The organism is Erwinia sp. PPS120 (genome assembly GCF_047918655.1).
Classification (GTDB): domain Bacteria; phylum Pseudomonadota; class Gammaproteobacteria; order Enterobacterales; family Enterobacteriaceae; genus Erwinia; species Erwinia tasmaniensis_A.
In genome coordinates this window covers 1-44,751 of record NZ_JBLREF010000012.1, presented here as the reverse complement: position 1 = coordinate 44,751, position 44,751 = coordinate 1, and the positions used below count along the sequence as shown (strand labels likewise).

Here is a 44,751-nt window from a genome sequence, read left to right as displayed (position 1 = left end):
CCCCCCCCAGATATGAGAACCAGTCTCGTGGGCTCGGAGATGTGTATAAGAGACAGCTAATAGTTAAATATACGCGCGTATATTTAACTATTGGTTACGTTATACGACACGAGAATATGTTACGATAACATGCGTTAAGTGTCTTGCTTTTGCGTTACGTTGTGGTTATGGTTAGAAGGTTACGGGATAGATGGTTGCTATATTGTGTCTTGTATCTTTGTTACGTTATGGCTGGTTGTTTTTTGTCGGAATTGGTCCGCGTTAAAAAGGCGTTATTTTGTTCAGGTGACTTTAAGCGTGTTACCCGGCTAATCACCGTTACCGGCTAGTAAAATCATGATGTTAGGGGTGTTACCTGCTTAGCCAGGTGTGGTCCTGCCTGCTTTCGTGGCTGCCAAATCAGGGTGGCGGTGATAAGCAGGCAGAAAGTCAGGCGGGATTTATTTTCTGCTAAATCGTAATAAAATGGTTGTTTTGCGCAAAATTGTCTGTTTCAATGCTTTTCACGCAAAACGACAGGAGAGCATGATGGGTCTTTTACAGAAGTTAGATGAATGTAACGCTCGCGGTCAGGCGTTAACAATGGCCGTTGCGGAGGCGCAGTTTGGTAACGACTCGCCATCTGCACGCACCATTAGTCGCCGTTGGGGGATTCAGGAAGCAAGCGAAATGGTAGGGGTCACGCAACCCACTATCCGCGCGGCTGAACTCGATGGCCGGCTTCCGGTGCCGGATATGATTATGAAGGGCCGGGTTGAGCAGCGCGCAGGGTATTCAATCGCACAGATTAACCACATGCGCGCAGTGTTCGGGCAGCTTCCATACCGCCCGGAAGGGGCTGCGCCGGTAGTTGTCGGCGTCGCTGCACTTAAAGGCGGCGCGTATAAAACCGCGACATCCGTACACTTAGCGCAATGGCTGGCTTTACAGGGGCTTCGCGTACTGCTGGTGGACGCCACCGACCCGCAGGCTACCGCATCGCTCTATCACGGCTACGTGCCAGACTTGCATGTGCATGAAGATGATACGCTGCTGCCGTTCTATCTGGGTCAGCGTGATGATGCCTTTTATGCCATTAAGCCGACCTGCTGGCCGAACCTCGACATCATCCCGTCCTGCCTCGGCCTTCACCGCATCGAAAGCGAGGTTTACCCGCTTGCTGAGGCTGGCAAGCTGCCAACAGCGCCGCATCTTCTGCTGCGTGCGGCCATAGAAACCGTATGGGACGGTTACGACGTCATTGTTATGGACAGCGCCCCAAACCTCGGCGTTGGCACGCTGAACATCGTGTGCGCATCAGATGTAATTGTGGTCCCGACGCCAGCCGAACTCTATGACTACGTATCGATCCATCAGTTCTTTTCCATGCTGCGCGACCTGATTGCTACAGTGGACTTGGGCGGCTTTGAGCCAGACGTGCGCGTGCTGATTACCAAATACAGCCTGCTGCCGGGAAGCCAGTCACCGTGGATGCGCGACATGATTAGCAGCGCATTCGGTGAAATGGTGCTGGATGAGGTGGTGCGCGTGACGGAAGAGGTAGGCAAAGGACAGGTAAAAATGCGGACCGTATTTGAACAGGCAGCGGACCAGCGCGGCACTAATCGTGCCTGGCGAAACGCTATCGACATATGGGAACCGGTATGCAAAGAGATTTACGACAAGTTGATCAAACCACGCTGGAATAAGGAGGACGCACAATGAAACGCGGAGGAATGAGTAAAGCCCCACAGGTTGACATGAAGAAAATCAGTGAGCAGGCAACGGCCACCCCGGCTGGCGCTAAGCCTTCTGCCGTCCCATCAGTTAACCGACTGAATGAATATTTAGGACGAGCGCACGGCGATACGATGACCGTGGACGTGCTCGGCAAGCCGGTCAGATTCACACTACAGGTAATCCCTGCTGACCAGGTGAAACGTAAAACGATGGTGTGGGGGCAGAACGAGCGCCTGCAGGAACTGCTTAACGAGAGCACGCTTGATGACCTGATCCCGACCTTCACAGCTAACGGCCAGCAGTTCCCGGCCTTCGGACGTGATGAGAGTGGCATCATTGAGGTTGCAGACGGAAGCCGCCGCCGTATGGCTGCAATACTGACACAGCGCGAGTACCGCGTTTGGGTCGGCGATATGGACGACCAGCAAATGTCGAGCCTGTCGGAAGTCGGAAATGATTATCGCCCGACCAGTGCTTACGAACGCGGAAAGCGTTATAAGCGTTTGGTTGATGGTAAGTATGCCGGGAACGTGAAAGCGATGGCCGAGGGTGAGCAGCTGCAGCGTCGCGTTGTTATTCGCTGCATGGCAACTGCGGAGTTACCTGTCGAAATCATCAAGCTATTTGCTAACCCTGCGGACCTGTCAGCGCGTGCTGGCGAAGAGATTCTGAGGGTTTACAAAGAAAGTGAGAAAGACATGATGGATCGCGTAAGCGACCTTGAAATGTACAAGCGCACCGAAACGCTAGATCCTGACTTCATTGTTAAAACCCTGAAAGCCGCGAAGCCTCTGACAGAAAAGCCTAAGCCCAGCGTCAGGACATTCGGCAAAGGGGTAACGGCAAAGTATAAGGGGGATGACGTGGAAATAACCCTGAAAGGCGCATCACCTGCACTGATTAAACGCATTGAGGCAATTTTAGAAAATGCAGAGAAAGGGGGCGAAAGCAGCGAAATCGACAGGATGTTTTCAGAACTGGAAGAAAAAACACGGAAGGGATAAAAGGTGCCCTTGCAGCACGCCAGCCGCAAGGGCGTTTCAACGGTCTACTACGACAGGAGAACACGCTGAAGCACGTAATTTAACATCAGCGTGCAGAGGCTAAAAGAGATAAAGCCGCGCAAGCGGCTTTTTTCGCATGTGGATTAAAATAAAGCGATGACCCGGTTAATTAAGCCTGACTTATAGATTACTTAATAACCGCAAGACAGTATATACGCCCTAAATAACCCATTTTAGAATAATTATCAGAAAGTACGGCTCCAGAAATCAAACAGGCATGGCAGAATTGGCGGCGCTTAATATTCCATTTTGGGTTATTAGCGCCCGATGAAAGATAGTCTGTTTTAGAATATTTCAGGGCCGAAAACATGCCGTCAATTTATCCAAACGACTACCGCTCAATCATCGCGGCGCTGGTTCGCGCCCGGAAAGCGAAGAAAATAACGCAAGTTCAGCTTGCGACCGCTATGCGAGTTAAGCAATCACTGATTTCTAAGGCTGAGCGATGCGAACGGCGGTTAGATATTGCTGAGTTATTTCACATCTGCGAATTACTCGGCATATCTGCCGACAGCCTTTTCCTTGCTGTTACACCCCGATTTTCACCTTTGTCACCGTCAAAAGACTAGCTACCTGACGGGTTATCAACATCTGAGCTAACTGATTCACTGTCATCCTGCATAACGGCGGCTAAGTCATTGACGCCAGTGTATGTTGTCTCTGTCGTGTCCAAAGTGATTTTCGACATATCCGACCCAATACCCGTTAAAATTTTAAATGCACTGTCCTGATAAAATTTACCGTCTGCCTCGTTATAGTAGCTTCCGGGATTGCAGCAAATGCCATTTTCAATAGCGACAAGTTTAAATCCAGGAATAACGGTTCCCGGAACTGCACATGCAACATTCTGCACAACTGTTGAACCTGCGATCATCATCGCGTAAATACCTGCTTTCTCACTCATTTCATGACCTTATGATAGTTCAATAACTAAAACGTAACCGTCACCACCGCTACCGCCTGACAGCGCAGACGTTGCTGCACCCGCAGCGCCCCCGATTGCACCGGAACCACCAGAACCATTAGCTCCCGCAACACCTGCTGAAGCACCGCCACCGACCGCGCGTCCACCCCCTGTATCCTGACTACGCCCGCCACGGCCACTCTGGCAGTTGCCATTTGCTGTAAGCAACAGCCAACCGCCTTGTTCGCCTTGGCAGTTTTTGATATTCCCGCCAGTTGCGCCTCCTCCCGTCCCGCCAGCCTGCTGTACAACCGTACCCGATGATGCCTGGCTCGTGACTACAGCTCCGTTTGCTCCTCCGTATCCGATAATTGTTCCGTTAAATGAGGATGCACCGCCCGATGCACCTGAACTCGCTGTTGCAGCCCCACCGGTTCCTACAACTACCGCTGCAGTTGATGGCAGAGTAGTTAAATAGCTTTCTGCATAGCCGCCTGACCCGCCTCCAGCCCCGCCCGACATATAGTTAGAGGCGCAGGAAATTGCATACATACCTGCACCGCCGCCACCTTGTACAAATACAAAGCCGGAATTTGCTTCATTACTTTTAGTGTAAGTCCCCGATACCTTGAACATTTGTACACTAACAATACGACCGCCCTTCTGAGCCGCGAGCAACGCTTTTATTGCTGCAAGTAGTTGCGCGTCATTAGTCGAATCCAGAGTCAGACCGCCGCCATTAACAACCGCGACCAGCTCGCGCTGGATAGTATTGAACCATCCGGCATCAAGGATTGTTGGTGAAACGCCGGTGGCAACTGAACCATTGGTAAACTCCCCCGCACTGGTCGCGGTGGCAGTTAGTTGACTGATTTTCTGCATACAAAAAGATTCCCTCGCCAGTTAAGGCGCTTAGAAAAAAGTAATGAAATTGGGGGTTATTCTGTTGTGTTGGTGTACGCGAATTTGATGATGGTGTGAGACTGAGCCATGCGGGTTAACCGGCATTCAAGCAGCTTGTTTCCCCACGAACGCAGCGGGTCGCCAGCATAGTTTGCCCCGGCCATCGCATAAGTGATCGTGGTTTCCGGTGCCGTAATCAGCATGACAAAAGGCCAGTCGTCACCGTTCAGGGCTGCACCCGCGCCGGACATGCCAGCGCGCGCCTGCCGGAACTGCGTAATCGATACGTCATAACCCAGCGCTTCAGCCTGGGCTTTAAAATACTCTACCGACTCGCCGCCAGTTGCCGTCAGCTTTGTTACAACGGCTTTCTGACGTAACGCTATGCTGTCCGTTTCGCCTATAGCGCAGTCATCGGGCAGCCCGAGCGACTCTTCCCACTCTGCCAGCATGATCGTTGCCGTTGAGGGAAACGCCCCGCGCAGCAGCGCAAACGCCTCGGTATCGCTTTTCTGATACTCCGACGCCACTGCGTCCAGTACCGCAGACTGAACCGAACTGGTGGCGCGCGGCCAGACTTTCCCGACAGGCATCAGCGCCTGTAGTGCGCGCCGGTAATCATCAAGAGAAAATTTGCTCATAGGTAGGTCATTACCCCGCGAACCGGCATGCACCCGGTGGCCATAACGATGTTGGTGGCCGGACTCACAACAATGAATCCTGATGTGCCGCTGATGCCCGCGATCGCAGCCTGAATATCAGACAGAACAATGGTCCCGCCCGGTGCGCCACTGTTGAAAAATACGGTATCGATGGCGGTGTTAATGCTGGCTTTCAGGGTGGCAGAGGCAGCAGACAGCCCGGAAATGGTAAACGGCACACTGGTCTTTACCGGCGAGCAGACGTAGACCACGGCGGTCGCGGGCTGCTGGCTGTAAAGCGCATCCGCCACGGTCAGCTGATTGCCCGTTGCCGTTCCGCCCGGGTACTGCGTTTCATAAGATGACACGCCATCCTTACCGACCGGAAATCCGCTGTCATTGTTGCCGGTGTTACCATCCAGCATGATGTAAACGCCGACAGTACCCGCACCCATCAGGCGACGCACTACCCACACGCGGGTGATACCAGGCACGGCCAGCGCCCATTTTTTATAGTCGGCATCACTGCCGCCCTGCGGGGTATTCTGGAAGGCTCCGAGTACGCGGCTGCGGAATGCCTCTTCGCCCTCAATATCTGCGCCGCCGGTAATGGCCGTGGTCACGGTAACGCCGGAATCAATACCTTCAACAGCGACATCAAACTTCAGCGACGTTCCCGCCGCCGCGTTGCCGCTTGCGCCTCCGCCGGTGGAATCCGCGCTGGCATCGGGTAAGACGGCTGTGACTGTGCCTGACCCCGTTTCGTTACTCCCAATCGTTACGTCTGCGTCCAGCGTGTACTGGTAGCCATCCCCACGATTAAGCACGGCCCCGGCTTTCGCTACAGCGCCCGCCGTTCCGGTTATCGGGACCGACTGGCCTGTCGCAGCCGTGGCGGGCTTGCGGTAAACACGCACCAGCGCGCCCCACATTGCCAGAAATTCCCCGGTGGCGGTGGACGGGTTCGTCTGTCTGGCTATCCAGTCCAGAAAGCCAAAGTGAAGATGACTCATGCCCGCGCAGACGTCGCCCAGCACGCGCATATTTGAGAAGCGCAGCAGCGCCCCGATTTTCTCCAGACCCGTCGTGATGGCGCTCTGTGAACGCGCCCGCAGTTCGGTCAGCGTGGGCCTTTTATACGGCATTGCTCTTCTCCCAAACCCAGTAATATTTGACCGTGTTGGCGGTCAAGTCGGGTTGCTGGTAAGTGATGGACAGGTAAAGGCGTGAGGGATAAACGATCTGCGAGTTAACGCTGATGGTGGCGACAATGCCGTCATCAATCAGCCATTGAAGCGCCTCTATGGCGTAATCAATTGCCTTGTTCGCGACTGCCGTGGTCAGCCTCTGTCGGCGCAGAAGCCAGATACGTGAGCCAATCGGATAATCTGATCCAGTATCGCCCCACCATCCCCGGCGATCGTCGCCCTCGTAGTCGTCATCTTCGCGGGCCTGCCGGTCGGTAAAGAGGCTGATAAAAATAGCGGTCTGGAGGTCGTCACCGGCAGCCAGGTCACCCTGCGCAATCTGCCAGTCGCCCGCGCCGTTTTCGGCGTCCCAGCTGGTCGTGATATCGGTCATTTCACTAACTCCCCGGGCGGGTCGCTCTGGATGGTCGTGCTGCCACCCTGTACGCCTTCCACAAAGTGGTCGTGGCCGTTAAACGTATCGCGCAGCTGCTTCATCGTCGTGTTGTTGGTGCCGGAATTGTCAATAATGTCGCCGGTACACTTAAAAACCGGCGTATCGGCGATAACCTCTTCGGTGCCGGTGATTGTGACCACGGTCGCACGCGATACCGTGACCGGCTGGCCGTTAGCTTCGACGGTGATGCCCTTTTCGGTCAGCTTGATGAACTGCCCCCACTGGTCATAAATGACGGTTTCGCCACCTTTCAGACCGGTATGCCGGTAGGCTTTGCTGTTGGTCGCGATGATGACCGGGTTTGAACGGTCGCCGCCGAGGAACGCCACCACGACATCACTGCCAACAGGCGGTCCGGATGAAAAACCAAATTCAGCCAGGCGGCCCGCCGTCATAACCTCTATGGCGTTCCGGTACTGCAATGTCTGCGCGGGTCCGGCATCATTCATGCCGGTGACCTTTCCGATCCCGAGCATCATTTTTATTTGCCGGTACAGACCAGAAAAATCAGGCATCAGTAATTCAGCTCCATGATGTTTTTATAAAACTGGTACGGCTCCACGCTGAACGCCGCAGGCGGCATCAGGACCATTTCGGCAGCCGTTCCCCGGTCGTCCTTGCGGAAAGTTACCTCGCCCAGCAGCCACAACTGATCGACCAGCCCGAACACCGGCAGCGAAATCGGTATCAGCGTATTGGGTTCCCACAGCTTCCCGGCGCTGTCGCGCCAGCTGTCAACGGTGACCTGCAGACGCTTCGACTGGCCGTAGCGGCGGTTCATTTCCCACTCGATGCACTGCTGCGCCTGCTGGTTAGCGGTCATGGTGCTTTCGATGATGATCGTCCGGTTCCGGTAGCGCATTTTGGCCGCTTCCGGGTCCGTGGCTTTTGCCAGCGCCACCGCGTCATAGGCATCGTTGCCCGCTTCTTCGTTGATTGGCGTAATCGCCATCGAAACGCCGGTGTATTCAGAAAAACGCTCATCCATGCCGCTTTCATAGGCGGCGGCTTCGATGTTCTCGCCCTGCTTGACTCCGCTGGCTGCCTGCCGGGTGCCGACGCGGGTCAGATACAGACTGCCGTCCGGCAGGTCGTAATAAAGCAGCGCCGCCCAGCGGGCAATGCGGTCAATCACTTCCTGCGAGGATTCGCCCCAGTTCAGCGAGAATTGCGGTACGGTGGTCGTTATATCCACGTCGCTGGCGACGGTAATGCCATAAGGCTTTGCCAGCCGCTGCGCTATCTGCAACGGCGTTGCACCGGTGATCACGTTGTTCGGCCAGTAAGCTGAGCAGTCCACCAAATCGGCGCACTTGCTGCGGCCTACGGCGTGGACCTCATGGGATGATCGCGAAATCATGGGTGCCCACCGGTCTATGTATCCGGTCACCACGGTGTCGGTGCCGATTTTGACCACGCAGGGGTCGCCGGGATTAACCAGCTGCTTTTCATCGCTGCCGGGGAAGTGGTCCATCAGTGACAGCTCAAAATCCATCGGCAGACGTTCGATGCTTCTCGTCACGCGCACTGAATCCCAGCCTGTCAGGATTTTCCCGCCAACTGTCAGCGATAATTCATCATTCATGACGTCAGCGCCTTAAAGCTGGTTGGCATAAATGCCGGGTGAATAGGGTCGGCCATCTTGACCAGTGATTCCGCGCGGTCGGCATCCTGATAAAGACGGTTTGCGATCGTCAGCGCAGGTAACGGGCGATTAAAGGCGACGGTCTGGACGCTGGCGAGGCTTGCCCCGTTAACGGTCATCGTGGTGACGAAGTTGGTGCGCAGCGTCATCATTTCCGCATAAAGGTCGTCATAGCCCGCATCCGCTACGGACAGAATTGCCGCATCCATGACGTCGCTGACGCGACGGGTCAGCGCGCTGGCTTCGTCATAGTTCGCGGGCGTGTACTGTGCAGCCGTATAGGCCATTGCACTGGCCGTCAGGGCGTTAATGAACACAACCGCCGCGCTGGCCACACTGCTGTCGTGCGTGTCCTGCCGGTAGGTTGTGTCCGTAAACCCGGCGATACTTTCCAGTGAGTTAACAAGGTCTGCTCCACCGGCTGGGCTTTCAATGATGACGAGAAACACGGCCTGAACGTTCGCCGCATAATCTTCTACGGTTTCGCTGGCCAGCAGTTTGTCGATGGCCGTCGTCAGCGCGGCGCGGTTCTGCACGCCTTCTGCCATTCTGGTGGCCACCAGTTTGTCGTAATCGCTGGTATCAGTGCTGTTACCCGCATCTGATGACTTACCGGATGACGTACCGGACGCGTTTCCCCCGACGTTCCCGGTGTTATAACGGCCATATCGCGTCGAGCCGAACGTACTCTTAAGCACGTTCCCGAGGTTTGTCGCCTGGTTGATCGTGTTCTCAACCATATTTACCCAGAACTGCGCGGTACTTTTCAGCGTTTTAATCGCCTGTGAAACGCTGCGCAGGTCGCCATTAATTTCAGCAATGACCCGCGCAATAGCCGTTGTAATCGTGGACAGCCAGGACGTTTTAACCGTGGACATGGCATCGGTCGCGCCGGTGATGGCGAACACTTTCAGCCCCGATTCCACCATCGTCAGGGTAAAGCGAAACATGCGCGCTTCGTCTTTGTGCTCATGAATGCGCAGGCCGCCTTCCATAACGCTGACCGTCAGCTCGCCGAGCGTCGGGTGGACCAGCGTACCGGACCCGGCTGTCTCTGCTGCGGCTATCAGCGCATCCCGCTGACTCATGACGTCACCGGCACTGTAAACCCGGCTGCTTTGCACGATGAAGCCGGTCAGGTGAATGCGGCGCGTTGAGCGGCCCATATCTTCGACCCAGATAGAATCGCGATACGGGTATTCATGAACCGCCTGGCGGCGTCCGAATACCCCGTCCCCGGATTCAACCGCGAACGGCACGCCCCGGAATGATGCAGGGTGAAGATTTTGCTGCCAGTCATAACTGTCGCCGGAACCGCCGAGAAGTTTTGAAATGGCTGAACCTACGATCGACATTTTGCGAACTCCAGAAACAGAAAACCCGGCGCGGGGCCGGGTCTGTGTGGGGGTTAAGAAAATCAGCCAGGGAACGGCATCGCTGTTGTCACTTTGCCACCGGTCGCCGTCATGGTCTGACGCTGGCCGTTTGCCGGATTGATGAATGTCACCTCAAGTTTCATCCCGGTTTCTTTAAGCGCTTCTGAGACAGCACGCGCTACATCCTGCGCGCTTCCTGAGTTACGTTCCGGTGCTGGTGCGACAAGCGAAGGCGCAGCGGCTGGCGTAACGAGGGACGGCGCAGGAGGGGACGCCAGCGACGGGACAGGCGGGCTTGCTGAAGCTGTCAGGGCGCTGGCCGATGGTTGTGGCTGTTCTGCCGGTGGCTGCACGGCCTGTGACGGCGCAGGCGGCACTGCCGGTGATGAGCGGTCACTCGCCGACAGTTCAGGCTGTGCTGCCGGTGGCTGTACGGCCAGTAACGGCGCGGGCGGTACTGCCGGTGATGTGCGGTCATTCGCCGACGGTTCCGGCTGTATTGCCGGTGGCTGAACGGCCAGCAACGGCGCTGGCGCGGGGGCCTGCGGGCCTGCGCTATTTTTACCACTGATAATCTGTTCTATACGCGCGGCATCAAACGGGTTATTGCCTTCCTGATTAAACAGGGCCGACAGAACGCGAGAGCGCATCCCTGTATCCATCAGGTTCAGCGACTCGTCCGGGCGTACACCCAGCTGGCTGGCGGCCCGCTTAATCATGGCCTCGGGGTCATTGCCATCGCTGCGCGGCGAGGCTTTGTGAATGATTTCGTTCAGCGTGCTGAGCGGATGATCAACATTTTTTGATTTGCCGGTGGCATACAGCTGCAGCTGACGGTCGGCGGCCTGCACTCCCGCTTCCGGCGATTCAAAGCGTGCAAATCGCCCTGCCGGCACTGCGCCCGCCTGACCCACATAATTCAGATTCCACGGGTTATTATTGCGTACCGAGGCGGCGGTCGGGTCTACCTTGCCGCTGACCGGCGGGCTGTTTGCCACGCTGTTCGGCTGGCGGGTAATTGCCTGCGCGTCACCGGCAAGCAAGGATGCCTGGTCGCTTAATCCATACTGCACACGCAGTTTATTCCGCAGGCCGTCATTCATCTGGCCGGTGAGCAGGTTCAGCTGGTCGTCAGGTTGCAGCGTATCAAAATACTTTTTGTCGCTGCGCGCACGGCGCATCCAGTCGCCCTCATTGCCCCGCAGGTTCCCGAGCGCCTCATTCCACGCCACCGGGTCCGTGGGGGTCTGCATGACATGTGCCACGCCTTTCAGGCCATCGCCGACCGAACCATCGGACAGCAAGCTCCCGGCCAGCTTTTGCTTTACCCTGTTTTTAAGTCCGTCCCATGAAGAACCGACATCGGTTAAATTGCGGTTCAGCGTGACCAGATCCGCGTTAATTTTCGGGTCAACGGTCAGACCGACCTGATCCGATTTTGCCAGCAGCTCTTTCAGCCGTTCGCCTTCGCGCAGCAGCTGCAACCCGTTGGCATCCAGCCCCAGCGCATCCGCGACCGTCTTCTGATTCTGCGGCGACAGCTTCGGCATAACCTTTGTCAGCTGCTCCACTGTTTTCAGCACGTTGGCCGTGCCGTCATCGTTTCTGACGATCGGGGCGTTAATCTGGTTCATGATGGCAAGCGCAGCACTGTTACGGCCCTGCAGCGCATCGTTGAACGTCTTATAAAGCCCCTCAACACTTCCCTGTGCCGACTCGCTGTCGCTGCCGAGCAGGCGCATAGCCCCTGACAGCTGCGAGAAATCTTTAACGCTCATCCCGGCGTTTTCGGCGGCTATCTGGAGGCTGTAGGCATCATGGGCCGCATCAGCCATACCGCCACCGAGCGCGGCGATCCCTTTACCGGCAACATAAGCCGCGCCACCGGCAAGCCCGAACTTTCCGGCCATGCCGCCGATTTTCCCGGCATTGCCGAGGAAGTTACGCAGAGGCGGAACCATATCGCCGATGAACTGGACGTTATCCTTTGCAAACCGCCCCAGCGTCTTGAACGCGGCATTAACGTCGCTTAGTTCATCCTGCGTTTCCTGTCCGCCGAGTTTCAGCCCCTTTTCCGTTTCGGTCAGTTCCGGCTGTAACCCTTTTACCTGGTCGCCTATTTTTTTCAGCGCCCCGGACACCTGATCGTCGGCGCGCAGTTCAAAATCAAACGTCTGTCCGGCCATATCAGCTCGCCTCTAAACTTTTCTTAATCCGCATTCCCTGCTGTTCCCACTTCAGCAGCGCTTTCCACGTCATGCGGGCCGTATCAGACGGCCCCCATCGGAAGAAAAACGTTACATCGGCGGCGACGCGTTCCCACTCGTCCATGTCGGGAAGTACGTCAAAAAACCGAGCAGATAAGCCTGCCCCTCCCGGAACTGGCTGAGCGGCATTTTGCCCAGGGCAAAAAGGTTAACGCCAGACAGCTCCGCCATCAGGCCGAGCATGGCCGCGCGCTCGTTTTTACGCTCTTTTTCTTCGTAAAACTTCCCCACCTCCGCAAACGTCGGTTCACGCAGCGGCACGGCTTCCCACGCTTCGCGACCGTTCAGAGTGGTGACCGGCTTTTCCAGCTGGATCACATACTCCGGGGCCGGGTCGGCGTGAGGTTCCGGGACTGCGTTCAGAAACGCAACCAGATACGCCTGGCCGCGCCGCTGTACGCTGATTGGCAGCGCATCCACATCGGGCCGTTTAGCCCCGCTGATTCTGGCAATCAGTTCACCCATTGCGTTATGGGGCCTGGTCTTATCCGACAGGGTGTAAAAATCGTCGGCCTCATGCTGCAAGGGTTCGCGCAGCGGCATCGGCCCCGAGGGGCCGAACTGAGCATTAAAAATCTGATCCATCGGTTAGTTCTCCGACACGTCGTCGCTTTCAAACGTGACGCTGAATACCGCGTCTTCGCTTTCGACTTCCTGCGCATCGGTGGTCCACATCCCCGAACCGATAATAATTTTGCCGTTCGCCAGCGTGGCCGTGACCGTGACGTTGGTCATATCGTTAAAATCGGTCACGCTGGTCCCGCCGCTGTCGCGCACGTCCATAGAAATCAGCCCGGAAATCGGGGTTTCTTTATAGCCGTGTACGCGGTCCATACCGGTCAGCGTTTCACGCTTGACCTTTGACGGACGGTATTTGAATTTACCGGCGACCATGATGGTCAGGCCGTCGACCACTACGTTGGCCGTACCCGCAATGCGGTTACTGGTATCACCCATGATTTATCGCCTTATTAAGAAGCCGCTTTTAAACGGAACTGGTTGAGCAGCGCAAACACACGCAGCTGGTTGATGAGGGTTCCCGGCCACAGCACATCGACGCGGTTAACGTTGGTGCTGTTCTGTTCAACAATCAGGCCCGCCGCAAAGCTCTTCGAATCCTGAACAAAGCCGTTTTTCTCCAGCGCCTTGTACTGCGCAATCAGTTCGGCCTTGATGGTACTCGGTGTGACGATCGCAGAACCGGGCGCAAAGCGCGTGCCGTCGGCGGCCAGCTTCATGCGCGGGAATTTGCTGGTGATGGCCGAACGCAGATAGCGCGTGACGTACATCAGCAGGAACAGCGTTTCGATTTCGAGATAAGAATCATCGGCGTCGCCGTAGCTGTTCGTCTGGTACGTGGTGATCACGTTCTCAAGCGTTACCGTGTCATCGTCTGCAACGACGACGGTGGAAATGCCGCTGTAAAGCAGGTTGTTACGCTCCGGCAGGTCAAAGCGCGACGGCAGCGGCGGAGCCAGCACGCCGGAAACGGTCAGCGTCTGCAACGGACGGCCCGGGTCATTACGCAGGCTGACCGCCGCAGAACCGTAAACGGCGGCGGCCCATACCCACGGCGGGGTCGGTGAGTCATAGACGCCAATCAGGGACGCGTGCTGGTCGTTGCGGGCTTCACCTGCAGCAGTCAGTTCGCCATAGGTTCCACTGATAACGCCGAGTGCGTGGCCGTACAGCTGCGAGGCGTAGCTCCAGCGGCCAGTCGCATCGGACAGCCACAGCTTCACCGCGTTTAACGAGGTAGAATCGGTATACGGGTTGATGATGAAGTCCGCGCCCTTGTCGCCGTAGTTCGCCAGCGCGTCATCAAGCGCAGGCGTACCGCTGCCGCCTTTCATTGCGACGATGGTGACGACCAGACCGGTCGGCGTGGCTTCACCGGCAGCCGTTCCGCCGTAGTTCAGGCGAACATCAATCAGGTTGCCGTGTGCGCCTTTGTTTTTGGCCGTCAGCGTTACCACGCCGTCCACCGCAGCCGCCGTTACCGGCAGTCGGGTTGTGGCATTGATTTCGGCGGCAAGCGCAGTCGCAACGGTGGCAATCGCGTCGGTGTTCAGCGCCGCAATCTGCACGCGCTCACCGGCGATATAAACCGACAGGGTGCCGGATGCGGTGGCGGGGCTGGTGACGGTGATCGTGCCGGTGGCTGCGACCATGCTTTTACTGTCTGCCAGCGGCAGAATATAAATTTTTCCCGCCGTATCGTTTTTCAGATACGCGGCCATCATGGCATGCACCATCGAACCGTAACCACACTGGCCGCCCACCGTGGATACAGAAGAGGCGAGGAACGGCACGCCCGGCGTCTGCAGCGCAGTGTCCAGCTGCTGACCGATAATCAGCGTGATTTGGGTGGCAGTGGCCGAGTTGGCCATCGAATTATTCATTTCCGCGAAAAAGAGCGGCGTGCGCAGTTTGCTGGACACGTGATCAAATGCAATTGGCATCAGCTTGTCGCCTCAGTGTTTGCCGCAGTACCTGCGTCGCCGGTGGCGTTGCTGGTTTTAGCGGTGCTTTTAGCGGGGGTGGTAACTTCGGCAACGTCGGTGGCTTCCACCACATCGCCATCGCGCAGGCGGCGACGCCAGAACGCATCGAGCGTTACTTCGGCCCCGTCTGCGGGTAAAAGGGTGCGTTTAACCGGGTCGCGCACGGCGCGACCTTCTGCGGGTTTAAGTTTCATGGGGTTAGTTCTCGGTTATTGCGGAAGGTCGGCGTTAAAGCCCGGCTGCGTGGTGCCGTCCGGCTGCTGAATAGTGACGTCCACGCCCTGAAGCGGAACGCCCTCGACCGGGTAGAAGTCCTCCGGCCCCTGGTAATATTCCGCGTCGATTTCATAAGTCAGCTGGCCGATATGGCCGTCGCCGTCTGCGTCCACCTGAATGGCCGATCGGATGTGCCGGAACTGCTGGATCGCAAAAGTCAGGTCGTAGCTGTTAATGACTGCCCGTTCGACCTGTTCGCGCAGCGCTTCCAGTGCCGCCTCTGCCTGCATTGCGCCGTCGTTGATTTCGCCGTCGAACGCTTCGACGCGACCGGTGATGCGAATGGTTGCCACGCTGTTAAACTGCGGCGCATTGCGGCCCAATGACTGCTTTTCATCAAACGGCGTCTGAACCAGTAACGAGGGGTAATCCTCGCTGCGGGTTGACCAGTCGCGCGGGGAATAAACGCGATCGCCTGCGTCGGTTTTTGCCGCAATCAGCGCCTTTACGACCAGCTCGCGTATCTTTGCTGCGTTCATGCTTTCACCCTGTTTAAAACCAGCTTGCGACCGCCGTGGCTGTCTGGCTGAACGTCTGCCACCACAAACACGGTGTTTTCTTTCGGCACATACAGCCGGTCACCCTGCACCGGCAGCGCACGCCCTGCGGCGATAAACTCCCCGTCACGCACGCCTAAAACAGCGTGCGTGGTGTTAATGCCCGGGTCGTCAGCGTCGAGGGGTTCCACTTCCTGCGTGTAGGGCCGGTCAAAAATGCCGGAAATGTCGAAAGCCGCCCCGCGTGCGGGCCGGTAGTTGACGGGATCGCCAAATACCGCCTGCAGCGGGGACAGCAGTTCGCTATCCCAATCAACGCTCATAGGGGGTTACTCCTGCTTCAGGGACACGCCACTGGACACGCTGACTTTTACGCCCTGGCTGACCTGCGCGATTTCGTGCAGTTCGTCCAGGTAATCGACAAAGCCCATATCTTTCAGGCGTTCAGCTTCTTCACGCGGCAGCGTCACAACTTCTGTTGCGCCATGCGTTTCGCCCTCATGCCTGACCGTGCGTTTGGCGCGCACAACGACCTCAACCGTTTCGGCTAAGTCATTGCTGTCGGGGTCTTCGGAAGGAGTGAGCGCAGCAACAGCAGAATCCGCGCCGGATTCGCCGTTTGCGGCGATTTCCGGCGCTTGCTGTACCGTTGGCGCATTTGTTTCAGACGACGCCGCAGCGTCGCTCTGAGCGGCAATCTCTGCCGCTGGTTTCTGCGTTCTCGGTGCCATGCGTTACACCACCGTTGCGCACAGGGCGGCGTTAACACGGCTCGGGATAACGATTGGCGCTGACTGCATCATCAGGAAGCGCTGCGCGGGGTCATCCTGCAACCATGTTTTAGGCGCAAAGGCCATCGGACCATAGTTAAAGGCCGGGTCCATAATTGCGCCGAACGCGCGGGTGCCTTGCAGCTGCGGACCGGAAATGACGATCGAGCCGTCGGCCAGCATCGGCTGTTCCACGCCTTTTTCGTCAATGAACCAGTCGTTATAAAGCCACAGGTCCAGCTGACCCCAGCGGCCTTTATAGACCGCGCCCAGCGGAACCTCAGTACCCGGGTTAATCTGGTTGCCGTATGGACCCTGCGCCGGGAAGACGATCGCGCCTTTCAGCGAGGTGTCGAGCATAAAGGCTTCCCACGCGGAAGAGGTAAACACCACGTCGATCGCCACCGAGCCTGAATACTTCAGAATGGTTTTAACGAACTCGTTAATGTGCGAGGTCGGTTTGGTGTAAGACGCACCATCCGGCACGCTTTTCAGCCACTTATCGGAACCGGACAGCGCAACAGTCAGGTTGCTGTTACGGCCAAAATCGACGACGGTGGTTTCATAACCTTCACCTTCAATTTTCACCGTGCCGGTGCTCAGCGCACTGGCTCCCATCCATTCAAGGCGGCGGTTGAGCATGTCCACCTGATCGGCCATTTCGAACATCATGTTCAGCTGTTCGCGCTGCGCTGCGGTGTACTCACCGCCAATACGCTCACCAATCTGGCGGCGAATCGGTTTGCGCAGGTCCGGGACACGCTTGTCTTTGATGTACGCAGGCTTAAAGACGTTGGTCTGCATACGGCGCGATTCGACCAGTTTGCCCGCCACAAGCGGCGACACAAACGGGGCCATTCGGCGCTGGCCGACGTCCACATCAATGGCGACTTCTTCGGTGTCACTGGTCACGATGTTCGGGAAGAACTTATCCAGCAGCCAGTTCTGCGACGTCATCAGGTTTGGAACGATGCCGACCAGCGCGGTGGTGTTAAAAATGTTCTGGGTCATAAATTTCTCGCTACGCCCGCCAGCTGGCGGGCAAATTTTGGACGTGCGAATCCCTGCCCGGTTAAGGGCATAAATTCACGATTCAGGATTTAACGAGGGGTGTTAAACGCCGGGGCCGGTAATGCTGTCCTGAAGGAAAATTGATTTGTCGCGCAGCGCATCGGCGAGATCTTCCACCGTCCAGCTGTCATCGAACGTAATGCGGTTCTGGTTGAAGCCGCCCATCAGGTAAACACCTGCGCTTACTGCGCCTTCGGTGGTGTCCACATCATCGACCAGAATCGCGGTCGGGGTCTGCGTGCCATCGACTGCGGTGCGAACGCTCAGGGTGTACTCATTGGACGCAGCCGACACGGTGACGGTGAAGGAATCACCGGCGACGAATGCGGTCGCGCCCGCCGTGATGGTCAGGTTCAGCTGATTGCCGCTGAACGGTTCGCCCACGGTCACGGTGCCAGCGGCGTCGCCGGTCGGGTCCGTCAGCGTGAACTTATCAGCGGCGGTGGCTTTGAGCGTATACACGCCGGTTTCTGCCGCGCTGCCGACGCTCAGCTTGCCGATAGTGCCGTTGCCGGTGCCGGTGGCCGCACTGGCGATCGCACTTTTCAGCGAGGCACGTCCCAGCACGGTTCCGCGCTTGTAAACATGACCGGCACCGATAACCACGGTTTTGGTGACCAGCTGTAGGTTGCCCGCAATCAGCTGATCCGGGATGAAAGTATCCTGCCGTGCATACGGCTGCCATGCGTTCTGGCCGTACTCATTAACGGTCATTATTTAATGCCCTTATGCTTGTTGTAGAGGGAAACCGCAGCGTTAACGGTCGTGTCTTTGCCAGTGGCTGGCGGGGCGTCATGGCCGACGCTATGGCGTGGCACGTTCGCCATACGCTCGTCGAGTGACATACGCGCCCCTGATGGCTTGCCGCCGGGTTCTGGCTGGCCCATCGCCGCGATATTCAGCTGTGCAATGGCCGATTTGGCTGACAGGCTGGTATTGCAGGCCATATAGGCAGCGAGGTCAGGACGCGCCGCTGCAGCTTTACAGCTCAGGATGGCGTTAATGCGCTTTTTCTCCATGCGGCGACCTTTGGCGACGCTGGCACCGGCGGTGTCATCTTCGTCGTCTTCGGCCTTTTTGCCTTTGGCCTTTTTGGCTTTGCGGGCCTTGCGCTCTTCTTCTTCGTCGTCGGCGTCGTCATCCGCGTCCGCATCATCATCCGCGTCGGCGTCATCTTCGTCGTCATCGGCATCAGCGTCGTCATCGGCGTCCGCATCATCATCCGCGTCAGCGTCGTCGTCTTCCGCGCGGCGGGCTTTGGCTTTCTTCGCCTTTTCGTCTTCTTCATCTTCAGACGCACGGGCCTTTTTGCCGGTCAGAAGGTGAGCAAAGGGGTTAATAAATTTCGGCATACTATTCTCCGGTTAATTCGATTAGTTCAAGAAACGCCGCGTCAGGTGAAGCCACAGCGTCAGCCAGTCCCAGCTCAACACCGTCCGCCGCGATAAACGTGGCAGCCTGCGTGGCACGGATAGCTTTTTCCGACAGGCCGCGATTACGGGCGACGGTACTCACAAACAGCGCGCCCATCGTGTCAACGTCCTGCTGGATAGCGGAACGGGCCTGTTCGCTCAGTTTCTGATAGGGGTTTGACTCAGCTTTGCGATCGCCGAATCGGATGATCGAGACGGATAATCCGTCGTCTTTAATCTTCTGCGTCCAGTCAACGTGCATCACGATGACGCCAATTGACCCGACGCCACCGGTGCGGGGTACAACAATCCGGTCGGCAGCGCTGGCAATGGCGTAGGCCGCTGAATAGGCCGACTCATTCAGCACGGACCAGATAGGTTTAGTGCCGCGCGCCCGGTAGATAAAATCCGCCAGGTCAAAACAGCCCGCCACCTCGCCACCCGGCGAGTCGATGTTAAGCAGAATGGCTTTTACGCTGTCGTCATTGAGCGCGGCCATAAATGCCTGGCGGATGCCGTCATATCCGGTCATGCCACTGTAGGGCCGCAGGCGGCCCGACTTCTGCACCAGTGTTCCCTCAATGCTGATAACGGCCACCGGCCCGGCTTTGTCGTAGCCCGGGTCCCGGTCGCGTGCCTTGCGGCTGAAACTCTCGCGATCGTCGTCGTCCCACATCATCGCGGGTGAACTGATGCGCGTAATGCCAAACCGCTCGGAAATCGCAGCCATCACGACTTCGGCTTTCAGCGGGTGAAGCGCCAGCGGCGTGTTAAACAGCCGTTGCGCCAGTAGCGGCAGGTTCACTATTTTTCCTCCGGGTCTTGAATTGTTTTGCTGGCCTCGTCGCCTTTCAGGTACTCCGGCAGCTCAAGGCCGCGCGACTCAAAGCGTTTCTGCTCGATGGCGCGCTGGTCGATAACCTCTTCCCAATCCTCGCCCTCACTGTCGCCGACCTCTTTCTCAAGCGTGGACATACCCGCATCCAGACCGAGGATCGCGCCTTTTTTCTCTGCCACAGGGTCCACCCATCCGCGACCCGGCCCCATCCATTTGGCATGGCTGTAGGCGGTCCGCGCTTCGACAAATTCCGGTGCGCCAGCTGGCAGCGGCACGCCGCCGAGGGAATGAACTTCTTCAACAAAACAGGAGGCGATCGGTGCAGCCGTGCCGGTGGCAAAATCATGACGCCGACGGCTCAGCGTCTTCCAGGCTTCCAGCATGGCGGCGCGGGCAGAAGAGTAGTTAACGTCAGACCAGTCCTGTGTGACCTGCTGCGTGGACAGGCCGGTCGCGGCGGTCACATTGCGCAGAACGGCAGACTCAAACGCCGCAAAGTTGCTGTTCGGGCGCGCTGCGTTGACCGTGTTGATTTTCTCGCCCGGGAACATGATCGGAAGTCCGACGCCGTTCTGCAGCGTCAGGCGGCGGTCTTCGTGGAAGCCGATACGCTCTTCCTGATACACGCCGAGGCCGTCACCGCCGGTTAACCCTTCTTCCACCATTGCGGGGTCGTAGGGGGATTCAATAAACGCACCGAATACCGCGTTCAGGATCGCCGCTTCGACCTCGCTTTCGTCGTACTTAATCAGCATTTTCAGGCGCTGAATAATCGGGGTGAAAATGCCGCTGCCGCGATGCTGACCCGCACGGTCGCTGTCAAAGTCATGAATGACAATCGGGCGACCCCACGGCGTTTCGCGCGGGATACGCTCCCACGTCATCGTTTTTTCACCGCTCCACCAGTCGCCCTGATGCGCCTTGCGGAAGTGATACGCGACCGGCGAACCGTAGCTATCCAGCTCCACGCCGCCGCGAATGTGCGCCATGTCGTAAACCTGCTGCGGGTTACTCAGCCGGTCGGGGTCAATAAGCTGGACGGCGGTAGCGAACTGCGCACGGCCATAGCCCAGACGGCTGGTGTCGTAATGCATCAGCGTCACGTTGTCGCCGTCTATCAGCTTATGGCGCAGCCCGATACGCAGCAGCTGCGAAACAGTGTGCTTGCGCTCGTAGTCGCACCAGCGCCCGACGTCGTTCGCCCACATTCGCCACATCGCATTCATGTAGCGCGCATATTCGTCGGCCCACTCCGCATCAAAACCTTTGATGCCGGTCAGCGTCTGGAGGTAGCGATAGTCCGGCTTGAAAATAGGCCGGTAAATTGCCCCGACCGCATTGTCCAGGATGCGCGTAACGGCACCGGCAGCCCATCCGTCATTGCGGACCAGATCGCGGGCCCGCGACACAATACGGTCGCGGTAAATATTGATTTCGTTATCGGGTGACCACAGCGTCGGCTGCCAGCCGCCCAGCTGGTCGCTGAACGAATCGGCGGCATCGTAGGGAACGCGCCCGGAACCGCCCAGCGCTTTATATTCTGGCCGGGACGGCGGCAGCGGTTGCCCGTTAGCGCCGAGAATACGGACGTCGTTCTTTTTCATCAGTAACGGAACCTCACCATCCGGCGGCGGCTGCCCTGTCCGAGCGCACGCTGCAGCTGCATAATAAATTGCGTCAGCTGTTCCACGCTGGTCGGCTGGTAGGCCACCGAGCGCGTGCCGTCGCCCTGCGTATAACTGAACGAAACGCCTTTCTTGCCCATCGACAGTTCGGCGTATGCCTGCTGCGCGCTGGTCAGCATCGACTGCAAGGTGGCGCGGGGCATCCCGGCAAGGATGCCGCTGTTAAGTGGTTGCATGGATTAGCCCTTATGTCGGTAATCGACGAGATCGCCGCTGACGCGGCGCGGTGTTTTGTGGCGACTCAGGAATGATGACGCCTGGGCGCTGGAAGTCCGGCTTTCTCTCTTCAACGACAACCGGCGGTGCGATCAGCTTGTCCGGGTTGTCTTCGATAGAATCAGCCAGCCTGTTCAGTTTCAGGCCCTGATGCGTCAGGCCCATCAGTGCGGCGTAGTTATATACGCAGCAGTCCAGCGCCTCGTTCGCGCGACCGGCGCGCAGCTCCCACACGCGAAAGCTGAACCCGCCAGATGTTTTCTTAACGGACCTTTCGGCCATCAGCTGGCTGAAGTAGTTCAGGTCGCGATCGTGCGGAAAGTGCATGTAACCCGGCTGACGTTCACCCGGCGCGGGTGCGTCCAGGTGCAGACGGTTACGGATCACGTCTTTGGCCGCGTTGACGCCGATAATGACGGGCCGGTATGTCGCCTTGCTGCGGGACGTCGGCTTTTTGGTCGGCCAGACCGGCGAACGTGCGCCGCTGCGTGCGGATTCTCCCTTAATCGCCCATATACGCCGCCCTATGCGCGCTTTGGCGAACTGGTAAACGGATTCGGTGTGGTGGCCGCCCGAGTCGATACAGGCCGCCATAATGCTGAATCCCCGACCGTCAGCCCTGCGCCAGACCTGCTGGAGATAAGCGTCGAGGCGTTCCCACGGTTCCGGGGTGTCTAAGTCGCCCTCGATCACGTCGTAAGCGATTGACCAGCGTTCCTCACTCCGACCCCATCCGGCGATCTCCACCTCAAGGCGGCCATCCTGCGTATCTATTCCGGCGGTCAGTAACGCTACGCCGTCAGGTACTTCGGCGCTGTAAACCTCGCAGCGCTCAAGTAACGATTTTTCATTCAGCGACTTGTCGCCAAAATCCTCATACGGCAGGCCGAGCGTGGTGTTAATGAACGTCTGACGCATCACCGGGTCATCTTTGACGATCAGCCACTCTTCAACCAGCTTATGCCAGGCGGCATTAGGGAAGAGGCTGTACGCGGTCCAGACGTGGAACCCGGCATGGCCCTTAAATGGCTTCGTAGCGCGCCATTCTCCGGTAGCGACCATCAGCGGCAGGTCGCTATGCTTAATCACACAGCCATGATGACGGCAGGCGTAATAGACCGTTTCCGGCAGACTCTGCCCGTCTTCGTCGCGTTCCCATTTCATGCCGTAGTGCGAATTGCGATCGCCCCACTCCAGAACCTGAAATTCGCCGCAGTGCGGACACGGCACAAAGTAGTAACGCTGGTCGCTGTCGTTGAATGACTTCTCGACGCGGCTGATGCCCTTAACGGTCGGCGTTGACCCGATGCCGATTTTGCGGTTCCAGAACGTTTCCGAACGCTTTTTACCGAGCGCTATCTGATCGCCTTCGTTACCGGCACCGGATGCGGGGTAGCCGTCCACCTCGTCAAACAGAATGATGCGGCAGGTAATACGGCGGAAGCCGCCCGGGCTGTTGGCACCGACCAGCGTCAGGTTTGCGCCGTTGGTAAACGAGCGCTTTAAAATCGTCTGGTTGGTGTCTTTGGCTTTGGCACCGCCGACTAAGCAGGACAGTACCGGCGTGTCGCGCAGCATCGGCGCGATTTCGGTTTTGCTGTAGTCCTCGGCGTCAGTCTCACGCGGCTGGATAGCCAGAATGGGCGACGGGTCATGCGCGATGTAATACCCGATAACGTGATCGAGAATTTTTGTATAACCGACACGCGCCGACTTCATCACGGTAATTGTCTCGACCGTGGGGTCGGTGAAGGCATCCATGATGCCGTCCTGATACGCGAACGAGCGGAACCGGCCTGACTGCGATGACGTCTCTTTCGACATCATCGCGTATTTGTTCGCCCACTCACTCAGGCGCAGCGGTTCAGGTGGTGCAAGCGCACGCCTAATAGCTGTCAGGCGGCTTTTGAAATTCTGCCAGGCTGACGGCTTAGCCGTTTCCGGGGTCTGGTGGCTTGCTTCCATCGGCGCTTAATTCCTCCATTGCTTCATAAATCACGCTTTGCAGTGCGGCCACGAATTCCGTGTCGGTACTGGTCAGGGCAAGCAAACGAAGGCGCGGGCCATGTTCAGGCGCAAGGGCGACGAGGCGCGTTCTTATGCGCGCATATTCATCGGCCACCGCTTGCAGCATGTCTTCAAAGGGAAGCAGCTGCCCGGCTTTCTGTTCAAAATCCAGCTGGGTCAGCTTTGCGTGAAAGTTGGCTTTGACGGTGCGCGCTTCATCGAACGTCAGCGACACGCCAAACTCTTTAGTGATGCGTTCAACTAACTGGCTGGCGGCGTCGTCTCCGTCGTCGCCGTCACCACTTCCAGATCGCCCGGGCCTGTTACCCGAATCTGAATCGTCAGCGTTACCACGGTCGCGGATAATTTCTTTTTTTTTTCGGGTTGGGTAACAGTTTTACGGTGCATTTCAATGTTGGCGTTTGACGCCTCGACATTCACCTCGTCACCCTCCAGAACCAGCCAGCCGCGCGACTTCCACATCGTGACCGTCTTGCGGCTCACGCCGTGGAGTTTTGCAAATTCAGCCTGATTCATCTGGTTGTTACCTGTTACCTGTTACCCGAATTTTCAAAAAGTTTTAGCTAGTGAAAGAACGCGGCGCGCAATGCCCGTGATCTAAAAAGGCTCAGGAGGGACCCAAAACCCACGCCCCTTCCTCACTTCTGACCCTGCGCATGGTTCTCAGCCATTCGGCTTCAGTCAACAGGACCGGCATACAATCGGCGAGCCGGTCATCGTTCAGCGGAACGGCGGTAATACTGACCTGAATCCGCTGTTTGATTCGGGTGGCAATTTCTTCCGCCAGTGGTGCGCCGGATAACAGCGCGCCGGAACTGAATACCGCTTTAGCCTCGCTGATGACCTGCTGCGCAATCCCATCGATTTCGTCTTCCGTCGGCATCACGACTTCGGGTATGTATGCCATCTGCATCTGTGTCTCCTGTTGCTGTGTGTCCGTGGTCACACGCTGGCGGGCTTCTGTAAACACGTAGATGTGCGCATCGGGAAACGTTGACTGTCGGGCCGACAACAAATGAATAAACTCGCCTTCACCGGGCAGCTCACGATGAACGGCATCAGCACACAAGGTTTCATTGGCTATGACATAAACCTCAAACGCGCGGCCACGAATCCAGCGCGCGCCCGGTTGAGTGGCCGCAAAAACGCATTTATCCGACAGTGCCAGCGCTTTACGGATCATATGTGCGGTGTACATATCAGGCACAATCAGCGCCGCGTGTTTGCCGCGCTGACGCAGCGCATCGAAGAAGTTCGCAGCCTGTAGCGTCAGGCTGTCAGCCTGGACGGGAATTCGGGTTACACGTTTCATTGTTTTCTCACTGGCCGGTCACGCTCATCGTGCGACCGTGGTCACACGCTGTAACGGGGAATAATGTCGAAATGCTCGCTGACGATTTCATCCAGCGCGGTCGCCGCTGCGGCTGCCACTTCAACAAGCAGCGGGGCGCGTGCAGAACGCAGCGCATCAACGGTCATCATCCTGTCCACGCTGCCGAGCGGGTTTCCGTTCTCATCGGTCGCGGTCAGGTGAATAAAGACCGCTGCGGGGCGTTGCTTGTCTGTCATGGCTTGTCCGTATGGAAAGCCCGCGCGTGAATCGCCACACGGCAGCGAGCCGGGACGGTCAGAGGCGGAGGCATGTTTAAGAACGTGCGACCGTGGTCACACGCGATAACAGCGCGGGCTGTCTATTCGAAGCCCGTCATCGAGATAAATAACGTGGACCGGGATTTCATGGCTGACCGTTCCGCCTGCACGCCGGATGGCGGCAGCGCAGTCGTTCAGCGCCCGGTTTCGTGTAAGTCGTGAAGCGGCACGACCCTCCCGCAGGTCAGCGGGTGTAAACTCTTCATGCGGTGGTAAAATGACGTGCATGTGATCACCTATCGCGCGCTCGCTATCGCGGCGGCCATTGCGCGGCTTAATTCTGTCTGCATCAGGTTCGCGGCCATCGCCTGCGCCCTGTCCATGTAGCCGAGGACCGGCTTCACCGGCAGCGCGTCACCGAACCGGATCAGCAGTTTCGGGGCTGGGTTTTTCTGACGCGGCTGACGCGTGCCGTTATGCGAACGCTTGCGGCGCTTCGCGTTCTTTTTGCCCTTCGTGGCCTTTTTCCGCTGCCAGACGCCGTTAACGCCGTCAATCTCACCCACGAACACATCCGGCTTTGCCTTCAGCTGCGCCATCTTGTTGCGCGTCAGGTTGCCGTATTTGTTCAGCTTGATGTTCTTCGGATTTAAAAGCGCCTGGCTGTTCAGCTTGTGATCGCCGCCAAACTCGAACGGCTCCAGATAGCTGGCCGCGATGTCGCGAACAAAAACCTTTGCCACCAGATTGTCGCGGCGCGCACCGGCTGACCCGACAGCGTTCACGGTGAACGGCGTCGGATTCTCCAGCTTGCGGGACAGCGCGGTCTTTTCAGCGGCCTGAATCTTGCGGGCCGTACTGGTCAGCGCCTGCGCCGTGGCAAAAGGGATCTGCTTTTGCAGCTTTTGCAGATGGTCGGAAAGCTCCCGGATATTCGCCATAACCCCTCCTGTGTGACCACGGACACACGCGATAAGGCACACTAAAAAGCGCCCCGCAGGACGCTTTATGGTGTTACTTGATGTGCTCGATACAAATGCCGTTTTCGTTGAGAACTTCCGCCTCGTCACCGGCGTAAAGGAACTGGTAATTCGTGCCGCTGACTTCCGGTGCTTCACGTCCCGCAATGTCAGTGATCAGGACGGCGATTGGCTGACCTTTTGCGTCCGGGCGCGGAATGTTAAGGACCATTTCTTCGCTAAGCTGGCCGCCGTGCTCGTCAAGCGTTTCCGGGAAAATCTGAACCGCATCGAGCGCAATCCACTGCTCGGTGGTCATACCCATGACGCTTTGATAGACCTCGCTGCCTACAGGCCCAATCGTGACCTCTGGCGACTGGCTGATAAAGATGGAACCGGCGGTTTTCAGTTTAATGGTTAGCAGTGGCATAGGTTTTTGACTCAGTGAAAACGACAATAAAAAGCCCGCCATCGGCGGGCCCGTTCAGCGGCTTATCAGGCCAGTTTTTTCGCGAACGCGACCGACTCGTCCCAGACGTGTTCGACCTCTACTTTCGCGTAGGTCAGCACATCCTTAAGCGAGGCCAGTACAGCGGCCACGCGGGCCTCCACGGCAGCGGACAGCGCAGCCGCATCATCAGCGGTTTCATCTGCGGGAACCACGCCGGACGCGGCAGCGACAGGCGCGACGGCCACAGGAACGGCAGCAGCAGAAGCAATAGCAGCGGCAGAAGCGGATGCGGCAGCATCAGCAATAGCGCCAGAATCCACAGCGCCGGTGGCAGTATTTGCCGCAGCTGCGGGGGAAGCGTCAGCCGCGCCAGCGGTTTCAGCCAGGGTAATTTCAGACACATTTGTCTCCTTAGTGCGGGTAAAAATGGCTTTCAGCCATGCGATGAAGTTCTTCACGTTTGCCCCTCGGTAATGGCATTAGCGAGCCAGCCGGGTGACTGGCTCGGTGATGGCTTTACCAGCTGCTGTCGCTGCCTGAACTGCTGCTGCCGCTGTCATAGCTGCCGCTGTCATGGCTGCTGTGATGTGAACCGCTGTAGTCGTGGCTGCTTTGACCGTGGTGGCCGTGCGACGTGCTCCCGGCAATGTTGTCGCCGCTGCCGTGATGGACCTGCGTAACGTGATGACGCGGCCCGCTGTCTGACAGGTCCCGCGCCATCTGCTGCGCAATCAGCTGCATCGCAAAACCCTGTGCCACGCTGTCGCTGGTTTCATGCGGCGGTGGCGCTGTACCGTCGGCGTAATAACTCAGTTGCTTTCTTGCACCGGCAAGCCCGCCCGTCTGCACTTTGTCGCGCAGCTGCGCGCGGCGTTCGGCGGCTTTTTTCTGCTTACGCTCACGTAACCATCTGAACATCGCGATACCTCTGCGCCTTAACGGCGTCCGAAACTGCGGCTGGCGTGGAACGCGGAACGCGCGCCACTGCTGAAGCTGCTGCGGCTGATGGTGCTGCTGCGGCTGCTGGTAAAACTGCTGGTTCTGGTGGCCGTGCTGGTGCTGGCCGTCGGCGTTCGTGAAAACCATGACCGTTTAACCGGCTGCGTGGGTGCGGGCGTGGCCGCTGGTGCGCTGGTGGTGTGGTAATGGTTGTTCACAACCTGCGAACTGGTGGTATGCCCGCCGCCGTAACCGCCGCCACCTCCACCGCCGCCACTACCGGCCATCATGTGACCCAACATCATGCCGGTCAGCAAATCGCCGCTGCTGTCATGCTCACGCACAACCGTCGGCGACTGCACATAAACCGGCGCGGGCGCGGGGGCCTGAACAACCGGCGCAGCGACCTGCGCGACCTGCTGGCAGGCCGGAACGGTACAGACCTGTTGCAGCTGCGCCACGGTCTGCGACAGCTGCGAAATCTGCTGTTGTTGCGCCTGAATCACGTCTTCTTTCTGGTCGCAGCCGGACAGGGCAAAAGCGCCCAGCACGGCCAGCGCGACAAGGATCGAACTCTTTTTCACGTTTTGATTTCCGTCGGTATGGTCAGGGGGATGGCGTGGCGACGCTGCCGGTCCGCTGCGCGTCTTCTGCGCGGATTTTTTCCAGCTGGTCGTTTGCCTTATCGATAGCGGTCAGCAGTGGATCAATCCACATAACCGCCTGGCAGTACGTCAGGGTGCTGGCGGCAGCGGTGCCAGTACCGGCGCGGTCAGCGTCGGCGACAGTGCCGGACATTGCGCGGGAACGTAGACGGTGCGTGTAGCCGAGCAGCCCGTCAGCAACAGCAGCAGGGACAGGCAGATCGCACGTCGGCACGTTCTCTTTTTTAAGGATGGTGCGGTATTCAATGACCTTCTCCTCGCTATCGCTGGCTATTTGTGTGCCGTACTGCTGCGACGCGGCGGCCAGCTGGTTAAACTTCTGGAATGTCAGCGACTGCGTGGCGATGGTCTGCGTCTGCAGCGTGTTGTCGCTGGTCAGCTGGCTGACCTTGCCTTGCTCAGTGATGGCGCTGGCGTGATAGTGAAGCGCCAGCCAGCCCAGCGCGCCGACAATCAGCAGCAGAACGCCAGCCAGCGCGGCTAAAATGCCTGTTTTCATTTCACCCCCCACATGCACACGTCGCGCTCAATCTCGCGCCGGTTCATCAGCCCTTTCCACTGTTTACCCCCGGCATAAGTCCAGCGACGCAGCTGGTCACACGCACCCGCCGTATCGCCTGCGTTCAGGTGACGCAGCAGGGAAGACTTTTTGACGTTGGCAGGGCCGACGTTGTAGGCAAACGAGTAGAGCGCCGCGCGGGTTGTGTCGGGAATGGGCTGTAGAATAAAGGGGTCAATCTGCGCTGCGATGTTGTTCAGGTCTTTATCGAGCAGGAACCGGCATTCCTGTTCGGTGTAGATTTTACCGGGCTTAATGTCGCTGCCTGTGTGGCCGTAGCAGACGGTCAGGACGCCAATAACATCGCGGTACGGTTTCGGGGCTGACCCTTCCAGCCCGTCGCCGCCGGTCAGCATGGCGGAGGCTATCGCCACCGCGCCAGCGCCCAGCGTGGCAATCACGCGCAGTTTCATCCGGGCGGGAATTGCCATGACTAGTCTTCCTTCGGCAGACGGTAGCCGCGCTTGATGGCCCACACTTTGATCACGACGTTGGTGATATAGGTCAGACCCGCAAATGCGAGGCTTCCCAGCACGCCGACGACTGCCCACTGATCCGGCGTCATCGCCGTCGTCAGCTTGTAAAACCAGTAACCGGAACTGCCGTAGGCGGTCCCGTATGCGGTAGCGTTGGCTACCGTGGTGACTTTATCCATGCTCATAATCTCCTCCCCACGATAGCCGTGCGGCGGTTACGTGCGACCGTGGTCACACAGAAAGAAATGGCGTCCGGCGCTTATCTCCGGCTGTCGCTCTCGCGCAGGCCAGCTCTACAGCACGCCATAATGGGGAAGTGTGTGACCGTGGTCACACACTGGTTAACGGGGTCAGGTCACTGACCGGCTCAGTCAGCCCGGTCGGGTACAGCTCGCGATGTACGGCTTCAACTTCGCCCACTGTCTGCCGGAATCTCTCGGGGTCACGTTCCACGCCGGTCACGCGGCGACCCAGCCTGATGGCGGCTTTGAGAAACGAACCGGAACCCATGAAGAAGTCGGCCAGCACGTCACCCGGGCGGCTGCTGGCGTTAATGATGTCGATCATCATTGCGGCAGGCTTTTCGCACGGGTGCTTGCCGGGATAGCCCTGAACGACCGGGTAGGTCCAGACGTCGAGGAACGGCACGGCTTTAGTAACGGTGAAGACGCGGCGGGCGGCTTCGCCCTCACTGCGGCGCTGGTTCAGCTCGTCAGAAAGCTGCGCGTAACGCGCCTGTAACGCGTCATACGGCATCGGCAGGCCCGGGTGGTCGTAACCCTCAGCCTTACGCGCAAACAGCGCCTGTAACTGCGCGTACTGCGCAGGCTTTGGCAGTTGCCACTGCGACCCGCTGAACCAGTGCGAACACATCTGCGTGCCGGTGGCGGCGTGAATTTCCCGGGCGCTGACGTTCAGGGCGGCACGGGCGTCTGCGAAGTAGCTGATGAGCGGGCCGAACACGTCCCGGCGCAGCTCTTCCATTTTCGCGCCATAACCAATTCCGCCTGGCGCGGTGCTGCGCTCGCCATAGTGGTCAGCAAAAATGATGCGTTCCGTTGACGGGAAGAACTGGCGGAACGCTTCCTTGCGGTTGCGTCCCCATGTCCCTGTCGGCTTCGACCAGATGATATGGTTCAGTACGTTCAGATGACGGCGCACCATGATTTCGGTATCGGCGGCCAGCCGGTGGCCGCAGAACATATACAGGCTGCCTGTCGGCTTCAGGACGCGGCGAAACTCGCAGACCATCGCCTCCAGCCAGGCAAGATAGTCGGCATCGCTGGACCACTGCCGATCCCACTCGTTTTCCTTTACGCGAAAATAAGGCGGGTCGGTACAAATCAGGTCAATGCTGGCGTCGGGTATCGTTTTTATGTATTGCAGAGAATCCGCACAGGCTAAACGCGCTGCGCCGATTTGAACGGTGTCAGTCATATGCGGGGGTCGTAATGGCCCGGAACGCGGAGGCGTAAAAGCCATTGCGGCAGGCAAATTTCAGGCGAAAAAAAACCGCCTTTCGGCGGCTTTCTGTGTACGGGTGTTGCTATCCCAACTTAGAAATAGAGTACCGGAAACATTGATTTTTTGTCAAGTACACTTTCCAAAGGTTTTATTTTGTACCGTAGCACGGTGCTACGGCCAGCATAGCTGCCCAGCAAAGTTGTGCTTCATACGACGCCTGCTGGCACCCACTCATTTGGCTATATTTCTCCCATACGACTGGATCACTTAAACATTCATCAGGTTGAGACTCGAAGCCACTAATGACCATTTCCTCTGTGGGTTCTACTGGCACTAATTTCCACCCATCAGGCGCGTTACGCAGGGATAACAGCTCTTTCGCCATGACAATGACTGCCTCTACCGGCACCTGTTTTGCGAAATCGACATTCGTGGCAGCAGACTCAAGATAGAGGTTGCTGGGATATTGTTTGTCGGTCATTTCGCCTCCTCAATGAGCCGAAGTGTGGCCGCACGAACAATTGACCATATTTTCTGCATGTCGGAGTCGCAGATGTGAACATTAACCGCTTCGTCCATCGAACAAACCACCTCCATCGGAGCATTAACCGGCACCAGTTTCGCCAAGCTGACGGCGGGCGCGGGGCGGGTGAATAGCGGAATAATGTCGCGAGCATTACGTTCAATCTCTGGGTTGTCGTCAAACTTAGCTACGATTACGGCGCTGACACCCATTGAAAGGTCTTTTAAAGCGTAAGGTGCTGTGTAACCTAGCGGCTTCTGATTTTCCAGCTCTGCCAGCTTCGCAAGTATCAGTTCAGACTCTTCATGTGCGGCGATAGCGGCCTCTTTCCACTTGTCACGATCTGACTCTGCGGATTCGGATCGGAGGCTAGTAGCTCTGTTGTCAGCAATCATGGCGCACTCTTCCACAATGTCCTCAGCGCTATCCGGGAACTCATGCGCGCAAGCACGAATCAGCGTCCCTACGGAGGCGGCACCCTCAGCCCGCAAATTATTACGCTCTGCATCAAGCTCTGGCACGATGCGAATCACCCGATCAACTAACCGCTGTACCCAACGATTGATTGAGAAATTGAACTCTTCTTTCGACTCAGGAAGCGCTACACCCATTACCGCTAAGGCCGCTTCAATGTCCTTTGGAATGAATACGCTATCCCACTCCAGCTGCTTCACCCTAGCCGCCAGTGCGTCGCGGTCTTCCTTAAGGGCGGCGTAGTCTTTGTAATAAACGAGATTCCCGTTTTCATCTTCTTTGTACTGCGATTTTGCGAACTGCATATCCAGGCTTAAACGCATTACTTCGCTCATTTTACTACCCCTTAGATAAATCAGGTTTCAGTGATAGCACGCGGCTAAGTCGGCCATTTTCCGCTGTGAGTCGCACAGCTGCAGCTGTAGCTCGCGGACTGACCGCGCCAGCATGCGGCCTTCCGGTGTCTCGTCATTTTTGGCTTTTTTGTGAAGCAGGTATAGGCGTTCTGCGATTTCGCCGAGACCATCACGCGCGCTTGCCAGCTCCGCGAACGCCTCAATGTCACTGATAGTTTTCATATGTTCCCCTGTCGGTTTTCGCTGCCGGATGGCGTTCCGGCGGTTCGGTGACTGCGGGCGGCAGAGCTGCCGCCCGCGCGCCTCCTGTTACATGTGTTTGCGGGCCGTGGCGGCCTCACGTCTGATGATTCTGTCCAGCTGGCTGGACAGGCCAGCCTTGCGGATTTCCAGCCTGACACGTTCGCGCAGCGCGGCTTTAGTGGCGCTGAACTGGAATCGCTGACCGAAAAAATTCACGATCACCGCTTTTGCCTGCACCTGCACCCGGACGATGCCGCCGCAGTAAGGAAACTCAATTAACTGGTCCATCTTATCTCCTGTCGTTTTTAAGGATTGCAGCGGGTGGCGTCCCGTTGCGACCGAAAGAATAGCTCTGCCATATCTTCACGTAAACATAAATATTTAGTTATAACTAAACTTTTACCTTTGACTTAATATTGCGCCTGCGATAAACTTCTTTTCGTTCACAAGGAGACGCAATGTATACTGTACTGGCGCACGAACTGGCCGCGAAGGAGCTGGCGGAATTACCTGACCGCCTGCGTGGTCAGATGTTCCGGCTGATTGAGCGGCTGGAAACAGAAGGGCGGTTGAAAATGCCGCACAGTAAGGTGATTGGCGGCGGGCTGTTTGAGCTGAGAGTAGGCGGGGCCGATATTGCCAGAACGCTCTACTGTTACGAGAAGGACCAGAAAATTTATCTTCTGCACGCCTTTGTGAAGAAGACGCAGACCACGCCCGTGCGGGCGATAAATCTGGCGCGGCAGCGCCTGGGGGATTTTGAATGAAACCGGTCGGAATAAAAGAACTCAAAAGCCGCATGCTGAATACTGAGGCGGCGGTAGAGGGGTACAACGATGCAGACAGAGAGCTGGCCGTGGTGGCCCTCCTGGCTGGTCTGCGTGAGCACGCCAACATTAACAAGGCAGAGCTGGCGCGACGCCTCAACGTCACGCCGTCAACGATCACACAGCTGGAAAACAACCCGGGCGGGGTCAAGCTGAGCACGCTGGAGCGGTATGCGGCAGCGTGCGGAGGAACCATTAATATCAGCGTGTCATACTCAAAATCCGCCGTGTGACCACGGACACACAGCAGGCCGGAACCGATACCAATTTCAGGCAGTAAGTTCTGCGCCTGCTGCACAGTTTTTCATCTCGTCAATGTGTTCGATCCACTGATCCAGAAAACACAGCATTTCCGGGGTCAGGGACACACCTTCGCTTGATTCCATCGCTAAGCGCATGATGCTCATTCCGTGACGCATCTGGTTCAGCAGCTGGTTAACTCGCTCGGGGGCATGAGGCGATGTTGTTGCATTCATCATTGTTACAATCCGTGATTAACTTTAACCAAACTCGCCCGCCGGAATGGCGGGTTATGCCTGTTTCGCCTGGCGCGAAATAAGCACTTCCTAAAAAATGTACATTGGATAAATCTGAATGCGGATACATTATCCGAACTTCCAACATCCGTCTACTGAAACACAAAAATAAATTTGGTAGTTGCACTTTAATAAACACCTTCTTTGCGATACATCCCGTAAATCTAAAAGAAAATGACCGCACATTAACAGCCAGGGTCTTTGCTGTATGCCCGATAATTTATGCAACCCAAAATTTTATCAATATACACCGGATTATTTTGTGCTAAATAAAGCCTGACGGCCCAATTAACGCCAAAAAGGAGGTCGCAGCCTCCTTACATAGTTATGACGATATTTCAACACATGTTACAGGCAGCGCTATGCACCTGCCAGAACAGTGCGGTAGGCGTGAGAACGACTGATGCCGTCGGCGCGCGTGTCGCTTTTTCGCTGCAGCTTTCCCTCCGACACTGCTGCGTCATAGATGCGGCGAAGCGCACGCGTAGACAGGCCCACGTCAAAGCGCAGCACATCGAGCGACACAAACCCGTCGCACCCCTTCGCAATCATCTGGTCGCTGCGAACGCGCACCGCCTTCATGGCGTTAGCCTGCTGAATTGCAGACATAATCACAGATCCCCACGGTTCATGAATCGGGTTAAGCCGTCCATAATCTGCTGGCAGGTTTTCGCAACAATCTGCATATCCGAGGCGTGGTCCTGCTCCGATACGCTTTCAGACGCGCCACCTGCAAACCAGAGGCCCGACAGGCTGACGCCCGCTTTTTCAGGGACTTTAAGTACTAATGACGCCACTATCTTCGCCTTACCGCCATTAGGGTCAGGCTGGGTCAGTTCCATCTCAACCGCGCTGACTACGCGGTCAGTCAGAACTTCGCTGACGCTGGAATCCAGCAGAGAAAAACCCTCAAACGTCATGCGCGCACTGTTGCTGTCATGTGTGTCATGCGCAATCACTTTTCCGTACTCCGGGACGCGCAGGGATTCATCAGCCAGCAGGGTGCCACAACTAAGCAGGCGTGAAAGGCGACGGCTGGCAAAGGTCAGCACGACCGGCTCTGTGTCCAAGCTGCCGAGTGCTCTGCGCAGACGTTTCAGTGCGGCCTCACACTTGTTAATGGTGCTGCCTGCACACCACACGCGACCGGCTGGCGCATCAAACAAGATGAAGACGCCCGAGTGCTTAATAGCTGCGAACTTAGTCGCTTCACGCTCTGCGATGGCCTGCAATTCTCCCCGGGTTTCCTCTGTCAGTTCCCGGCCTTCCTCTTCAACTTTTTGCAGGCGGTCGCTTAAAATATTGCGCACGGCATTTGTGTCAGCTTTTCGCGTCTGCTCGCAGTAATGAAATAAATATCGGTTGTCAGACTGAATAAAACGATCGGATTCCGTTAAGAGTGCAAAGCCTGTTGATTTAGTCTGCCCATCTTTTAATTCAGAAAACGCATGACCTTCTAAACGGAGATTAATATCTTCTGGAATTTCTTTTGTCGTGATGTACGGAAAAATAACTTTAAACGCTTTCATTTTTTTGAGTCCTGAAATTTGAAACGGGATTTATTCACGCTGCGCATTAATGGCGTCAGATAATTTCGGTGAAATGCATTTTCATTTCGATTGATAAAGTCTTTTCTTTTTCGCACAGGAATAAAATCCACGCCTTTTAAACGCATCAGGTATTCATCTGTAAAATTATATTCAGTGTCGGGCGTCATTCCCCGACCGGCTGCGGCGTAAATATCATTCATATTAAATGGCCCTTTCGTGTGTGTCCGTGGTCACACAGTTCGCCGCTTCGGCCGGTTGCTTCATCGGCGCATTCTGCTGGTTATAAAATTTCTCTTCCCACAGTTCGGCAATGTACGGATCGCCCGGGCGGTTCATGCCGTTCCATTCTGCGATCACGCTCTGCTTGTTGCTGGCCGGGTAAGTACGGATGCCGCAGGACGGGCAGAACATCAGATATTCACTGCGCACAGCTGAGTAACGCAGTGAGGGCTGCCCCGGGTTACGCCGCATAAGTTGCTTACACAGGCACCCGGCAATCTCGCCGCCGGTGGCGTTCTGCTTTGAGCTGTCGCCCCACATATCCGATCACCTCTTTGTCGTAGTCATTGCAGGCGCTGATAAGAAGCGACCAGCGCGGAAGGTAGTTGTGCTGCCAATTGTCTGGCTTAATGCCGATTAAGCGGCTGAGTTCGGCGGGGCTGTATTCACGGCTTCCGCCATTTATCTGGCTGGCCGAAACCTGCACAGCCAGCCAGGCGAGGGCCTGAACTTTCTGGCTGGTTTTAGCGCTCATTTTTTTCAGCCCGGCAAGTGACGCCAGCGCCTGAAAACGGCTCCAGACCTCATGACAGATGGCGACCTGAAACTCAAAGCGCGTCGAATCCCCGTAGCAGTATTTCGCCCAGGCTATCCCTTCTTCCGGCAGCCGGTTAACGGCCTGCCGCCAGATGGATGACTGAAAGCCGCTTTCCAGAATCAGGGGCTTATTCTGTTTGTACTTTTTTCCTTCGTGATAGCGCACCGGCTCCGCTTCCACCTCGACAGTGCTGCCCTCTGACTCGATGCAGCGCAGCGGCCGGTCTGTGTAACCTTCTCCGGCGGCGGTATCGCTCATGATGGCGATCTGGCCTTTCTGCGTCATAGGCAGGTCGGAAAGGGCGTTGCGTAGCTGGCCCCGGACAAACTCATCAAGCATTAGCGCATTTCCTTACAGGCGTGTCGGGTGGCGTTCCGGTGCTCTCTGGCCAGCGTGTAGTCTGATTTCAGGTACCCGCCGGTCTTCACTTCGATTTCAAACTGACGCGCAAACGGCACGTTATCGCCCCACTGGTAAATGGCCAGTCGGTGAACGTTCAGGGCGCGCGCTGCGGCGGCTTTGGTGCCATAGAAGGCAATAACGTCGGCGGTATTCATGGGTCTGAATGGTAAGCAGGCTTAACATGATTGTAAAGCGTATTTTCCATCAGGATTAATATTTATCCTTCATGTCAAACTTACGTATAGCTGGCTTAACGTTGGTAGGTTATTATCGGGCGCATGAACAGAGGACAATGGCTGAAAGCTCGCCGCGAAGAGCTGAAACACGCGAACCCCAATAATGCCAGCGCCTACAGTCTGCGCGGGGTTGCCGAGGCAATTGGCTGTACGCATGCTGCTCTCGGACACCTTGAAAGAACGGACGGTATGCCAACGCTGGATCTGGCTCTTAAACTTGCGAAGATTTACGGACGTTCGCCGGAATGGGTTTTAACAGGGAAGGATGCCAGTTCGGAGCACGGTATCCCGATTGTTGGAACAACGCTGACCGGCCCCAGTGACGTATTTTTAAAAGATGGCGTGCAGAACGCGGCGGACCAGCAGTTCGTGGATGTGCCGAACAACGTTGCGCGCAGGCTGTATGCGGTTCGCATCGCTGACAGCCGGGGCGCGCCAGCGTTTCAGGCGGGCGATCTGATTATTGCCGATTCTGATGTACGTCCGATAACTGGCGAAACGCATTTGGTGAAATTACGCCGGGATGATAACTTTATTGCCATCATGACCCTGATTACGGATATGGGCGATAGTTTTGTATTCAATTCATTGAAGGAACTGAATAACCGAGAAGTGTTCCGATATGACGAAATTGAGTATTTACACCCCATCGTGGCGATGGCGAAAGCCTGGACAGTAAAAAAGATCTGACAAACATGCTTTCCATGTTTGTAAAGTCGGCTTGACGCCGTTATTATTTTGCCGGTAATAACGACGCGCAGGTCAGGCTATAAATTGGCGAATTAGTAGGCAGTTCCGAATTCGGGACGAAAAAAAACCCGGTTTTGCCGACCGGGTTCTTCCTCTAATTCTTTTAGCTGGTCTTAGCGACACAACTAAAGATGCTTTAGCGAGCGACTTTATTGTAGCTAAGACCGGACCCTGTGCGCAAGTTCAATGCGTACTGATTCTGGTTAAAAAATGACAATAACGGATTTTTACCAGGAGTTTTATAACTCCGATCCCTATGAGCTTTTCAGGGCTGGCGACCACGAAGTCGCACAGATAGCCGAACAGGCCGGTTTTGACTGGTCTGCGAATGCATCTTCCATCCGCCTGATTGACGGTGACGGCCTTCAGACGAAGTTCCGCACCTATAACCGCCGCTACCCCATCACCACCGAACCCCGGCTGAAAGGCCATGCCGATATTTATTCCAATATCCGCAGCAGCGGGCGCATCCGTTACCCGTTCATTAACTTTGTTGTTAAGCAGAAAGGCGCGGGTGAGTGGAACGGCTATGACTTCCTGAAACGCGAATACGACGAACACATGCGCCGCTGTGCGACCGTGGTCACACAGACCCCGGAAGAGATCCGCCGCCGTGAAGAACGTCGCCAGCAGCAGAAAGCGCGCCGCCTTGAGCGCGAACAGATTGCTGCTGTTGAGGCTAAACGCCGCGCACAGGAAGCAGCAGAAGCCCGCGAAGAGTGGAACCGGATTAAAGACGCATTTGACGCCGCGCCGCGTGAAGATGGCTCACATCCTTACGCCATCGAAAAGCGTATCGCGCCGGTATTTGCGCATTGTGACGTGCGCCGCGTGACGATGTGTGTCCGTGGTCACACAGGACGTAAAGCCGAGTTTATGGCGATCCCGCTGCGCCATCTGAACGGTGAGCAGGCCGGTAAACTGGCGGGCTGGCAACGCATTTTCATGAACGGCAAAAAGCGCCAGACCGCAGCGATTGAAGAAGTCAGCTATGTCGGCGCGGCCTTTGTTATTGGCTCGCTTGAGAACGCGCAGCGCGTGGCCGTCGCGGAAGGTTTTGCGACCGCTGCATCTGTGTTCCTGGCTGAGCCTGGGCGGTTCGATGCGGTTGTCGTCGCCATTTCTGCCGGTAACATGATCCACGTCGTGCGCCAGCTGATTGATCTCGAGTGCGGATTTGATATTACCTGCGCGCTGGATAATGACCGCCTTAAGCCCCGTAAAGGCAACACCGGTATGCTTACCGGTCTTGAAATTCTGGAAGCCTTCCCGGATGCCGGGATCAAATGTATTTTCCCGACGTTTTATGATGAAAACGGGAACGATTTCAACGACCTGTTTGTTCTGAATGGCCGCATTGAAACTGTCAGCCAGATGAAAGCACAGGCGAACCGCCTGAGCCGTCCGGCTAACCTGTACGATGCCGCGCTTCAAAAGCTGCGCTTTATGAGTCAGGAAAATTCAGACCAGTTTGAAAAGCAGGTTTTTCAGTGCGTTGATGTGGCCATGCTGTCCTGCCCGGGCGAACTGAGTCGCGACGAAGTGAAAGCGATGATCGCTGACCGGCTTAAAGAAATGCAGGCAGATGAAGCGTTAACCATCAGCGCACACAGCCGCATTGAATGGAAATACCGCCTCAAGAAAAAAGCCGCAATGGAAGCGCGCGGCTTTACTGATGCGATCACTGACTCACGATTCCGCCCGGAACACGTTGATTATCGCAGGCTGAAAACCTCAAAAATCACCCCGCAGGTCCTCGACCTTGTGATGCGCCTTTCAAAGACCGGTCCGGTTATTGTTCGTGCCGGTATGGGTTCAGGCAAGACGCGTAACCTGATGCGCCCTATCATGCAGCAGTCACATCGCGGCGTGGCACTGGCAAACCGTGTCAGCCTGATGCTGTCTATGAACAGCGTCATGCAGCTGGACGACGAAGGCAACCAGCGCGACTCGGCGGTGTTCTACTACAAAGACGATATGGGTGGCATTTCCCCCGAGCTGATTAACAAGCTGACGATCTGCATTAACTCCATCATTAAGCCTAAGTGGCAGCCCCTGATGAACAACCACGATTTCATCGGGCTGGACGAAGCCACGCAGGGCCTGCGCGGCATTCTTATCGGCAAGGCGATGGAAAACCCGGTCAGCGTGTTCAATCACCTGATCGATGCGTTTGCCCGTACCACAGAATGCGCGCTGCTGGTCGATGCTGACGCCAACGATTCACTTGTCACGTTCTGCGAACTGGCGATGCAGAAGCGCCAGCGTACCGGCCTGCCGCAGTGGGAAAAAATTCACGTTATCGAACTGCCGGTCGATGTGACCTGCGACCCGGAAGACGGCAGCGAAGAGCGCCAGCCACTGCGCGTGCTGTACACCGACCGCGACCGCGTTTATTTCGAAATCATGGCGGCTGCCAAACGCGAAGAAAAGATCCTGATTGCGACCGATTCCAAAGCGTTCGGCCAGCAGGTTTACGACCAGCTGATCACCGACTTCCCTGATAAGCGCTGGCTGTACGTCAGCCAGGACACAAAAATGCAGGACGACGTTAAGGCGTTCATGAGTGACCCGAATGGCTGCGTGCGCAACTATGACGGCCTCATTTACAGCCCCGCGATTTCTTCCGGCGTTTCACTGGACGAACACCGTCACTTTACCCGGCATTTCGGCATGTTCTGCGGCCAGATCGTGCCGTCAGATGCGATTCAGATGCTGCGCCGCGACCGTAAGGCCCGCGAATTTCTGATCGGGCTGGCGCAGCTGCCGGGCCGTAAGGAAACCAGCGAAGACGCCCGCCGCAATGGCTTTGCCGGTGCCGTCAGCTATACCGACTTTTTCCTGAATCACGTTACTGATATCCGCCTGGACCCGGAAGCGCGCCGCGCCTCGTTTGGTCTGGCTGATACTGATTTTACTGATATGCAGTTCCGCCTGGCGGCGCAGGAAGCCGCCGCCCGCAACGACTTCAAAAATAACCTGATCCTGATTCTGGAGGCCGACGGCTATTCCGTGAAGCAGCTGGCCCCGAGCGACCCGCGCAGTGAAGCCGGGAAGCAGATGCGCAAGGAGTCACGCGAGCGGGTATGGGAGCAGACCGTACTGGTCCACATGGAAGCCGTAACGCCGTCTGATGAAGAGCGCGAACAGCTGATGGACGCGGAATATCTCGACGTGGTGCAGCAGGCACAGCTGGCCCGCTGGGAAATAGAAAACGAACTGATGCTCGATGTGACGCCTGAAACGCTGGCGTTTTACATGGACGGTGGCCGGAAAAAATTAAGCCTGCTGGAGCTGATGAACATGGACGACGCTACGGCAGCGGCCATTGATGACCATCAGGCGATGATCTGTTTCTCTTACAGTTTCCGTAAAGCCATGCGCACCAACTTTGTTTCCATTACTGCACACACACGCGAAGAGGCTGACGCAAAATTCCGCAAGCTGCAGCCGGGTGTTGCATCATTCACTGTACGCCATCAGCCGCTGGTCGAGGTGCCGAACCGCACCTTTGCAGCCCTGCACAGTAAAGCGCTGCGCCTGTACTTTGAGAAGTGCGGTATTGATACCCGGACCGGCAGCGGACAGGCGACGAAAGAGGCGCAGAAAGAAGCGCTGACCGCCGTGGTCGAGCTGGCTGGCGTGGACGCGTTTAACAACGTTCTGCGCTTCGGTGGCTACCTCGGACGTAATGGCGCTAAAAAACGCCCTGACGTCGTTTTTAAGGACATTTGCGGCGCACTCGGCTTCGTGGTTGAGAATGACCGCATTGGCGCGCGTGGGGCGCGTGTGATGCGTCTGGATGCCGGTTCGGTGGCATTCATGAACAGTCTGAACGCGCTGCGTGCTGACGCCGGGAAATCGTTCTTTAACGCGAAGGCGGAACCGGTGGAAATGGGCGGAAGTGATGATCCAGATCTTTTCTTAGGTCTTATAGATAACGAAAGATCTGGATCACGCGATTGCGACATCACCGCGTCCAGCAATGGCGCTTCGCAGAACGCCGCAGAGGCCGCCGTAGCGCTGGCCGTGGCTGACACGCCGGTCCCACTCCGGTGGGTTGTCAGCGTGCTTACCAGCGACGAACTGAAGCAGCTGGCGGCTATGCCGGTGCAGCTGGCGCGCGCAACACTCGCGGGAATGTATCTGGCCGACCATATCGGCTCGCTGAATCCCGGCGAACATGCCGCCCTGAAACGCCTGCAAGCAAGCTGACACAGGGGCAAAACAGGCGCGAAGGTGTGATCCAGATGTTTTGGTAGGTCTTATAAGTAAGGAAAGATCTGGATCACGGGGAAACGGCGAGGAATCTGCCCAGACATCAGTGGCGCAGCCTTCAACGCCATTCACTGTAATCAGTAGAGATAACAAATTTTTAAAGCGGTTATAAAAATATTTTCGAGTGCATTCAGAACAGCCTTTACAGAAAATAAGCGCAGCGGCTTGCGCTCAGTGATAATTTTTTCCGGTACTAATCAAGCTGCTATGTCGCAATCTTCTTTTACCTGCTTCCCTTATTTTCGCCCTCATTTATACTGTATAAAAATACAGTAAAATAGGAGGGCAAAAATTATGGGTTTCCCGTCTCCCGCTCAGGACTACACAGAATCACGAATTTCTCTTGATGGCCTCTGTAATACCAATAGGCCGTCAGTTTACCTATTTAAAGCTGATGCAGATTCGTCACAGGATGGAATTAAAAAGGGCGCTTTGCTGGTCGTTAACAGTGACAGCAAACCGTCTGATGGCAGCATTATCGCCGCGAAAATTGACGGCTCTTTCAGGCTGGTGAGGTACCGGACCGTTCCGCAGATTCATTTGCAGGAACTGAATCACCCTGGTCGCCGTCTGGCTCTGACCGATGATGAAGCCAGCGGCGAAGAGGGGATCTGTTTTGGGGTGATAACGCACGTTCTGAACGACGTGCGCGTGTTAGACAACTGAAAGGCTGGCCGGGCGGCCAGCTTTACATTTACTCCAAGCCGGTAATTCTGGAACAGACCTTCGCGAATTTTGACGTGGTGTTAAAACCTATCCGGCCCCGGAAAAGCCATTGAAATGGCATTGTCATCACCCACAACGGCACAAACCACAGCCTGTTAAGGCGCTGCCAGAACGTTGCGTCGCGCGAGGCTTGCCATTCAGTGTTATTAACGACCTGATAAGCATACTCGTCGGGCATAATCTCGCTGTCGTAGTAGGCTTTCGCATCCCCTTCACATAAAAACCGCGTGATCGCTTTCCAGTTTTCGAAGCCTTGCGCTTTGAGCCTTTTTTCGAGTTCATACCGATAAAGAACCGGCACCCATCCTCTGCGATAAATCATCAGTGATACGCCTCCCACGCCTTCATCATTGCATCCTTAATATTTTCAGCGCTGCCGGTCCACGCATAGCGCTGGCCGCCAAACTCATAACGGATCACCCATTCGCCATTATCGTTGCGCTTTGGGGCGTCAAAGCGGGGGCGTTCTTCGGTCGGAGGTTCGGCTGCAGCAGGTTCATCGGTGCTTTCCTCCACCAGCTCTATCTCGTCGTCTTCGTGGGCGTCGTCGGCCTCTTCCTCTTCTGCCTCATCGTCTGCCAGCTCTTCGGCGTGCTCGTCATTATCCAGCACGATGGCTTTAACGTTTTCTGCCAGCTGCAGGCGCCCGTTCTCCCCGATCGTCTGCCCCAGCGCATCAGCTGCAACCTCCAAATAGCGTTGAATCAGCAGGGTATTGAAACCCAGCTTGCGCAGGCGGGTACTGTTAATAATCGCCCCGGGTTCTGCTTCGATTATGCGCTTTACTTCATCATGTAACTTAATGGCCGCGTCGCCGCGTGCAAATCCGGGCATCATGTCGTCCAGTTCGTGAAGCCCTGCCAGTCGGCTGTTTTGCTCGCCTGTTTCATATTTCCAGCTCCGCGAAAAGTTATGCAGCTTGAACTGCTTATAGTGCAGCTGCGTCCCTTCGTCGTCGTGACCGAGGATTTCAGAAAAGAACACGTCCTCATCGACTTTGGCCCAGCGGGGGTCAACGCGGAACCATGACTCATAGGCGATGCGGGCATAGATAGCGCGGCTATCCTTGAAAACCCGCCGGTCATCGCTGAAGAACGTTTTTACCCAGGCGTTAAAAGAGTTGCCAAGCAGGGTGGAAATCCTGCCATTCTCTGATCGCGTGTCGTCTTCGCCGTAGCCTTTAACCACCTCGTCAAAATCGGCTGCGGCCGCACTGCCGCGCAGTATATTCAGGCGGTCAACAAACAGGGCGCTATCGCAAAGCGTGTAGATAGTCCGGGGCGTGCCGTCCTCTTCACTGCGCTTTTTAGCCTGCCCGACAAAATCGACCGTGTAGCGGCCTGTAGGGGTGAACTCACCTAATCGCATAATCTCAATCATGCGGCGGCCAGATACCGCAGCAAGCGCAAAAGCAAGCGGGGCCATGCTGGTTCGCGTGTTAAAGCTGTACTGACTGGTCGGGGTATGCAGTATGTCTAACACGGCCTGCATATAGGCCGGGTAATCTATCAGAACAGTGCTGCGCTTTTTCTCGTCGAGCACGTCGCCCCATCGTTTCTGTATCGATACGCGCTCGGCCTGGCTTAACGTCAGCGCATACATGACCTCATGATTAATCCGCAGGCTCATCAGGTCATCGAGCAGGCGATCGCCCTCCTGGAAATACTTGTAAAGCCGCTCGCGGGCTTCCCGCCAGTCTGGTGCGTTCAGGTCAAACAGGGCAAGTTTCCACCCTGGGTATTTCGACCCGAGCGCGATCACTTTCTTCTCTGCCGCCTTTGTTCCCGGGCGAACTTCGCCTAACGCTTCGGACAACGGCATGATTTCCTTCAGGCGCTCTTTCAGGGCCGCAGCGCGCACGCGGATTTCCTTCACCGGCAGGTTTAACCAGGAATTAAGCTCGTCGGCGTAAAGCGGGTACTTTGCGGCCATATCGATCACGTTTTTTTCAAAAGAATGATGTAGTCGGTCATCAAATTTCGAACGCGCCCGGCTCATGTACGTGTTGTACGTGTTCGCTGTTACGCGCTTTGCCAGACCCTTTCCGCGATATTTCCGCTTGTCCGCAAACAGAGCATTTTTAAACCTACTGGCGGCGGCCTTGTGCTTTTTGGTTTTGATTCCCTGCGGAATGTCCGAGGCGTCGATTTCATCAACTTCCGCTATCAGGCGGTTCACCATCTCGCCTATCTTGATTTTTGCCATGCTACCCCCCTCATTTTTGCGATTAAGTTATCGTAACACATTTATAAGACATAGCAATATGTCGATGTAAAAATAACCGACCAATTAACGTAACCAAAATACGAGAATCAACGTAACACAAAAAGGATGCACGATGTATATTGACATGAGAATGCGTTACGATTAACATAACTAATAGTTAAATATACGCGCGTATATTTAACTATTAGCTGTCTCTTATACACATCTCCGAGCCCACGAGACTGGTTCTCATATCTGGGGTGGG

58 protein-coding genes are annotated in these 44,751 nt (G+C 56.4%); 8 read left to right on the top strand and 50 right to left on the bottom strand.

Going from position 1 to position 44,751, the window contains the following annotated elements; genetic code table 11:
* Positions 1-582: 582 nt before the first annotated feature.
* The 3 genes from ACLRGG_RS07790 to ACLRGG_RS07780 all read left to right on the top strand — a co-directional run bounded on the left by ACLRGG_RS07790 (position 583) and on the right by ACLRGG_RS07780 (position 3,352).
* Entirely contained in the window at positions 583-1,704 is a 1,122-nt protein-coding gene (locus ACLRGG_RS07790; protein WP_416249195.1) for an AAA family ATPase, read from the top strand.
* Positions 1,701-2,723 (top strand): ParB/RepB/Spo0J family plasmid partition protein, encoded by a 1,023-nt coding sequence (locus ACLRGG_RS07785; protein ID WP_416249194.1) that lies wholly within the window; start codon positions 1,701-1,703, stop codon positions 2,721-2,723. Before ACLRGG_RS07790 ends, ACLRGG_RS07785 begins: the two co-directional genes overlap by 4 nt.
* A 368-nt stretch (positions 2,724-3,091) precedes the next feature.
* On the top strand, positions 3,092-3,352 hold the full coding sequence (locus tag ACLRGG_RS07780) for a helix-turn-helix domain-containing protein (protein ID WP_416249193.1): 261 nt from the start codon (positions 3,092-3,094) through the stop codon (positions 3,350-3,352).
* Here the strand turns inward: ACLRGG_RS07780 and ACLRGG_RS07775 are convergent.
* The 41 genes from ACLRGG_RS07775 to ACLRGG_RS07575 all read right to left on the bottom strand — a co-directional run bounded on the left by ACLRGG_RS07775 (position 3,349) and on the right by ACLRGG_RS07575 (position 32,447).
* Positions 3,349-3,687, bottom strand: a complete 339-nt coding sequence (locus tag ACLRGG_RS07775; protein WP_416249192.1) for a hypothetical protein — start codon at positions 3,685-3,687, stop codon at positions 3,349-3,351. The genes ACLRGG_RS07780 and ACLRGG_RS07775 overlap by 4 nt on opposite strands.
* Before the next feature lie 9 nt (positions 3,688-3,696).
* Positions 3,697-4,569: a glycine-rich domain-containing protein gene (locus ACLRGG_RS07770; RefSeq protein ID WP_416249191.1), complete on the bottom strand. Its 873-nt coding sequence runs from the start codon at positions 4,567-4,569 to the stop codon at positions 3,697-3,699.
* A 56-nt stretch (positions 4,570-4,625) separates the two neighbouring features.
* Positions 4,626-5,231, bottom strand: coding sequence for a YmfQ family protein (locus tag ACLRGG_RS07765; RefSeq protein WP_416249190.1), 606 nt, complete (start codon positions 5,229-5,231; stop codon positions 4,626-4,628).
* Positions 5,228-6,376 carry a baseplate J/gp47 family protein gene (locus ACLRGG_RS07760; RefSeq protein ID WP_416249189.1) on the bottom strand — a complete coding sequence of 383 codons (1,149 nt, stop codon included), beginning with the start codon at positions 6,374-6,376 and terminating at the stop codon, positions 5,228-5,230. The genes ACLRGG_RS07765 and ACLRGG_RS07760 overlap by 4 nt, the downstream gene beginning before the upstream one ends.
* Positions 6,366-6,812, bottom strand: coding sequence for a phage GP46 family protein (locus ACLRGG_RS07755; protein WP_416249188.1), 447 nt, complete (start codon positions 6,810-6,812; stop codon positions 6,366-6,368). The genes ACLRGG_RS07760 and ACLRGG_RS07755 overlap by 11 nt, the downstream gene beginning before the upstream one ends.
* A complete protein-coding gene (locus tag ACLRGG_RS07750; RefSeq protein ID WP_416249187.1) occupies positions 6,809-7,390 on the bottom strand; it encodes a phage baseplate assembly protein V in 582 nt (193 codons plus the stop codon). Before ACLRGG_RS07750 ends, ACLRGG_RS07755 begins: the two co-directional genes overlap by 4 nt.
* Complete coding sequence (locus tag ACLRGG_RS07745) at positions 7,390-8,460, bottom strand: phage baseplate assembly protein (protein ID WP_416249186.1); 1,071 nt, start codon at positions 8,458-8,460, stop codon at positions 7,390-7,392. Before ACLRGG_RS07745 ends, ACLRGG_RS07750 begins: the two co-directional genes overlap by 1 nt.
* A complete protein-coding gene (locus ACLRGG_RS07740; RefSeq protein WP_416249185.1) occupies positions 8,457-9,875 on the bottom strand; it encodes a DNA circularization protein in 1,419 nt (472 codons plus the stop codon). The genes ACLRGG_RS07745 and ACLRGG_RS07740 overlap by 4 nt, the downstream gene beginning before the upstream one ends.
* A 62-nt stretch (positions 9,876-9,937) precedes the next feature.
* Positions 9,938-12,082: a hypothetical protein gene (locus tag ACLRGG_RS07735; RefSeq protein WP_416249183.1), complete on the bottom strand. Its 2,145-nt coding sequence runs from the start codon at positions 12,080-12,082 to the stop codon at positions 9,938-9,940.
* A gap of 111 nt (positions 12,083-12,193) precedes the next feature.
* Positions 12,194-12,748, bottom strand: a complete 555-nt coding sequence (locus ACLRGG_RS07730) for a phage tail assembly protein (protein WP_416249182.1) — start codon at positions 12,746-12,748, stop codon at positions 12,194-12,196.
* A 3-nt stretch (positions 12,749-12,751) separates the two neighbouring features.
* Positions 12,752-13,120 carry a phage tail tube protein gene (locus tag ACLRGG_RS07725; protein ID WP_416249181.1) on the bottom strand — a complete coding sequence of 123 codons (369 nt, stop codon included), beginning with the start codon at positions 13,118-13,120 and terminating at the stop codon, positions 12,752-12,754.
* A 14-nt stretch (positions 13,121-13,134) separates the two neighbouring features.
* On the bottom strand, positions 13,135-14,625 hold the full coding sequence (locus tag ACLRGG_RS07720) for a phage tail sheath subtilisin-like domain-containing protein (RefSeq protein ID WP_416249180.1): 1,491 nt from the start codon (positions 14,623-14,625) through the stop codon (positions 13,135-13,137).
* A complete protein-coding gene (locus ACLRGG_RS07715; RefSeq protein ID WP_416249179.1) occupies positions 14,625-14,861 on the bottom strand; it encodes a DUF2635 domain-containing protein in 237 nt (78 codons plus the stop codon). Before ACLRGG_RS07715 ends, ACLRGG_RS07720 begins: the two co-directional genes overlap by 1 nt.
* Positions 14,862-14,876: 15 nt before the next feature.
* Positions 14,877-15,422, bottom strand: coding sequence for an ATP-binding protein (locus ACLRGG_RS07710; RefSeq protein WP_416249178.1), 546 nt, complete (start codon positions 15,420-15,422; stop codon positions 14,877-14,879).
* Positions 15,419-15,763: a head-tail joining protein gene (locus ACLRGG_RS07705; protein WP_416249177.1), complete on the bottom strand. Its 345-nt coding sequence runs from the start codon at positions 15,761-15,763 to the stop codon at positions 15,419-15,421. The genes ACLRGG_RS07710 and ACLRGG_RS07705 overlap by 4 nt, the downstream gene beginning before the upstream one ends.
* A gap of 6 nt (positions 15,764-15,769) precedes the next feature.
* On the bottom strand, positions 15,770-16,171 hold the full coding sequence (locus ACLRGG_RS07700) for a hypothetical protein (protein ID WP_416249176.1): 402 nt from the start codon (positions 16,169-16,171) through the stop codon (positions 15,770-15,772).
* A 3-nt stretch (positions 16,172-16,174) separates the two neighbouring features.
* A complete protein-coding gene (locus ACLRGG_RS07695) occupies positions 16,175-17,221 on the bottom strand; it encodes a major capsid protein (RefSeq protein ID WP_187507405.1) in 1,047 nt (348 codons plus the stop codon).
* Positions 17,222-17,323: 102 nt separating this feature from the next.
* Positions 17,324-17,995 carry a head decoration protein gene (locus ACLRGG_RS07690; RefSeq protein WP_416249175.1) on the bottom strand — a complete coding sequence of 224 codons (672 nt, stop codon included), beginning with the start codon at positions 17,993-17,995 and terminating at the stop codon, positions 17,324-17,326.
* The gene (locus ACLRGG_RS07685; RefSeq protein WP_416249174.1) at positions 17,995-18,633 is read right to left on the bottom strand and encodes a hypothetical protein; all 639 of its coding nucleotides are present in this window, start codon (positions 18,631-18,633) and stop codon (positions 17,995-17,997) included. The genes ACLRGG_RS07690 and ACLRGG_RS07685 overlap by 1 nt, the downstream gene beginning before the upstream one ends.
* A 1-nt stretch (position 18,634) precedes the next feature.
* The gene (locus tag ACLRGG_RS07680; RefSeq protein WP_416249173.1) at positions 18,635-19,498 is read right to left on the bottom strand and encodes a S49 family peptidase; all 864 of its coding nucleotides are present in this window, start codon (positions 19,496-19,498) and stop codon (positions 18,635-18,637) included.
* Entirely contained in the window at positions 19,498-21,135 is a 1,638-nt protein-coding gene (locus ACLRGG_RS07675; RefSeq protein WP_416249172.1) for a phage portal protein, read from the bottom strand. The genes ACLRGG_RS07680 and ACLRGG_RS07675 overlap by 1 nt, the downstream gene beginning before the upstream one ends.
* Positions 21,135-21,392 (bottom strand): gpW family head-tail joining protein, encoded by a 258-nt coding sequence (gene gpW / locus ACLRGG_RS07670; RefSeq protein ID WP_416249171.1) that lies wholly within the window; start codon positions 21,390-21,392, stop codon positions 21,135-21,137. The genes ACLRGG_RS07675 and gpW overlap by 1 nt, the downstream gene beginning before the upstream one ends.
* A 10-nt stretch (positions 21,393-21,402) precedes the next feature.
* The gene (locus ACLRGG_RS07665) at positions 21,403-23,397 is read right to left on the bottom strand and encodes a phage terminase large subunit family protein (RefSeq protein WP_416249170.1); all 1,995 of its coding nucleotides are present in this window, start codon (positions 23,395-23,397) and stop codon (positions 21,403-21,405) included.
* Positions 23,363-23,674, bottom strand: coding sequence for a hypothetical protein (locus tag ACLRGG_RS07660; RefSeq protein WP_416249169.1), 312 nt, complete (start codon positions 23,672-23,674; stop codon positions 23,363-23,365). The genes ACLRGG_RS07665 and ACLRGG_RS07660 overlap by 35 nt, the downstream gene beginning before the upstream one ends.
* A 26-nt stretch (positions 23,675-23,700) precedes the next feature.
* Positions 23,701-23,976 (bottom strand): hypothetical protein, encoded by a 276-nt coding sequence (locus ACLRGG_RS07655; protein WP_416249168.1) that lies wholly within the window; start codon positions 23,974-23,976, stop codon positions 23,701-23,703.
* Positions 23,977-24,067: 91 nt separating this feature from the next.
* Positions 24,068-24,772, bottom strand: a complete 705-nt coding sequence (locus tag ACLRGG_RS07650) for a hypothetical protein (protein ID WP_416249167.1) — start codon at positions 24,770-24,772, stop codon at positions 24,068-24,070.
* Positions 24,773-24,813: 41 nt separating this feature from the next.
* Positions 24,814-25,029: a hypothetical protein gene (locus tag ACLRGG_RS07645; RefSeq protein ID WP_416249166.1), complete on the bottom strand. Its 216-nt coding sequence runs from the start codon at positions 25,027-25,029 to the stop codon at positions 24,814-24,816.
* A gap of 96 nt (positions 25,030-25,125) precedes the next feature.
* Positions 25,126-25,338, bottom strand: a complete 213-nt coding sequence (locus ACLRGG_RS07640; RefSeq protein ID WP_416249165.1) for a hypothetical protein — start codon at positions 25,336-25,338, stop codon at positions 25,126-25,128.
* A gap of 8 nt (positions 25,339-25,346) precedes the next feature.
* A complete protein-coding gene (locus ACLRGG_RS07635; protein WP_416249164.1) occupies positions 25,347-25,991 on the bottom strand; it encodes a hypothetical protein in 645 nt (214 codons plus the stop codon).
* Positions 25,992-26,064: 73 nt separating this feature from the next.
* Positions 26,065-26,439: a hypothetical protein gene (locus tag ACLRGG_RS07630; protein WP_416249163.1), complete on the bottom strand. Its 375-nt coding sequence runs from the start codon at positions 26,437-26,439 to the stop codon at positions 26,065-26,067.
* 65 nt (positions 26,440-26,504) lie between these two features.
* On the bottom strand, positions 26,505-26,861 hold the full coding sequence (locus tag ACLRGG_RS07625; protein WP_416249162.1) for a hypothetical protein: 357 nt from the start codon (positions 26,859-26,861) through the stop codon (positions 26,505-26,507).
* 115 nt (positions 26,862-26,976) lie between these two features.
* Positions 26,977-27,378 carry a hypothetical protein gene (locus ACLRGG_RS07620; protein WP_416249161.1) on the bottom strand — a complete coding sequence of 134 codons (402 nt, stop codon included), beginning with the start codon at positions 27,376-27,378 and terminating at the stop codon, positions 26,977-26,979.
* Between the two features lie 17 nt (positions 27,379-27,395).
* Positions 27,396-27,983, bottom strand: a complete 588-nt coding sequence (locus ACLRGG_RS07615) for a hypothetical protein (protein WP_416249160.1) — start codon at positions 27,981-27,983, stop codon at positions 27,396-27,398.
* A 22-nt stretch (positions 27,984-28,005) separates the two neighbouring features.
* Complete coding sequence (locus ACLRGG_RS07610; RefSeq protein WP_416249159.1) at positions 28,006-28,563, bottom strand: hypothetical protein; 558 nt, start codon at positions 28,561-28,563, stop codon at positions 28,006-28,008.
* Entirely contained in the window at positions 28,560-29,054 is a 495-nt protein-coding gene (locus ACLRGG_RS07605; protein ID WP_416249158.1) for a lysozyme, read from the bottom strand. Before ACLRGG_RS07605 ends, ACLRGG_RS07610 begins: the two co-directional genes overlap by 4 nt.
* Before the next feature lie 2 nt (positions 29,055-29,056).
* Complete coding sequence (locus ACLRGG_RS07600; RefSeq protein WP_410175128.1) at positions 29,057-29,284, bottom strand: phage holin; 228 nt, start codon at positions 29,282-29,284, stop codon at positions 29,057-29,059.
* Between the two features lie 145 nt (positions 29,285-29,429).
* Positions 29,430-30,536: a DNA-methyltransferase gene (locus tag ACLRGG_RS07595; RefSeq protein WP_416249157.1), complete on the bottom strand. Its 1,107-nt coding sequence runs from the start codon at positions 30,534-30,536 to the stop codon at positions 29,430-29,432.
* A 175-nt stretch (positions 30,537-30,711) separates the two neighbouring features.
* On the bottom strand, positions 30,712-31,044 hold the full coding sequence (locus ACLRGG_RS07590; protein WP_416249156.1) for a ubiquitin family protein: 333 nt from the start codon (positions 31,042-31,044) through the stop codon (positions 30,712-30,714).
* The gene (locus tag ACLRGG_RS07585) at positions 31,041-31,895 is read right to left on the bottom strand and encodes a hypothetical protein (protein ID WP_416249155.1); all 855 of its coding nucleotides are present in this window, start codon (positions 31,893-31,895) and stop codon (positions 31,041-31,043) included. The genes ACLRGG_RS07590 and ACLRGG_RS07585 overlap by 4 nt, the downstream gene beginning before the upstream one ends.
* A 27-nt stretch (positions 31,896-31,922) precedes the next feature.
* On the bottom strand, positions 31,923-32,138 hold the full coding sequence (locus tag ACLRGG_RS07580; protein ID WP_416249154.1) for a hypothetical protein: 216 nt from the start codon (positions 32,136-32,138) through the stop codon (positions 31,923-31,925).
* Between the two features lie 87 nt (positions 32,139-32,225).
* Positions 32,226-32,447 carry a hypothetical protein gene (locus ACLRGG_RS07575; protein ID WP_416249153.1) on the bottom strand — a complete coding sequence of 74 codons (222 nt, stop codon included), beginning with the start codon at positions 32,445-32,447 and terminating at the stop codon, positions 32,226-32,228.
* A gap of 170 nt (positions 32,448-32,617) precedes the next feature.
* Between ACLRGG_RS07575 and ACLRGG_RS07570 the strand changes: the two genes are divergently transcribed.
* The gene (locus ACLRGG_RS07570; RefSeq protein WP_416249152.1) at positions 32,618-32,926 is read left to right on the top strand and encodes a type II toxin-antitoxin system RelE/ParE family toxin; all 309 of its coding nucleotides are present in this window, start codon (positions 32,618-32,620) and stop codon (positions 32,924-32,926) included.
* On the top strand, positions 32,923-33,219 hold the full coding sequence (locus ACLRGG_RS07565; protein WP_416249151.1) for a helix-turn-helix domain-containing protein: 297 nt from the start codon (positions 32,923-32,925) through the stop codon (positions 33,217-33,219). The genes ACLRGG_RS07570 and ACLRGG_RS07565 overlap by 4 nt, the downstream gene beginning before the upstream one ends.
* A 36-nt stretch (positions 33,220-33,255) precedes the next feature.
* Here the strand turns inward: ACLRGG_RS07565 and ACLRGG_RS07560 are convergent, their stop codons facing one another.
* From ACLRGG_RS07560 to ACLRGG_RS07530, 7 genes are all read right to left on the bottom strand, one after another.
* A complete protein-coding gene (locus ACLRGG_RS07560) occupies positions 33,256-33,465 on the bottom strand; it encodes a hypothetical protein (protein ID WP_416249150.1) in 210 nt (69 codons plus the stop codon).
* Positions 33,466-33,882: 417 nt separating this feature from the next.
* Complete coding sequence (locus ACLRGG_RS07555; RefSeq protein WP_416249149.1) at positions 33,883-34,131, bottom strand: hypothetical protein; 249 nt, start codon at positions 34,129-34,131, stop codon at positions 33,883-33,885.
* A 2-nt stretch (positions 34,132-34,133) separates the two neighbouring features.
* The gene (gene rdgC / locus ACLRGG_RS07550; protein ID WP_416249148.1) at positions 34,134-35,051 is read right to left on the bottom strand and encodes a recombination-associated protein RdgC; all 918 of its coding nucleotides are present in this window, start codon (positions 35,049-35,051) and stop codon (positions 34,134-34,136) included.
* Entirely contained in the window at positions 35,048-35,272 is a 225-nt protein-coding gene (locus ACLRGG_RS07545) for a hypothetical protein (protein WP_416249147.1), read from the bottom strand. Before ACLRGG_RS07545 ends, rdgC begins: the two co-directional genes overlap by 4 nt.
* Before the next feature lies 1 nt (position 35,273).
* A complete protein-coding gene (locus ACLRGG_RS07540) occupies positions 35,274-35,543 on the bottom strand; it encodes a hypothetical protein (RefSeq protein WP_416249146.1) in 270 nt (89 codons plus the stop codon).
* A 7-nt stretch (positions 35,544-35,550) separates the two neighbouring features.
* Entirely contained in the window at positions 35,551-36,228 is a 678-nt protein-coding gene (locus ACLRGG_RS07535; protein WP_416249145.1) for a bacteriophage antitermination protein Q, read from the bottom strand.
* Positions 36,228-36,446, bottom strand: a complete 219-nt coding sequence (locus ACLRGG_RS07530; protein ID WP_416249144.1) for a Cro/CI family transcriptional regulator — start codon at positions 36,444-36,446, stop codon at positions 36,228-36,230. Before ACLRGG_RS07530 ends, ACLRGG_RS07535 begins: the two co-directional genes overlap by 1 nt.
* 123 nt (positions 36,447-36,569) lie before the next feature.
* On the opposite strand from ACLRGG_RS07530, the gene ACLRGG_RS07525 reads away from it, so the two are divergent.
* The 3 genes from ACLRGG_RS07525 to ACLRGG_RS07515 all read left to right on the top strand — a co-directional run bounded on the left by ACLRGG_RS07525 (position 36,570) and on the right by ACLRGG_RS07515 (position 42,221).
* The gene (locus tag ACLRGG_RS07525; RefSeq protein ID WP_416249143.1) at positions 36,570-37,217 is read left to right on the top strand and encodes a helix-turn-helix domain-containing protein; all 648 of its coding nucleotides are present in this window, start codon (positions 36,570-36,572) and stop codon (positions 37,215-37,217) included.
* 270 nt (positions 37,218-37,487) lie between these two features.
* A complete protein-coding gene (locus tag ACLRGG_RS07520) occupies positions 37,488-41,492 on the top strand; it encodes a plasmid replication protein, CyRepA1 family (protein WP_416249142.1) in 4,005 nt (1,334 codons plus the stop codon).
* Positions 41,493-41,849: 357 nt separating this feature from the next.
* Positions 41,850-42,221 carry a HumD family translesion DNA polymerase gene (locus tag ACLRGG_RS07515; protein WP_416249141.1) on the top strand — a complete coding sequence of 124 codons (372 nt, stop codon included), beginning with the start codon at positions 41,850-41,852 and terminating at the stop codon, positions 42,219-42,221.
* 28 nt (positions 42,222-42,249) lie between these two features.
* On the opposite strand, the gene ACLRGG_RS07510 is transcribed toward ACLRGG_RS07515, so the two are convergent.
* Positions 42,250-42,603: a hypothetical protein gene (locus ACLRGG_RS07510; protein WP_416249140.1), complete on the bottom strand. Its 354-nt coding sequence runs from the start codon at positions 42,601-42,603 to the stop codon at positions 42,250-42,252.
* Complete coding sequence (locus tag ACLRGG_RS07505) at positions 42,603-44,486, bottom strand: protelomerase family protein (RefSeq protein WP_416249139.1); 1,884 nt, start codon at positions 44,484-44,486, stop codon at positions 42,603-42,605. The genes ACLRGG_RS07510 and ACLRGG_RS07505 overlap by 1 nt, the downstream gene beginning before the upstream one ends.
* Positions 44,487-44,751 lie beyond the last annotated feature (265 nt).

What these genes read in the sequence shown, in the direction of transcription:
- ACLRGG_RS07790 (WP_416249195.1), top strand. Translation starts at nt 583, where the DNA reads ATGGCCGTTGCGGAGGCGCAGTTTGGTAACGACTCGCCATCTGCACGC.
- ACLRGG_RS07785 (WP_416249194.1), top strand. Translation starts at nt 1,701, where the DNA reads ATGAAACGCGGAGGAATGAGTAAAGCCCCACAGGTTGACATGAAGAAA.
- ACLRGG_RS07780 (WP_416249193.1), top strand. Translation starts at nt 3,092, where the DNA reads ATGCCGTCAATTTATCCAAACGACTACCGCTCAATCATCGCGGCGCTG.
- ACLRGG_RS07775 (WP_416249192.1), bottom strand. Translation starts at nt 3,687, where the DNA reads ATGAGTGAGAAAGCAGGTATTTACGCGATGATGATCGCAGGTTCAACA.
- ACLRGG_RS07770 (WP_416249191.1), bottom strand. Translation starts at nt 4,569, where the DNA reads ATGCAGAAAATCAGTCAACTAACTGCCACCGCGACCAGTGCGGGGGAG.
- ACLRGG_RS07765 (WP_416249190.1), bottom strand. Translation starts at nt 5,231, where the DNA reads ATGAGCAAATTTTCTCTTGATGATTACCGGCGCGCACTACAGGCGCTG.
- ACLRGG_RS07760 (WP_416249189.1), bottom strand. Translation starts at nt 6,376, where the DNA reads ATGCCGTATAAAAGGCCCACGCTGACCGAACTGCGGGCGCGTTCACAG.
- ACLRGG_RS07755 (WP_416249188.1), bottom strand. Translation starts at nt 6,812, where the DNA reads ATGACCGATATCACGACCAGCTGGGACGCCGAAAACGGCGCGGGCGAC.
- ACLRGG_RS07750 (WP_416249187.1), bottom strand. Translation starts at nt 7,390, where the DNA reads ATGCCTGATTTTTCTGGTCTGTACCGGCAAATAAAAATGATGCTCGGG.
- ACLRGG_RS07745 (WP_416249186.1), bottom strand. Translation starts at nt 8,460, where the DNA reads ATGAATGATGAATTATCGCTGACAGTTGGCGGGAAAATCCTGACAGGC.
- ACLRGG_RS07740 (WP_416249185.1), bottom strand. Translation starts at nt 9,875, where the DNA reads ATGTCGATCGTAGGTTCAGCCATTTCAAAACTTCTCGGCGGTTCCGGC.
- ACLRGG_RS07735 (WP_416249183.1), bottom strand. Translation starts at nt 12,082, where the DNA reads ATGGCCGGACAGACGTTTGATTTTGAACTGCGCGCCGACGATCAGGTG.
- ACLRGG_RS07730 (WP_416249182.1), bottom strand. Translation starts at nt 12,748, where the DNA reads ATGGATCAGATTTTTAATGCTCAGTTCGGCCCCTCGGGGCCGATGCCG.
- ACLRGG_RS07725 (WP_416249181.1), bottom strand. Translation starts at nt 13,120, where the DNA reads ATGGGTGATACCAGTAACCGCATTGCGGGTACGGCCAACGTAGTGGTC.
- ACLRGG_RS07720 (WP_416249180.1), bottom strand. Translation starts at nt 14,625, where the DNA reads ATGCCAATTGCATTTGATCACGTGTCCAGCAAACTGCGCACGCCGCTC.
- ACLRGG_RS07715 (WP_416249179.1), bottom strand. Translation starts at nt 14,861, where the DNA reads ATGAAACTTAAACCCGCAGAAGGTCGCGCCGTGCGCGACCCGGTTAAA.
- ACLRGG_RS07710 (WP_416249178.1), bottom strand. Translation starts at nt 15,422, where the DNA reads ATGAACGCAGCAAAGATACGCGAGCTGGTCGTAAAGGCGCTGATTGCG.
- ACLRGG_RS07705 (WP_416249177.1), bottom strand. Translation starts at nt 15,763, where the DNA reads ATGAGCGTTGATTGGGATAGCGAACTGCTGTCCCCGCTGCAGGCGGTA.
- ACLRGG_RS07700 (WP_416249176.1), bottom strand. Translation starts at nt 16,171, where the DNA reads ATGGCACCGAGAACGCAGAAACCAGCGGCAGAGATTGCCGCTCAGAGC.
- ACLRGG_RS07695 (WP_187507405.1), bottom strand. Translation starts at nt 17,221, where the DNA reads ATGACCCAGAACATTTTTAACACCACCGCGCTGGTCGGCATCGTTCCA.
- ACLRGG_RS07690 (WP_416249175.1), bottom strand. Translation starts at nt 17,995, where the DNA reads ATGACCGTTAATGAGTACGGCCAGAACGCATGGCAGCCGTATGCACGG.
- ACLRGG_RS07685 (WP_416249174.1), bottom strand. Translation starts at nt 18,633, where the DNA reads ATGCCGAAATTTATTAACCCCTTTGCTCACCTTCTGACCGGCAAAAAG.
- ACLRGG_RS07675 (WP_416249172.1), bottom strand. Translation starts at nt 21,135, where the DNA reads ATGAAAAAGAACGACGTCCGTATTCTCGGCGCTAACGGGCAACCGCTG.
- gpW (WP_416249171.1), bottom strand. Translation starts at nt 21,392, where the DNA reads ATGCAACCACTTAACAGCGGCATCCTTGCCGGGATGCCCCGCGCCACC.
- ACLRGG_RS07665 (WP_416249170.1), bottom strand. Translation starts at nt 23,397, where the DNA reads ATGGAAGCAAGCCACCAGACCCCGGAAACGGCTAAGCCGTCAGCCTGG.
- ACLRGG_RS07655 (WP_416249168.1), bottom strand. Translation starts at nt 23,976, where the DNA reads ATGAATCAGGCTGAATTTGCAAAACTCCACGGCGTGAGCCGCAAGACG.
- ACLRGG_RS07650 (WP_416249167.1), bottom strand. Translation starts at nt 24,772, where the DNA reads ATGAAACGTGTAACCCGAATTCCCGTCCAGGCTGACAGCCTGACGCTA.
- ACLRGG_RS07645 (WP_416249166.1), bottom strand. Translation starts at nt 25,029, where the DNA reads ATGACAGACAAGCAACGCCCCGCAGCGGTCTTTATTCACCTGACCGCG.
- ACLRGG_RS07640 (WP_416249165.1), bottom strand. Translation starts at nt 25,338, where the DNA reads ATGCACGTCATTTTACCACCGCATGAAGAGTTTACACCCGCTGACCTG.
- ACLRGG_RS07635 (WP_416249164.1), bottom strand. Translation starts at nt 25,991, where the DNA reads ATGGCGAATATCCGGGAGCTTTCCGACCATCTGCAAAAGCTGCAAAAG.
- ACLRGG_RS07630 (WP_416249163.1), bottom strand. Translation starts at nt 26,439, where the DNA reads ATGCCACTGCTAACCATTAAACTGAAAACCGCCGGTTCCATCTTTATC.
- ACLRGG_RS07620 (WP_416249161.1), bottom strand. Translation starts at nt 27,378, where the DNA reads ATGTTCAGATGGTTACGTGAGCGTAAGCAGAAAAAAGCCGCCGAACGC.
- ACLRGG_RS07610 (WP_416249159.1), bottom strand. Translation starts at nt 28,563, where the DNA reads ATGAAAACAGGCATTTTAGCCGCGCTGGCTGGCGTTCTGCTGCTGATT.
- ACLRGG_RS07605 (WP_416249158.1), bottom strand. Translation starts at nt 29,054, where the DNA reads ATGGCAATTCCCGCCCGGATGAAACTGCGCGTGATTGCCACGCTGGGC.
- ACLRGG_RS07600 (WP_410175128.1), bottom strand. Translation starts at nt 29,284, where the DNA reads ATGAGCATGGATAAAGTCACCACGGTAGCCAACGCTACCGCATACGGG.
- ACLRGG_RS07595 (WP_416249157.1), bottom strand. Translation starts at nt 30,536, where the DNA reads ATGACTGACACCGTTCAAATCGGCGCAGCGCGTTTAGCCTGTGCGGAT.
- ACLRGG_RS07590 (WP_416249156.1), bottom strand. Translation starts at nt 31,044, where the DNA reads ATGACCGACAAACAATATCCCAGCAACCTCTATCTTGAGTCTGCTGCC.
- ACLRGG_RS07585 (WP_416249155.1), bottom strand. Translation starts at nt 31,895, where the DNA reads ATGAGCGAAGTAATGCGTTTAAGCCTGGATATGCAGTTCGCAAAATCG.
- ACLRGG_RS07580 (WP_416249154.1), bottom strand. Translation starts at nt 32,138, where the DNA reads ATGAAAACTATCAGTGACATTGAGGCGTTCGCGGAGCTGGCAAGCGCG.
- ACLRGG_RS07575 (WP_416249153.1), bottom strand. Translation starts at nt 32,447, where the DNA reads ATGGACCAGTTAATTGAGTTTCCTTACTGCGGCGGCATCGTCCGGGTG.
- ACLRGG_RS07570 (WP_416249152.1), top strand. Translation starts at nt 32,618, where the DNA reads ATGTATACTGTACTGGCGCACGAACTGGCCGCGAAGGAGCTGGCGGAA.
- ACLRGG_RS07565 (WP_416249151.1), top strand. Translation starts at nt 32,923, where the DNA reads ATGAAACCGGTCGGAATAAAAGAACTCAAAAGCCGCATGCTGAATACT.
- ACLRGG_RS07560 (WP_416249150.1), bottom strand. Translation starts at nt 33,465, where the DNA reads ATGATGAATGCAACAACATCGCCTCATGCCCCCGAGCGAGTTAACCAG.
- ACLRGG_RS07555 (WP_416249149.1), bottom strand. Translation starts at nt 34,131, where the DNA reads ATGTCTGCAATTCAGCAGGCTAACGCCATGAAGGCGGTGCGCGTTCGC.
- rdgC (WP_416249148.1), bottom strand. Translation starts at nt 35,051, where the DNA reads ATGAAAGCGTTTAAAGTTATTTTTCCGTACATCACGACAAAAGAAATT.
- ACLRGG_RS07545 (WP_416249147.1), bottom strand. Translation starts at nt 35,272, where the DNA reads ATGAATGATATTTACGCCGCAGCCGGTCGGGGAATGACGCCCGACACT.
- ACLRGG_RS07540 (WP_416249146.1), bottom strand. Translation starts at nt 35,543, where the DNA reads ATGCGGCGTAACCCGGGGCAGCCCTCACTGCGTTACTCAGCTGTGCGC.
- ACLRGG_RS07535 (WP_416249145.1), bottom strand. Translation starts at nt 36,228, where the DNA reads ATGCTTGATGAGTTTGTCCGGGGCCAGCTACGCAACGCCCTTTCCGAC.
- ACLRGG_RS07530 (WP_416249144.1), bottom strand. Translation starts at nt 36,446, where the DNA reads ATGAATACCGCCGACGTTATTGCCTTCTATGGCACCAAAGCCGCCGCA.
- ACLRGG_RS07525 (WP_416249143.1), top strand. Translation starts at nt 36,570, where the DNA reads ATGAACAGAGGACAATGGCTGAAAGCTCGCCGCGAAGAGCTGAAACAC.
- ACLRGG_RS07520 (WP_416249142.1), top strand. Translation starts at nt 37,488, where the DNA reads ATGACAATAACGGATTTTTACCAGGAGTTTTATAACTCCGATCCCTAT.
- ACLRGG_RS07515 (WP_416249141.1), top strand. Translation starts at nt 41,850, where the DNA reads ATGGGTTTCCCGTCTCCCGCTCAGGACTACACAGAATCACGAATTTCT.
- ACLRGG_RS07510 (WP_416249140.1), bottom strand. Translation starts at nt 42,603, where the DNA reads ATGATTTATCGCAGAGGATGGGTGCCGGTTCTTTATCGGTATGAACTC.
- ACLRGG_RS07505 (WP_416249139.1), bottom strand. Translation starts at nt 44,486, where the DNA reads ATGGCAAAAATCAAGATAGGCGAGATGGTGAACCGCCTGATAGCGGAA.